Source organism: Nostoc sp., assembly GCF_036919575.1.
Classification (GTDB): Bacteria; Cyanobacteriota; Cyanobacteriia; order Cyanobacteriales; family Nostocaceae; genus Nostoc.
On the sequence record NZ_JBALBY010000050.1, the window covers coordinates 1 to 44,814 of the forward strand.

The following is a 44,814-nucleotide window of genomic DNA, read 5'->3' on the forward strand; positions in this document are numbered from 1 at the left end:
CTCCCGGAAAGATGACTGTGACTAAAGTCACACGAGTCGCTTATATCTCAGCGTCTTTAGACGCTGAGTTTTACGCTTACCGGCTGTTCCTATAATATCTATAATTTAAGTGATTTTAATCCCGGATCGGGATTCTTCGAGTTTAGCCGCTAACGTATATAGAATAACACATTCGCCTACTCCTGATGTGTTGGACTTGAATCAAAATTGGCTTAACTTATTTTTGGCTGTACACTATGGGACTTAGTACAGCTTTGCGTAAAATCGTGGGGAATTGAGGGTTGAAGTTTTAACGCAGAGGGACGCGGAGGGAAGCGCAGAGGGGCGCGGAGAATTTACGACAATTCTTTAATTTTTAATTCTTGATGGCAATCTCTCCAGTCATACCTGCTTCCGTATGTCCCGGTATTGAACAACGTAAGCCATAAGTGCCAGATTTTAGGGGCACAAATACCCATTCTGCCTCAGCACCCGGCTTGAGTTCCAGTTCGTGAATGGCTCCTTTTATTTCTACTTTGCCTGCTTCAACTTTTTGTGTCCAGATGCCATCGGCAAAATCTTTAGCAGTAAAATAGTGCTTCAGTTGGCTGGGATTGGTAAGCCGTAGTTGATAGCGTTTGCCACTCAGTAATTCTAAATGATTTGGCTCAAACTTGAGTTCGTTAGCCACATTACCCAAGCTAACTGTAATTTCTGTGGCTGGTTGCTTGAGCAAATCGCCAGACAAATTTGCCGCCATTGCTGGAGTAGCAAGGATGAAATTTAGTCCCAGGAGCAACGTTAAGATAACGTAGTTGCAAGGTAACATCTGCAACCAGGAAGTAGCGGGGAAATTAACAGATGTAATTACAATTTGATATAAATATTTGTGAACTAACGTAAATAAGTGGCTCATTTCTATGGGTAGTCCTAAAAGTGATGAGTACAAGCGACTCGTACAATTTTAAAGAAAGGATTGTTTGTGGCGATCGCGCTACGGGAAACCTTAAATAAAATCATAGTCCTAAACAGGTAATGATGAATATCGGAACCTACTTACTGCTTGCATGTGGCGTCTTCTGGTCACTCACCTATGTTCTACTGATTAAACGTGGCTTTCAAGATAAAACGTGCGGGATGCCATTGGTTGCTCTGTGTGCCAATATTTCATGGGAATTCATTTTCTCATTTGTTCATCCCCACTCCCCACCGCAGCTGTGGGTCAATATCATCTGGTTCACCCTTGATGTAATTATTTTGTTTCAATTTCTATATTTTGGGCAGTCTCTGTTTGCGAAGAAAGCGCAGAAATTGTTTTACCCTATGTTTGTGTTGACTTTGGTGACAAGCTTTTGTTGTGTATTTTTTATCAGCTATGAGTTTAACGATTGGAGCGGTGCTTATACAGCTTTTGGACAAAATCTTATGATGTCCATTCTCTTTATTGACATGTTGCTCAGACGCAACACTCTTTTAGGTCAATCAATCTTCATTGCCCTATCTAAAATGATCGGAACTGCATTTGCTGCCATTGGTTTTTATATTGCCAATCCTACACGACGGGGGTCGCTGCTGTTGCTGTTTCTATACACTGCAATATTTGTCTTCGACCTCATCTATATAATGATGGTGGCTATCAAGTTGAAGCAGACCAGTAATCCACAGGTAGGTGTCATACAGTGACTGTTGAGAGTGTACAGGAACCCCACCCCCAGCCCCTCCCCGCTCTTCGAGAGGGGGCTAAGATGTACCTGATGTGATTAGGAAACGCTATATCTATTTTATTGACTTAAGAGTTGCGGTTCTATCGCTCCCTTTATGGATAATTAATACCAAAATGCAGGGATCTCTATCTAAGACTTTTCTCTACTAACACAGATGGGCCAGCAGTGACGACCACGATTTGATCTGGGTGGAGTAACTCACGAGCCGCTTGGTTAACTTGGTCAAGGGTGACTTTCTGGATTTTATCAGTGAAGGAGTGCAATTCTACTTTATCTAGTTCATACACCTCATTCATCAGAATTCTATCTGTTAATTCCTCTGGGTTTGCCAGGGAAACGTTGTAGTTGCTGATGAGAGTGCGTTTAGCTGTTTCTACTTCCAGTGCGGTGACACCTTGTTGATGAATTTGCTGTAAGATTTGGCGGGTGCTAGCGATCGCTTTAGTGCTATCTTCTGGACTAGTCTGCATCTCAATCACAAATGTCCCGGCATTCTTAAGAGCTTGGAAGTAGCTATAAATTCCATAACTCAAACCTTGGCGATCGCGCACTTCTGCACCCAGTCTACTAGATAAGGTATCGCCTCCCAAAATCTGGTTCAATACTAAGGCTGCATGAAACCGAGGATCATAACGGTTAATACCTGTGCAACCCATATATGTAACAGCTTGGGTTTTACCTGGTAAAACTGGGTTGACACTCACTATTTTCTCCGGCATTGATACCGTGGGATATTTTAATGTGGGTGCTTGGCCGCTAACTTCCCAGTTACCAAACTCATTTTTAAGGAGCGATCGCACTTTGTCTAGATCAAAATCTCCCACCAGCGCTAGCACTGTCGTGTCTGGACGATAATGTTTAGCTTTAAAATCAATCACATCCTGGCGCTGAATCTGCTGTAAACTCTCCTCTGTGGGAAAAGTATGTAAGGGATGTTTTTTCGGGTAAATTGACTGAACAAATATTCTTCTGGCTACTTCTGATGGCTCATCTAATTCATGTTGGAGATCAGTTAAAGTTTGTTGGCGATGCAGTTCCAATTCTTTTATTGGAAAGGTACAATTTTTAACAACATCTGCCAATATCTCCAGGAGTATCGGCAAATCCTCTGCTAAACTATCACCCTCAATATGCACACCTTCGCGGTAGCTTTGAAAGTCTAAACTCGCTCCTCGTTCTGCCAAGACTTTGGCAATAGTTAAGACATCCTTACTATTCGTGCCATGTAGCAAATTATCTGCTACAAAAGCAGCCAATCCAGCTTGATTATCTGGATCAAATTCCGTCCCGGCTTGAATGTGTCCGCTCAGGGTAACGGTAGGAGTACTATGATCTCTTAACAGTAATATCCGCAGTCCGTTGGTAAATTTAAATTGCTGTGGTAGGATTTGGGCGATGTCTTCTCTACGAGAGGCTTTGCCAACCACCGCAAGCAACGCATCTGTAGCCAAATCCACAGGTGGTAAGTATTTCATCACCTCAGAAAAAAGCACAGGTGCTACAGGTGAGAAATTTTCTGTAGTATGGGCTGAGTCTGGTTTGTCACCAACTTCTGTTATCTGCCTTTGGGTTGGTTCAAAAAAACCTACTGTTCGCGCTTCTTTTGTCAAGTATTTGTTAATCACAGCGACAACATCCGTTGGGTTCACCAGACGGACAGCCGCCAAATAGCGGTCTGTATAGCGATAATCACCAGTAGTTGTCTGATCGTTGCCCAATCGCATTGCTTGAGAGGTGATATCACGGTTACTCAAAATTACATCTGCTGTTAATTGGGTTTTGGCTCGTTCAACTTCCTCAGATGTCACGCCTTTTTCTGCTACATTAGCGATCGCGCTAGTCAACACTGAGTCAATTTTTTTCAAATCTTGTTTAGAACCAGCCGTCACCAACACCTCATACCAGCCAGATTCTCGCAAACTGGTGACGGATGCTGTAACTTCATTAGCTAAACCTGACTCCACCAATGCCTGATGAAGTCTAGAATTCCGTCCCTCTGTAAAGATGTAATCCATCACATCCAACGCCGGCACATCCGGTTGATTTGCATCCGGTAGCGGATACACAACTTGTAACAGCCCCCCGGCTCCGGGTTCTCGCAATACTATCGGGGATGAGGGGGATGAGGGGGATGAGGGGGATGAGGGGGATGAGGGGGATGAGGGGGAAATAACTCCTGCCTCCTGTCTCTTCGCTAGCTTGCCAAATACTTCTTTAATTGTTTCGAGGGTGTTTGCAGTTTGAAAATCTCCAACAATCACTAAGACAGCATTATCGGGAGTGTAAAAATTGCGGTAATATTTCTGTATCTGCTCAACTTCAAATTTTTCGACATCAGCTTTGGTGCCACCTACAGGCAACCCATAGGCATGATTGGGAAACACCGCCTGCATGACAGCACGATTGAGGCGATATTCTGGGCTATTTTCGTAACCTTGCAACTCGGAAATTACTACCCGCTTCTCACTCGCTAATTGTTCTGGCTCAATCTGGGAATTTTGCATTCTGTCTGCTTCCAGCACTAAGAGCGCTTTCAGCTTATTTCGTTCCACAGTACCGTAATATGCAGTTTGGTCATAGCTGGTGAAAGCATTGGAATCACTACCTAAAGCACTAAACAAACGTCCAAATTGAATCGGACGATTTAGAGTGCCTTTAAACATCATGTGTTCCAACTGGTGGGCAATGCCATTCACGCCCGGTTCTTCGTTGCGTGAGCCAACCTCATACCACACCTGCACCGTCACTACTGGCGCAGTATGCACTTCTTTTGTCAGGACAGTTAGACCATTCTCCAGTACTGTCTTGCGGACATTTTCTGTCAGTGTTGAGGACATTATTCTTTTTATTAGCAAGGTTGGCTGGTATTTTTCTTTGTTAGATTTTGTTAGATGTAGTTGCATATTGGCTATGATCAGGTTGATCGCTCAACAAAAAACCGCTACTAGCCATAAGCTTAAAATTAATAATGGCAAGGCATATTTATACAATAATTTATTGAGTTGGGGAATAAAATAAATCTGTTTGTTGATAGACTCGAAGCCACGCGCAAAAGATTGAGGATAGCTGTTCATTAGAAAAGTAATCTTCTTTAGCTTTGCAGCAGGCAAGTTCACAACGAGCTTGGTGATGCTGATATTCCTCAAATACTTTTCAAAGTAACACTTTTTGTTCGTGTTGAGCAAGAGTACGCGCAAAAATAGCCTTGTCACACGATTTTGGATTTTGCGAAAAGTTGCGTGCGGGGGTTCCCCCTGTTGAGCAAACTTTTCAAGACAGATTTTAGATTTTAGATTGACCCCAGCAATCAAGTCAGGGGCTTATTATTTAATTTTAGATTTTGTTTTTAGATCCCCAGCAAATCGTAGATTTGGTGGTGCAACAATTCAGTGGCGGGTCTGAATCCCTCACTGATGGTTACGTAGCTCTGCCGAAGTATTGATTCTGAATTCTGAATTCTGAATTCTGAATTCTTCTTCAAGAATATCTGTCTGAAGTTGGTTGCGTTCTTCGCTAAAAAGTGAACTTATTATTTTCATTGCGTTGACTAAGACTTTCAGGTTACTAATAGGGGTGAAATGAACAGTTGTCTGCTGATTTCACGCTGTAATCAGATGATGACCGAATAATTATGAATTAGGTTGATTGCAAATTACTACCCTAAGGAAGGAGGAGCAGAATGTTTATCTGCGTCATTGCAGACTACGGTACAGGAGATCCGGCATTTATTGAAGTCACACAACGTCTGCTGATGGCTTTACCCGATGCCCAAATTCATTTGCTTTCGGTTCCAGCATTCAGTACCTTGGCAACGGGATTCTGGATTGCCCAACTAGGACTCAATCCAGGACCTGGCGATCGCCTAATTTATCACAATTGTGCGCCTCGTCAAGATGATCCCGAAGCCCGTCGGGATAATGAAGGTGAAGGACTAACTTATGCCCTTTTATCCAATGGTGTAAAAGTAGTGGGTGTGAATGCGGGCTACACTCTCTCCTTTATCAAAGACTATACAAAAGAGTTGCGAGTGGTCAACGTTTCTCGCGGTGGCTCACAGTTTCGCTCACGAGATGTGTTTCCTCCGGCGGCGGGGGCGATCGTGGGTGAGGATTTTAGCGTTCTGGGAGATAGCATTTCTCCTGAGCAAATCCCAGATGTTCCACCAGATAGAATTGCCTGGATTGATGGCTACGGCAACATTAAAACAACTATTGGGGCGCATACAGTTAACTTCGAGCCTCAAACCAAGATCGTAATCCGAATTGGAGATGTGGTCAGTGATGCAGTGTATTCTGATGGTAGCTTCAAGGTATCTGAAGGAACTTTAGCCTTTGCTCCTGGTAGTTCCGGTTGGTCAAGAGGCGATTCAGGAGAACCATTGCGCTTCCTAGAACTGTTTCTGCGAGGAGGGAGTGCTTGGGAGCGCTTTGGCCGTCCCCGTGTGAATCAGCAAGTAACTCAAATCGCCTAAATCAAATCTAGGACTTACGCATTGACAAGAAATACAAAATATGTACCAGGTAAAAAGCCACATCTTTTGTAGGGGTTTAGCATGGCTTTTCCCCTACAGCATCGTCTATTTACGATCAAAGAATAATTAAGAAAAGCCTGAAACAACCTATTTTTGTTAACGTCAGAATTCAGAATCAAGATGCTCTCTACGAGACGCGCAAGGGACGATTGGTGTCAACTTAACGTGAAAGCCTTTTAAAACCTCGTTTCTAGCCTCTGGCTGGAAATGCACGTCATGGCGGCTCTGCCGCAAGTCTTGAGGCGGAGCCTCTCGGAATGCATTCCCAGTCGGAGACTGGGAACGAGACAACGAGACAATATTGGCTTAGTACAGTTTTGCGTAAAAGCGTAGCGTTTCTAATTGCAGAGGAACGCATTGGCATTATCAGCCAACGCATTGGCATTGTCAGCTAACGCATTGGCATTGTCAGTCAACGCATTGGCATTGTCAGCCAACGCATTGGCATTGTCAGTCAACGCATTGGCATTGTCAATCAACGCATTGGCATTGCAGGGTATTGCTAAATAGAATTCGCTACGAATTAATCAAATGCTGTACTTAGTTAAGGGAATTTAGCGTGATTTCATTCTACGACTGTTACTGAAGCCGCTTCATTTGATGGAGCTATACCGGGTAACTCAAGACAGTATCCAGCACCATACACTGTTTTGATATAGCGGGGGTGGCGGGGATCTGGTTCTAGCTTGGTTCTCAAGTGGCGAATATGGACTCGAATCGTTTCTATGTCGTCATCAGGATCGTAACCCCAAACTTCTCTGAGGATTTCGCTGGGAGAAACCGTTTGACCGTGGCGTTGCAGCAAGCAGTGAAGTAGCTCAAATTCCAAATGAGTCAATTTCACCGTGTCATTGAACCATATTGCCTCAAATCTTTCGGGAACCAGAGTCAGTGAGCCATAGTTGAGAATCTCACTATGCTTTGCTGCTTGGGGAATGCGGTCAGTACGCCGCAAAAGCGCCCGCACTCGCGCCAGCATTTCTTCAACTTCAAAAGGCTTGGTGAGGTAATCATCTGCGCCAGCATTGAAGCCTTCCACCTTGTTCTGAGTTTGGCTCAAAGCCGTCAACATTAACACGGGAATCTCAGAGGTGCGATCGTCACGACGCAGGCGTTGACAAACGGTAAACCCATCTACTCTGGGCAACATGAGATCGAGCATGATCAAGTCTGGTTGTAACTGGAGAGCCAGTGCTTGACCTTTAATGCCGTCTTCAGCTTGACTAACATCGTAGCCAGCCATTTCCAAGTTGACGGCAACTAGTTCTGAAATCGCTGGGTCATCATCTATGACAAGAATCCTCGGCATTATTAAAAAATTTTTACTACTGATTAAGGATAAATAACAACCTTTGTATAGATACAAAGATTTTTGAGTCGATTATGAAAAGGTTTTTAAATCTTACATAAATATTAAGATTAAATGACTGTGAAATCAAGACTCAACTACACGAAATCTTATAGTCTATGATGTGTTATACTCCGCCCTACAATCCGTCTTGGTTTTTACAAAACGGTGTGATCATGACTGTATACACCGCTTTGTGGGGAAAACGTTTCTGGGAAAGTACTATTCAATTACCAGAACCGTCTTATCATGAGAAAATTTTTATTGGTGGCCAAGGTGTGCCAATTTTTGGCTTGGTTGCCATCCCTGAAAATGCTCATAGCACGATTATCGGTACTTATGGCATCACTGGGGAGTTAGAGACGGAATGGTTTTTGAGAGTGCTAGGACGTAAGGCTTACGCTCAAGGATACGCTGTGGTGTTATTTGATTGGCGTGCCCACGGCAAAACTGCCCAATTTTCGCCGACTCTGACTTCTGATGGTTTGTATGAGGGGGAAGATTTTGTTCGCATTGCGGCAGCTGCTAAGGCAATGGGATGTCCGGGAAAATTTTGGTTTACAGGGTATTCTTTAGGAGGGCAATTGGCGCTATGGGGGATCAAGGTCGCTCTTGAGGTGATTAGAGAGCATGGAGATTTAGGACTAGAAGATAGTGATATTGGTGGTGGTATGGTGATTTGTCCCAGTTTGGATTCGGAGCGATCGCTATCTTATCTAGTTACAAAGCCCTTCGGCAGATATTTGGAAGCAGGGATTGCACAGAATTTAAAAAAACTGGCATGGCGAATACATGATGCTCATCCGGGAAGCATTGACCCAGCAGCGATTGAACGGGCGAATAGTATCTGGGGTTTTGATAATGAACTGGTAATTAACCGACTAGGTTTTCCTTCTGTGGAAGCATATTACCAAGCTAGTAGTGCTTTACAAATATTGCCGCAAATCTCGAAACCGACTTTGATTTTATATGCTGCTGATGACCCACTTTTTGACCCAGCCATCATCCCAGAATTGCAAGAAGGCTGCGATCGCAATTCCGTAATAGATTTATTACTCACTCAGTACGGCGGTCATGTTGGCTATTTGAGTAGCAAAAATTGCCAGCGCCAAGCACAAGATTCTGACCCTTGGTGGGCATGGAATCGAATTTTACAATGGTTGGAGAAACAGCGTAATTCGTAATTAAGAAAGTCAGATTAAATCTGGGTTTCCAGGAAAAGCATTTGTAACCTTCTTTTAGAGGATGTCTGAGAAGTATCAGATATTTGCTGATCCCCCCTAACCCCCCTTAAAAAGGGGGGAATAAGAGTCTTAAAGTCCCCCTTTTTAAGGGGGATTTAGGGGGATCTCTAAGCATTCGCTGTATAGAAAAAACTTTTCAGACATCCTCTTAGAGAATTGGTATAAGGTTGTTGTACTCTAGTAGATTTTCTACGACAATTATTATGGGTGGAATAATTTTAATATGCCAACGCCAGAGCAAATGCGAACTTGTTTCATTCTTGGTTATTGGGCAACCAAGATGTATTTACCGATATATTTGATTCGGATAGACGAGCGCACAAAACATGTAGTTATTCTGGCTGGAGAAGAGACAGAAATCTTAATTTATCCAAATGGGAAATGGAGATATTTATGAACAAACCAGATTTTATGTCAATGAGCCGTGCCCAATTGCGTAAATATATCCTTGAACACAGGGAAGAGGAAGCAGCTTTTCAAGTTTACGTGGATAGGTTTAAATCTGACAGTAATGAAATATTTCCAGCACCACAAACTATAGATGATTTAAAAAACTTTCCCGAATTACAACGTCAGCACCAGCAAAAACCCAATCAAAGTTAATTACAAATTACGTTAACCTCACGCTTTCTCGTGTTTGCGTACTCTTACAGAGAAGCAAGCTACGCTTTTAGCTTCTCGTAGAAAGCGTCATTACGAATTACATTAGCGAAGCGTTAGCGAGTCTTCTCCCAAGGGGAGACGCTTTAGCGCAACGAGCGTCATTACGAATTACGAATTATAATGAATCACCTCTGGCTACCTGCACCAACAGATTTAACTTTGTTACCGGATGAGATTCATGTCTGGCGCATAGAACTTCACCAACCAGAATCACAGCTGCAAAATTTAGCAGCGACTCTTTCCAGTGACGAAACGGCTCGTGCTGAACGGTTTTATTTTCCAAAGCATCGGCAGCATTTCATCGCTGGTCGCGGTATTCTCCGAACTATATTAGGTCGCTATTTGGGTATCAAGCCCCTACAAGTTCAGTTTAATTATCAACACCGTGGCAAACCAGTATTAGCGGATAAATTTGCCGATAGTGGACTGGCGTTTAACTTGTCTCATTCCCAAGAGTTAGGTTTGTGTGCGGTGAATTGCACTCGGCCAATTGGTGTAGACCTAGAATATATTCGCCCGATGTCTGATTTAGAAGCTCTTGCCAAACGGTTCTTTTTACCGAGAGAATATGAGATGTTGCGATCGCAATCTCCCAACCAACAGCAAGAAATATTTTTCCGTTACTGGACTTGTAAGGAAGCTTATTTAAAAGCAACTGGAGATGGACTATCCCAGCTAGAGCAAATTGAAGTATCGCTGACTCCCACAGAAGCAGCCAAGTTAGAGATAACTGAAGACTGGAGTCTTTTTGAACTAATACCTGCTAACAATTATGTTGCTGCTATTGCGGTAGAAAATTTTGGCTGGCACTTAAAATGTTGGCAGTATTGATGTTGATTAAGCTCATCTCCTGGGTCAAACAAGAGAGATTTTGCGGACAAATGACAAATGACCAATGACAAATGACAAATGACAACCTGCTTATTTATCTTCCTGCATATTTCGCACAATTTTTGTCACCAGGTTTCTAGGTACAAATCTGACGCTTTTTGCAAGTATTGCATTGAGTAAACCAGGAATGACAATGGTTTGACCCTTCATTAAGGCGCGAAAACCAACTTCGGCTACTGTTTTTGCATCCATCATCTTCTTGCCTTTGAGCAACTTAGAGTCTGCCATTCCCGTTCTTTCATGAAAAGCAGATGCGGTTGAGCCTGGGCAAAGAACTGTCACAGTCACACCTGTATCTTCTAATTCATTTGCGATCGCTTCTGAAAAAGATAAGATATAAGCTTTACTAGCAAAATAAACCGCCATCAAAGGCCCAGGTTGAAAAGCAGCAGCCGAGGCGACGTTTAATATTTTTCCCTCACCTTGCTTTACCATGTGCTTCACGAATAGCTTAGTTAAATGGGTGAGACACACCAAATTTACCTGTAGCATTTCCAATTCAGTAGCTAGGTCTGTTTCGTGAAATAATCCATAGATACCAAATCCAGCATTATTTACCAGTATATCAACCTTAATATCGGCTTTTTGTAACTCTGTGAAAATTTCTTCAGGAGCTATTGGTATCGATAGATCCTTAACAATAGTTTTAACAAGAATTCCAAATTCTTTTTGGAATTTAACTGCAATTTCTACAAGCTTTGACCCGTTTCTGTCTACTAAGACAAGATTGTAATTATGAGCAGCAAAAATAGATGCTAATTCGTAGCCAATTCCACCGGCTGCCCCAGTAATGAGAGCAGTTTGTTTGCTCTGTCTTTGATGTGTTGTGTTCATGTAAGAATGTTAGTGGATTCAACTTGATGAAGCTGCATTGCATTTACAGTGGTTCTCGCTCTACAATTAAGTACGCGTAATATCTGAACCGACAATAAATATCTTGAGTTATTACCCTTTCAAATGCTTGTGTAGTGCGTTCAATAGATGTAGCAGTCCAAAGCTAAATTTAGGACTTATGCATCGAAAAAGTTTGGACTTAAAGGAGTTCGGTTATTTCAGACTGCTAGCATTTGGCTTTTGATCACTCACAAAAGCCATCGGGTAAAATCAAACTTTTATGCTCGACACTAACCATTCTATCCTCGATTGCTTATGTCAAGAGGTGAATACTAAAAATTTACATAATTGAGTATACACCAACAGGGCAATTATATTGCCGATGTTAGTGTATGAGTTGTTGCTGGCATCTGAAATATTGCCTTTTCAGTAGTACTGAGTTTTCAAAAACATGGATTAAATAAAATTGCTTTGTAGGATGTGTTACGGCTTTTGTAACGCACCGAAAGTATCCGGCATAGTGCGTTACGTTCCTCACACATCCTACGCAAATTGTGAATTATTAAGCGATATTTAAGAAACCACTTTGAATCAAGTAGGCGGTATAAGTCATAAACAATTGAGAGTCAATGGTCGGACAAACAATAGAACTGCCTGCTAGTGCATGAAGAGTATCTTGGCAGCTAATATGGGGTCTTCTAGCTTGTAGGTACAAATCAGGAATAGTCAGTTGTTCATCAGACCAACGTTCTAGTAAAAAGGGACGCAGAGTATATAAAGGATTGTCCACAGAAGACACATTATTGATTAACTCTGATTGCCATTTTTCGTAGGGAATCATCTCAACTGAATAACCAAATGAGCGTATCCACTCAACTAGCATTTTCAAAGCGGCAGGTTGGGGATGTTGTAAATTGAAAGCTTTACCTATGGATTCTTTTTGGCGTGATAGATAAACGATCGCTTTACTTACATAGTCCACAGGAGACATATCTAACATATAATCTACATCAGGGAAATATCCCATTTGTAGACAGCCCTTAGTCATCAAATTGATAAAGTCATGTGTGTTACAAATGCCTGTTTTGCTATCACCTGAAATCAGTGGCGGTCTGTGGATAGTTACAGGAAGTCCACGGTCACGAGCAATTTTGACTAACTTTTCAGCTACCCATTTTGTTTGTGAGTAACCCAGATAAATACCTTCCCAATGATTGAATTCATCCTGTTCTTTAACAACCTTGCCAGCATAAGCAGTGGATTCAAAAACAGCCACACTGGAAACGTAATGTACAGGCTTGACTTTAATTTGACAAGCTAATCTCAAAACTTCTTGAGTTCCTAAAACATTGGCTGCCTTCAATGCTGAGTATGGAAAAACATAATTCAACAAAGCACCACTATGATATATAGTATCAATATTGGCAGCTAAAATTTGAAACTGTTCAGAGCCAACACCTAACAATGGCTGAGATAAATCGCCGACAATCGGAATAATTCTGGAGTTAAATTCTTCCTGCCAAATTGCATACTGTTGCAGATTTTTTTGGAGTTTGCTTTTGCCTTCTTCGGCATTGGCAGCACGCACTAAACAATAGATATCCGCATTAGTTTCTTGTAGCAATTCCCGGATGATAAAAGCTCCTAAAAAGCCTGTTCCTCCAGTTAAAAAGATGTTTTTGGGTTCACCTACAAGTACATTAGATGCCGCACCAGGATGGATAGTAGGGTCAAGAACAGCCTCAGCACCTAAATCTAGAACAGATGGCGCAGCATTGGCATTAGAAGCTGTCACCCCTGTATCTTGAAGTGGTGAATCTTCTTGCACTTCTTCAGCTAAACGCTGTGAAAGAGCTTCAATATTTGGGTAATGCCACAGAAGCAATGGAGATGGTTGAAATCCTAGCAACTTTTCTAAGTTACTTACTAGAATCATTGCTTGGGCTGAATCTAACCCATAGTTTTCTAAATGTTCTTTGACATCTATTTCATCAGTTGCTACTCCTAGCAACTTAGCTAAGTTAGATACCAAAAATACTTGAATATCGTCTGCTGTAAAAGACTGTTTTATAGTCATTTTTAAATCTCCAACAATGATGTAGAACGAACAGGGTGATACTGACTGTAATAATCGTCAGCTTGCAGCCCTTGAATTTTCAAATTTTGGACACGATACAAAAACGCTGCACCAGTCATAATTTGATTAGCAACATCAACTACCTGACGATTATTTGGTTCAGATAGATACGAACCGCGTACCCAGTCATTGAAACCGCCCATTGCGGGGCCACACCAAATTTGATAATCTACTTCTCTACCTTTTTCACCAGAACTAGACCACCGAGAAGATAATCCTAGATACCAGCGGAAAATCAACGCCATTTTCAGTTTAGGATTATTGACTGCTTTACCCAGTTTTTCAGGATTCTTTTGGGACAAATAAGCCGCAGTTCCTTCCCATACCTCGGCGATAGTTTTGCGAAAAACTTGTTTTTCTAATTTCTCTCTTTCTGCCAAAGGAATCTCTTCAATCGAATTATAAGCGCGATAGAGTTCAAATAATTTCTGCGATCGCATGGGGAACATCGTACCCCGTTTGAGAACTTGCAGTTTCACTCCCATTTCAAACATATCTGCTGCTGGGGCCATCATCATATCAGCCATTTCTGCTTGAGCTAATAATTTTTTGGTGTGTTCACAAGCCCCAGATTCAACGCATGATTGATTAATTGAACCAGTCATTATATAAGCAGCACCCATCATAAAAGCTGCTAGTGCTGATTGTGGTGTACCAATTCCCCCTGCTACTCCGATTCTAATGGGTATTTGGTAATGATATTGTGCTTGAATTTCATCCCGCAAGGCAATAATAGAAGGTAACAAACAAACCAAGGGACGGTTATCTGTATGACCTCCAGAATCAGCCTCGACGGTAATATCATCAGCCATCGGAACTTTAGCCGCAAGGGTTGCTTGTAACTCGGTAATTAATCCTTGTTCAAGAAGTTCTTTGATAATTCTGGCTGGTGCTGGTTGCAGAAATTTAGTAGCAACTTCTCGGCGAGAAATTTTGGCAATGACTTTATTTTTGATTTCAATTTGATTGGCGTTATTCAACCCGAATCCAGCAACACGGTAATAAACAATGTTGGGGGTCAAGTCGAGAAATGCAGATGCTTCTACTGTTCTCACTTGATATTTCAGGTATAAATCCACAGCCCGGCGTTCATTCGCAGGTTCATTCGGACTGTGAATTAAATTAAATGCATAAGGCCCTTGAGGTAAAGCTTGTTGAATGCGATTTATGGCTGCTTCCAAACGTTCTGGAGTTAAACCACCTGCACCAAAGGAACTCAAAATTTGTGCTTTTCCGAGTGCAATTACCATTTCTTCGGAAGCAATTCCGCCAGCCATTGCGCCAGTAACGTAGGCATATTTCACTCCATGAAAGGAGAGAAAATTCGGATCTCCAAATTGTTGAATGCGGATTGGGGCTGCAAATGTTAGCAGTTCTACTTGTGCTGTTGTGCCATTATCACCTGGGGATAAATACCCCTCATTTGTGACACCGATTTTTCCGGCAACTTTCACGATGTAGCAGGGTTTATCTAATACCATCAATTTATCTTTGATGGTTTGTTGCTCAAAAGATACAGTTTCTAAAGAACCTTTCCAAACCTGGTTTTTGTTATAAGACCAGGCAGAGAAGTTAAGACCATTATCGTGTTTACTTAGTACCGTATCTACGGTTGTCACGGCAGTTATCCCTCGGATTACAAGCAATGGATGATAGATGTAGATTCTGTAAAGGAGTCTACGTTTTATTTTCTTTTAACGAACCGCAGAGGCGCAGAGAGCGCAGAGGAAGAGAGTAATACCAATTCTCTAGAAGATGCACTTAATCTTTTTTAAACGAACCGCAAAGGACGCAAAGGACGCAAAGTAAGAGAAAGTTTAGAGAGAATTGGTATGAGATATTAAGATTCTTCGTTGAGCAAGTTTTGGGCGCAAGTTAGTTGCAATTGAATGATTTCGCTCATTTGTTGACTATAATCTTGTCTAGCTTGTAAAAAAGCTGTGTGCGCTTTAGTTATCTTTGAATTATTAGCATTGAGCTTTTGATACTGAGTCTTATTTAAATCGAACATGCTGATGATGCTACTAATTTTTTGAGTGATGACAGGTGGCGAAGAAAGAGGATTTTGCTGCCCAATTGCGCTTGACTCAGAAGATTGTAATTGTTCTCTCGTTTCAAAAACGTTATCAATGATATTTTTCGGTTTTACTTCTTCTGGCTGAGGCAAGATGTTAAGGGAATAATTTTCTTGTTGGGTTATCTGGTTGGAAGTATTAAGAGAATCTGTGATTTCAGATTGTTGGAGATTAGGTATGTTTAGAGGCTGTTTTTTGAAGCGTTCGCCCTTGGCGTTGGCGGAGCCATCGCTCCTAATATCCCCAACCAAATCTTCAACAAGTTTACGATTTTCTTCGCTCAAAATTGTAGCAGCGATCGCTTTCCCTCCCAAGGTAACTGTTCTCAATGTTGCTTTATTTTGATTAGCAGTTTCTTGGGCTTTGCTATACAGTGGTGATAAATCCACGTTCACTTGATGACTGAGTAGTTTTGCTAATGCTTTGACCATTGAAGCATGGTCATCCATCCCTCTACGATTTAGAGAGACTGTGATATGTTCTTTGTTGCCGAGAATTTTATCAATCCATCGTGAACACACACTACCTGCACCCGCTTCTAAAAATATTTTGACACCATCACCGTAGACACGGTTAACTAATTGCGGAAAATCAAGTTCTTGGCACAATCCTTTGGCGATGTTATGCGCGATGGCTTCGCCAACGCCTCCGGCGAACGCATCACTTTCAAGTGCGATCGGTTGATAATCTGCGGCAGAATAAAAAACAATACCTGGGAGAGTTTGGGATGGTAAAGTGTTTACCTTCTTGATTTCCTCGTACTGCGATCGCATCGCTTCACAATGTATCACATGGTCGAAGGGAGCCGGGAAAGCGTTGCAACCTAAAGTTTCAATCACTCGCTTACAGGCTGCATCATCACCAGCAATTAATACTTCTTCTGGTGTGTTGATTTGAGTTAAGTAGACGTGATTTTCATGTTTCAGGCATTCTCTAACTTGAGATGGTGTAGCCATGAGAACATAGGTATTCCAAAAATTGTTGTTTGGTGAATCGGTTAATCCCCAATATTCACGCACAGCATTTTTCGGCCCAGATAATTTATCGCCAAATAAAGGTGATGAGTTTAAGGTATTACTTCCGCCCTCAAAATCACTCCAAACTCCTTGGGCAACCATCATACTAGTTTCACCCAAACTATACCCAAATACAGATTGCGGCTTTACTTGAAAATCATCTCGAAAAATTGCCGTCATGTATCTAGCAAAGGCGATTTCACTTTCAAACATTGCCAGTGAATCATCTAACAATTGCTTTTCGAGAGTTTCTAGTTGCCTAGTTGTCAATTTAGGTAAACTTCTGGGATAAACCAACTTTTCAACATCGGCAGCCCGATTGTAGAGATTGTTACTTTTTAAGTCCTCAAAAACTTTAGGAAATAAACGGAATACACTACGACCAATGCCAATATAAGAATTGACTGCGGCGGGATAAACGTAAGCAACTGCTCCAGTTTTACCCAATGGTTTCGCTGTGAAATAACTTCCTAAAGGTGTTTGCCAATCTGTGCCGTTTTCAAAGGCATTATTTACACCTTTGCGGGCAGATTCAATTTCTTTGAGTAAATCTTTTGTGTTACGTCCTGTGATTGATAAGACGTATTTAGGCTCAGGATGCTGTTGAAAAGTAGCGAATGTTTGGCTGGCGGTAGCTGATAAAGAAGAACTAGCTTCAATGGATTTTTGAAGATGGTTAAGTATATCGGGTATAGTGGTGCGATCGCTAACTGCTATAGGGAACAGATGAAAAGGCATTTGTTGCAAATATCTGTTGTCGCGCTCCTCTTGGCTGGGTTCTTCCGATAAGATTAAATGGGCATAACTCCCATCTATACCCATGCTATTAATTGCTGCTATTCTGCGTGTGCCGCCTTTATCGACAAACCAAGGTCTTGATTCCATTGCCACATAGAAGGGGCTACCTTCCCATACTTGCGGTGTTTTGACACCAGACCATTTGGGGGTGGCGGGAATATACCTGTAATAAAGACAGAGGGCGGTTTTGATTAAGCTAGCAATTCCCGATGCTGTATAGGTGTGGCCGATATTGGCTTTGACGCTGCCCAACGCACAATGCAAACCATTGCCCACTTTCGGATAAGCTTGCAGTAAACCTGTGATTTCGGCTTCATCCTGCTGGGAAACGCCACTACCGAAGACTTCTACATAGTTAACCTCTGTGGGTTGAATATCTGCCATCTGGAAAGCTTGTTTGCAGACATTGCTGATAGCTGAAGCATCAGTTTTTACCAGAGCGTTACTGCCAGTAGAATTACTTTGTGCGAAACTCATAGCATCAATGACTGCATAGATGCGTTCATTATCTTCCTTAGCAGCTTCGTAGCGCTTGAGGACGACAGCACCAGCACCTTCGCCAACCGTCCAACCATTGGCTTGTTGGTCATAACCCAACGTATTGACACCCGTATTAATTGGTGCAAATTGGTTGCGGAATAAGACATTTTCCATACCACCTGCCAAATCTACCGCACCAACAACCACAGCATCAACTTCTCCAGTTGCGAGTAGCATTTGTGCAACTTCCAACGCTTTGAGGGCAGAATTTTCGCCAGCGCTGATGGTGAATGCCGGGCCAGTGAAATTCCATAAAGCTGAAATTCGACTCGCCATAATGTTGGCGATGTGACTCACATATTCACCGATTTCTACTGGTTGGTGAATGCTATCTTTTACAATGGTTTCCAGTTGTGCAAGCTGTTCAGCAGGTAAAGAAATTCCTTGGTTGAGTAAGCCGTCCTTAACTTGCCAAGATAAATTCCATCTTTGCTGTAGCTGATGTACAGAGAATTCTGTCTCAGCAGCGACAATCACTGCAACATTGCTTCCCTCCTGTAGTTTCGCATCTTTCACGGCGCGATCGCTAACTTTCAGCAGCAACAATTGTTGTGGGTTTAACTTTTCGATTTCATTCGGTGGGATTTTGCACGATAAAGTATCGATTTCAAAATCTTTGATATATGCCCCTACTGGTGCTTTACCATCTGCTAAACCGTACTCTTTCAGGACATTTTCTTGGTTTTCTATACCGTGCCATCTTTGAGGCGGTAGGGAAGTAAAATGCTGTGTTCCATCATAAATACTGCGTTCAAAAGCATCTAAACCATTGCAGTTACCAAAAAAGGCATCCATGCCGACAATGGCGACTTTTACAGGTGGAACAGGTGGAGTTGATTCAACTGATTGTGTTGTATTTCCTTGTTCTAAAATTAGATGAGAATTAGTGCCACCAAAACCAAAAGCGCTAATAGCAGCCCGTTTGATTGGTGCGTTATTATTCGGCCATGCTGTAGCTGTTCTAACAATTTTATCGGCGGAAATTGTACTTTTTTCTGAAGTTAAAGGATCAGAAACATTCATGGTTGCTGGAATTACACCATGAGACATACTCAAAATCACTTTAGTCAAGCCAACCATGCCAGCAGCAGTTAGCAAGTGGCCAGTATTTGCCTTAGCAGAACCAACCAGAGGTGCAGCTTGGTTTTGACCAAAGAATGTTTCTATGGAGTTGAATTCGGTTGTATCTCCTAATAATGTGCCGGTGGCGTGACACTCTAGATAATCGATAGTTTTGGGACTAATTTTCGCCTCATTATAGGCTCGTTCGAAAGCTAGAATTTGTCCTTTAGGATTAGGACTCAGTAAATGTTTACCTTTGCCATCATTCGAGAGTCCATTACCGCAAATGGTGGCGAGAATATTATCACCATCTCTAACGGCATCAGAATATCTTTTCAGCATCACCATCCCAACACCATCGGCGGGAATTAGCCCTCTAGAGGACTTATCCAAGGGGCGGCTGATGCCGTTTTCTGCATACCCTTGAACACCGGAAAATAACATCCGCACGAATAGGGAATCTGCACAACTTATAGCTCCAGCTAACATGACATCAGCTTTGTGTGACCATAAGTAATGAGATGCTAGTTTAATAGCATAAAATGATGATGAACAAGCAGCATCCAGACATAAATTAATCTGGGATAGAGATAGAGCTTGAGCAATGATAGATGCTGGTAAGCCAGATATCATCGCATTGTATAAAGAGGCTTTGGTTGCACTTGGGAGAGCAGCTAAATCAAAATCTTCATACTGCAAAAGTTCTCTAACAGCAGGGGTAATAGATTGCTGATAAATTGGAGAAAATAGCTGGTTAGATAATTTTGTTGGGAATGACAAATTACCTAAAATTACGCCGCATTTTGCAAGGACAGTTTGATTACCCCAATAACCACTCTGTACAATTGCTTGTTTAGCGGCATACAATGACCATTTGAAGGTGTTATCTAAACCAGCAACAAATTCTGATGGTAGATTGTATTCGGAAGGATTAAATTGAAAGTTGCGGATGTATCCGCCTTTGAGGGAATAGGTTTTGTCTGGTGTACCTTTAGCTGGATTGTGAAAGATTGTCGGATCTACTCCGATTTCTTCGACGGTTGCAGAGGATGTGGAATCTTTTTGATTAACGATGTTATGCCAGTATTCTTCAGGGTTTTTAGCATCGGGGAATAGGCATGACAATGCGATGATGGCTATTTTTTCCACGATTTATATGCTCCGAGTTTGGGTATTAGGCAAGAGATAATTTAAAAGGCAGGATTTACGCTGTTCCCCAAACTTTGAAGTGGCAAGTTATAGCAATCCTATTCGAGTTGTGAAATTTACTGTTTTTAATCGAACCGCAGAGGCGCAGAGAGCGCAGAGAGAAGAATAAAAAGAGATTTTTACAACTGATTTAGGATTGCTATAGGTGTTGAGTGTTAAAGGAAGATTATTAGCTTCTGAGCATTTTCATTGACCAAATAATGGCGTGAGCGCCGAGCATTCGTGAATAGATTTTACCTTGGCGATCGTGTATGATAAAGTTTGCGATCGCACTACTTGCTGTCTTAGATATCACTTCACAAGAAACGTAAAATGTTTCGTTATGTGGTATCATTGCAAATTGTTCAAACTTTTCTACTTTTCCAGGTAAACAACCTTCTTCATGAAAGTGTTGTGTCCAAACCCATAAGGCGTGCATACTCAAGTCTGTTGTGTAAGGATTTACCCATTGGACAGGGAATTGTCCTTGTTCTTGGGCGCTGAGTTCTGGCCAAAGACATTCTGTAGTGATTTTTTCAGGGCTGATGTTTAAAACTCTTTTGATTTCTTGAAAACCGGGGCCGTGAAATAATGTAGCCCCACCATTTTGGTAAAAAGCTTTTCCGGTAGCGGTGATGATATTATCTGGTTCGAGATTGAGAGATTCATAAGTGGGTGGATCTGGGATTTCTCGCTGGAGATTGAGTTGAGCGCTAAAATGAAAATGGATTTTTCCTTCTGGGTTTTTACTCGAAATTTTGGCTTTAAGTTCGATTCTTTCAAGATTAACCTTGGAAATTTCTTCAATTTCTAAAATATGTTCCTTCGCTAATGTCTCATTGAAAGTAATCCCCTTCAAAACTTTGAAATCTTGGTAATTGAACAATCTATAACCGGGATATAATTGTTCAGAAGCATTGATAATCCAGGTCATTGCACAAGTTGCTGGTAAAACTGGAGAACCAGCAATAGTATGATCGTGTAAAAATGGATTAGCCTCTAATGTCATTTGGCGACGAATACGATAGGTTCGTAGTTCTGAATCTAACTCTGTAGCCATTGGAACTAGTGGGCTACCAATGACAACTTGTGCAGTTGCATGATTGGTATTATCCATTTCTTTCACGAGCATTTGTGCGCCGACTGCAATCGGAATTATTTCGATTTTTCGCTCTTGAAAAATCTTCTTTAATTCTGCTGTCACCATCCCACTATCCCAAGCGCCCCAGTTGATAGCGACAACATGACATGAGGGATAACTTTGCTTAAATATATGGGCTGATTTGTTCAGAATTTCATTTGCGATCGCATAATCAGATTGTCCAGGATTTCCATAAAAACCTGTTACTGAAGAAAACAAAACTAAATGTTGAAGTTGATTAGGATTAACGCAAGCTAACAGGTTTTCTAAACCTTGAACTTTCGCGGTATAAACTTTTTCAAAATCTTCTTCTGTTTTCTTTTCAATTAACTTATCAGCCAAGTTTCCAGCGCCGTGAATGATTCCTGTAATTGGGCCCTGATGTTGCACAGCATTAGCAAGTTTTTCTTGTAAAGCTTGCGTATCTGTGACATCGACGCTAATATATTCTGCTTTAGCTCCTGTTTTTTCAATTGCTGCTAGAGTCTTTTTAATTTCGCGGCTGGAGGTAATTTTGTTATATATCTTTTGTACATTCATGGGTGTGGGCTTCTCTCCTTGAGAAAGAAGATTTTCCATGATGCATTTTTTCAATGCGGATTCATCAGAATTTTGAGCAAAAGCTGGCTCGGTTTCTAATAGTTCCGAGCGACCGAGGAGGATAAATTTGCAGGGTTGCTGTTGAGCTAATCTGATAGTACACTCAGCCGTAATCCCTTTTGCACCGCCGCTCACGACAAAGACAGATGATGGACTAAGCTGGGCTGTTTGTGTCATAAATCCTCGTGAATACCTGCATAAATTTGCTTTTGATGTGCAACTGATTAACCAGGGTTTTACCCCACCCTAACCCTCCCCTTGTAAAGGGGAGGGAACTGGATTTCTTAGCCACAGGGAGAGAGGCTTTGATTCTTACTCCCCTTCCCTTGTAGGGAAGGGGTTGGGGGTTAGGTTTGAGAGAAAGTTTCACACGGAGTTAATCAACTTTTTAATCGGCGATAATGGTAACTCGTCCTTGTGAGCCGTAGCCAACCTCACTAATATAAAGGTTGGGGTCGTGAAGCTCGGCAATGATGTTTTGTACTGACTGTTTAGCATCAAGTCTGGGACTTAGATCGATCGCACGACTAAACACCTTTGGCCATTCCCATCTGAGAGTTTTGGTTAACCCGAACAAACCAGCACCGATCGCACCAAAGTTGACTTTGTACTCTAACCCAAAAGCGCCATCGAGATGAGCAACTGTGCAGAAACAACTACGTCCATGACGTGCGGCTTCGTTCAGAGAAGGTTTGAGGTGTTTCGCCATCAAAAATACGTGCTTGACGATCGCCTTTTCTTGTTCGTTATAAGAAATACTCCCGGTGTGATTTGCTACAAACATCGGATGTAGATGGATGAAAGCCCCGATCGCTCCGCAGTGAGATGCGATCGCTTGCAATTGTTGTTGAAGATGTTCTTCACTCAAGTTTGCTAAGGTGACGCGGGTTACTCCTGTGGGTAAGGGCGCTTGTTGGGCGATCAGCGATTGGGGGAAGCTGACAACTACTACCTTCCAGCCTTTTTCGATTAGGGATTCAGTTAATTTATAAGTGGTGAGGGAACCATCATCGGTAATTAAACCGATGTGTCCCTCTGGTAACGTGAAATCCAAGTAATCAGGCTGTGGTAAGCTTCTGAGTTTGACCGGATGGCGCTGAATATTATGCTCTAATTCCGGTGGTTGTTGGACAAACTCAGGCTCAGACTTTTTTTTTTCACCTCCAGCTAACTGCTGTAGGTAATCAACTATTTGACCGATGGTGCGGAGTTCTCCGAGTTCTTCGATATTAGGCTTAGGTAAGTTTGGGTACATTTCTTGCATCGCCCCTAGTATTTCTACCCGTTTGATGGAGTCAATCCCCAAGTCGGCTTCCATGTCCATTTCTAGTTCCAGCATCTCCACTGGGTAGCCCGTCTTATCACTGGTGATTGCTAACAGGGTTTCACCTAAGTCTGCAAATTCATCAGTTGTAGTGGGTTCTGAGTTAAATGCGACAACTACGTTGAGTTCAGGTGAAGCGACTACCTCAACTACGGGTGCAGTCTCTATTGAAATCTCAGTTGGTTGTTGCACTTCGTGAATTGCAATTTCTACCGAAACACTTTTAGAAACCTGGGATTGCAGATACTCGACAACTTGACCGATGGTGCGTTTTTCTGCGAGTTCTTCTAAATTGGGCTTGGGTAGGCTGGGGTACATTTCCTGTAGCGCCCCCAGAATTTCTACCCGTTTGATTGAGTCAATTCCTAAATCAGCCTCCATGTCCATGTCCATTTCCAGCATTTCGACTGGGTAGCCCGTCTTATCGCTGGTGATGGCTAAGAGGTTTTTATCCAAGTCAACAATATCGATGGTTGCGCCAGATACAGGTGCAGCAGTTGTGGGTGCTGGTTCTGCGATCGCTTCATTGGCTGGAGGTGAGCTAATTTTGACTACAAGCTCAGATTGGGGTTCTACTACTGGTACAGGTGGCGCGACTACAGGCTCTACTGTCTCAAAAGTAGGGATTGGGGAGAAGAGATTAGGGAGCAAAGAAGAAGAATTTTCATCCTTCTTAGAAGTGGGAGATACAGAAGTTTCAACTACAGGCTCTAACACCTGGAGAGGTGCTTGAGTAACATTTAAGCCATTTTTAGCAACTGGCTCAGTTACAGGCAAAGGCTGGCTTTCTACTATCTTGGTAGTAACGGGTACGGCTGCATCAGTAACAGTTGTTTCTGTGGTGAAATGATGGCGTACCTCATTTAGTTTCTCTGTTAGTTGAGTTACTCCCTCACCTGAGATGATTTGAGAATATTCTTGCTGTATGAGTTGGAAAAAGTTTTTGGTATATTCCAACTGCTCTTGAAGATATTGCTCATGGATGCGTAGGGTTTCACCTTGTTGGGAATGAAACTGCATCATGCTGCGCTCTAAGCTTTCCATCACAACTAGCTTCATTTTGGCAGTTTCGGCTGTTGATTTACTTTCACTCAACAAAGAATTCTGCTGCTGCATCAGTTGGAAAAACGCTTTGGCGTATTCCATTTGATGGTTGAGATAAGTACCGTGAACTTGTAAATTCTCGGCTTGATTTTCCTGAAACTGTGTCAGCAAATATTCTAAACTTTCTAAAAGTTGTTGGTAATTTGTCAGCTTTTCTGGTGTTGGTTGCATCTTAGATTCCTGGGCTGGTTGTGACAGGGTAACAGGATTCATTTGTTGCTCTGTTTGGGTGATGATATTAGCAGTCACACTGTTAGCGATCGCAGCTGTTTTTTTATGTCCGTTAGTCTCCATCACTGCGAGAGTTGGAGTTACACCTGGGCTGCTAAATAAAGGAGCCGCATCAGAATATTCAGGGGTAGGTAATGTAACTTTATGCCCATCCTGCAAAGCTAGAGCGAAAGCATTTTTCGTTTTTTCGGATCTATAATTGATGCCGTTTAAACGGACATTTAATGTCTTCTTCGTCTCAATTGGCGGTATAGTTTGGGGAAGTTGGTAAGGATCGAGGTTATTCAAAGCCAAACCAATTACCCGCAACTGCACAACTGCTTCTCGTAAAGAGCGATCGCTATTCTTTTGAGTGCTGGGGTTCAAAGATACGGTAGTGTGTGGGCGATCGCCAAGGATATCTTTTACCAAGTTGGTGAGAATTCTCCTCGGGCCAAATTCCACAAAGCAAGTACCACCCGCCGCATAGATATTTTCAATTTCCTGTTTAAACAGCACTGAGTTAGAAAGGTGCGTTTCCAGGATTTTTTGAATACCTTGGGGTTCATTGGGATACTGCTTACTGGTGACGTTACTGTAAACAGGGATTTTGGGACTTTGGAACTTGACGGACTTAGTAGCGATCGCAAAGGATTTTTGAGCAAAGGCGATTAGCGGTGTATGGAAAGCTGCTGAAACAGGTAACAATACAGCTGTATATCCTTTCTCGTGTAAAGCCTCTCTAACTCTCGCTATTTCTGCGGTGGGGCCAGCCAAGACAAATTGAGTGGGAGAATTTTGATTAGCGATCGCAACTTGGGGAAAATGTCTCAGCACGGCTTCCACTTTGCTGATATCTTCTTTGACAGCCAGCATACTACCCGCATCATGATCCGGGTCTTCGGGAGCCGCCATTGCTTGACCCCTAGCTTTCACCAGGAACAGGTAATCTTCCGTACTCAAAACCCCCGCAGCCCATAAAGCTGTGAGTTCCCCAAAGCTGTGACCCGCCACAAAATCTGACTTAAACCCAGCTTGTTGCAGTATGCTGTACATCCCTGCACTCAACACCCCGATGGCTGGTTGAGCGTATTCTGTGCGTTGTAAGGCAGCAATTTGGGCGTTTTTCTCTGCTTCCTCAAACACAGGATGAGGAAAAACGATCTCTGAAAGCGGCTTTAAATTATCTTTGATTAACAGACTATCCATATAGCCATGAAGACGCCGCATCAAAGGAAAATTCATCACCAGTTCGCGCCCCATTTCCAAGTATTGCGAACCTTGACCAGAAAATAGAGAGACAACTTTTCCGCCCAACTCCATACCAGAGGCGCGGTAATAAATCCCTTGGGGATGCTCCCAAGATGCTGCTGTTCCTTTGTTTTTCAGCCAGTCAATGCTAGTTTGCAGCAACTTGCAAGCGTCTTCAAGATTCTCAGCTACAAACCCAAATCTGGCAGCAGAGAGGGGAATCTGTGGCGATTTGCATTCCTTGACTAATTGGGCATAATGTGTTAATGCTTCAGGCGATCGCAACTTACCTAAAGTCTCTTCAGATTTGGCCAACAATTGGTCTACTGTGGGAGCAAATAACAGCACTTCACTAGCATCATTATGTAAGCGGTAAGCGTGGTTTTGGTCAGCTTCATATTCTTCCAAAACGACGTGATAATTGGTGCCGCCAAAGCCAAAGGAACTCACACCCGCGCGTCTGGGTGCTTCCCCTTCTGGACGAATCCAAGGTCTAGTTTCGGTATTCAAATAAAAGGATGAATTTTTAATGTTGAGTTTGGGGTTTGGTTCAGTGATGTTAATTGTCGGCGGTAATACTTTGTGATGTAAAGCCAAAGCAGTTTTAATCAAACTCGCCGCACCCGCAGCCGCTTTTGTGTGTCCAATTTGTGATTTTACACTACCCAAAGCGATGTGCTGTTTTTTCTCATCATGCACATCAAAGTAGTCTTTTAAAGAGCCAAATTCCGTCGGATCTCCAGCCATTGTACCAGTGCCATGTGCTTCCATCAAACCAACAGTAGCGGGAGAGAAACCGGCATCTTCATAAGCACGTTCTAAGGCTTTAACTTGGCCTTCTTTGCGCGGAGCATAAATGCTCTTATAACGCCCATCGCTGGAGGTACCAATGCCTTTGATTACGGCATAGATTTTATCGTTGTCGCGTTCAGCATCTTCCAGGCGTTTGAGTACAATCATCCCGATACCTTCACCCAACATCATCCCATCGGATTTAGCATCAAAAGGTTTGACATTTTCACTGGGAGAAACCGCCGGTGTTTTGCTAAATGATATGTAAGCCATGATGGTGTTATCGGTATCAACACCACCAGTCAGCATCATGTCAGAACGATGCTCAACTAGCTCACTAATTGCCATTTTTAAAGCACCGAAAGAACTAGCGCAAGCGGCATCAACTACGCAATTCATCCCGCCAAAATTTAGGCGATTGGCAATTCTACCCGCGACTACATTAGCTAACATTCCAGGGAAAGCATTCTCATCCCATTTCACATAAGCGCTTTTGATTTTGTCAACGATTTTTTGGGTATCTTCGTCAGATAAACCACTGCTTTTGAGTGCTTTTTCCCAAATCGGATATTCCAACCTCGCAGAAAGTGGCATTCCTAATTGCTTGGCCATCGCCACGCCTAAGATTACGCCAACAGTCTCGCGGCTAAACTCACGTTTTTCGCCATAACCTGCATCTTCCATCGCTTCTTTCGCAACCACTAAACTTAATAGTTGCGATACATCTGTGACTTCCAAAATGCTGGGTGGTATGCCGAATTCCATCGGGTTAAAATCAACCTCTGGAAGAAACCCACCTCTTTTGCAGTAGGTTTTATCTTCAGTAGTTCTTGGATTTGGATCGTAATAATCTTCGACGCTCCAGTGAGTCGAAGGAACATCAGTAATACAGTCAATTTTGTTTACTATATTTTGCCAATATTCCCGTAAATTTCTGGCTTTAGGCAATAGAGAAGCCATCCCAACGATAGCTATAGGATTGTGTTGTAATTGTCTGTTAATTTTGTTGATAGACACTGATTTTTCTGACTTCATTTTTTTTCCCTCAATAGACCTCATCACAGCCTGTTCACAATTATTGATAAGGCTCTCTAACTCCGCTAAGGCAGTATCAATTGAATAAGCAGACATAGGGCATAGTTAGTACTGTGGATTCTGTAGCTACAGTAATTTCTGTTGCCTACTAAATAATGGAAAACTCTCGTTTTGTAAGCAGTTAGCTATCCTATCTGTGCTAAATGCTTTTTTCTAAATCGACACCACACGACACATACTGCCCTGAGAAAGCCTTAGATTTATAGGCGACTTTGGCACACTGCGTAGGCGTAGCCCGTCGTAGACATCGCACAAAAATGTTAGACAACGCTAGACTATTGATATTGTGGCAATAAGTCAATGACGTTGTGAAAACTGCTAAAATAGTCTGGGAGTCTAATAACTGCTTGACCAGTGAATTCAATCCATTTGTAATCGTAGAGATTTTGAGCAATGGTATCCCACTGGAGTGATAGAAACTGAGGAGTAGAAACGCTTTTTTCACCTGAAATCGTTTGATTATCTAGCCTAACTACAGCAACATAGCTGATGTTAATGACAACATTCTGTATCTTGATAAATGTCATAGCCAGTTTCAAGGTCCAGGATAATATATTTTATGCTACTTAACCCAGTAAAGTTGACAAGTTCGTTACAGAAAAGACACCACCTTCAATCCGAGTTTATGCAATTGGAAAAGTAATTAAACGATCACAAAGCAGTTATCTTTAGTTATTTTTAATTTCAAAATATCAATGAAATAACTAGTTTGTCTAACCACTTTAAAGCATTGAATTAATAAAAACACTAACATACTTTACAGAAACTAAATCATTCCTTTAAAGTTATTTTATAAATAGCTCTAAACTATTACTGATGTGAATTTTGAATAAAATCCAGCATAAAAGTATAATTTTTAGCTATATAAACGCATGAGAGATTTACCTCGTTCCCAGTCGGAGACTGGGAATGCCCCTCATTGAGGCTCCGCCTCCCTTACTTGCGGCAGCAGCCCAATGAGTAGCATTTCCGAGGTTGGAAACGAGGTTTGAATAGACCACGCGGTAGGGGCATAGCAATGCTGTGCCCCTACAACATATATGGTTCAATTAAATGAAAATTGCTGTAAATTAACCAGGACTTACCCAAAATACCTCTCAAACTCTTATTTCTCCGTGTTCTCTGTGCCTCTGTGGTTCGATTTTCTGAAGCCTTATTAACAATGCAAATCTGTTGTCTAGTAAGTAACAATTCAATGAATACATAGATAAATTGAATAACCATAAGTATTTTTTCTCAGAGAAACATCATAATGGAGTCAAAGTTTTTGGTTATTTTCAATATAAATCAAGTTAAGAAGCAAAGCAGTTATTTATAAAGCAAATGTTAATTTTTAGTATGTTGCTTAATAAACATAATATGGGTGAAATCAGTCTTCAGTTGAGTAGGGGCAATTCATGAATTGCCCCTACTAGGAATCGCTATAATAATGTCTTATAGTACACAACCTTGCCAATAATAATCTGTTAGTAATATCAAATCTGCTTAATAACTAACTATTTGTTGGTATTCAATTGCTATAGGACTAGTATTTGATTTTTTAAATGCACGTAGTAAACCCTCTAGACTAAAATAGTGCATTAGACGTAGGTTGGGTGGAGCGGAGCGCAACCCAACTGATTATCCGGATGTTGGGTTACGCAAAGCCTCCACCCAACCTACAATTTTTTTGCTAACTATTTGTTGGTATTCAATTGCTAGACAAGGAATTAGTGATGAGTAAATTCTTCAGTCTCTCATCTGACTGTGATGAAATATTTCAGTGAGAGAATCAGGACTTATGCGAATTCAATTGGTTGACAAAATGCAATTTATCCGTCATACTGAATGACAAGTTTATCCAAATTTTGAGTTCATTTTTATTAGCGCTTCGTTGTTTTTGAGAGTTAAGATTTCTGGTTAGCGCTATTGTATTTTACGCTACGGGATTAGATATCAAATTAGGATATAACTTAGGAAGCTTTGAAGTAACACCACCATTAATTTTCACGCCACAAGAGCGAGTTTGGGCGGCAAAAGCGTACAACAATTCATATAAAACCAATTTAGACGCATCCACTTGATTAAGGTAGAAACCCTAGAGGAAAAGCCCTCTTGGTAATTTGCGGATGAGTCTATTCTAATCGACTAAATATAACCAGGCTATCCTCTAAAAAAGCAGAATTGGAATGAAAATATGGCAGCAAATAAAGAAAGCCGATTATTTACAAAACCCGTAGGCCGATCGCAACTAATTTTAGCAGCTTCTCTGACTTTAGCGGCTGGATTAATCGCTTTCTATAGTTTGGCACCGTTTTCGTCTAAACCGAAAGTTCAGCCAGCGAATCCTCCAAAAGCTGCCACGCCTGCGAAAGTTGCTGTGACTGCCTTGGGACGTTTGGAGCCAGAAGGCGAAGTTACTACTTTGACTGCTCCCACTTCCAATAATGGGGTGCGAGTAGACAGACTGTTGGTGAAAGAAGGAGATGCGGTTAAAGCAGGGCAATTATTGGCCTATCTAGAAAATTATGGTCGTTCTAAAACCGCATTGCAACAGGCTTTAGACCAGCTGCAAGTTGCCAAAGCTAAACTAGCGCAGGTGAAATCTGGAGCTAAAACCGGAGATGTCGATGCTCAAAAGGCTGCGATCGCACGTTTAGAGCCACAATATAAAGGAGACGTTGCTACCCAACAGGCGACAATCGCCCGCATCCAGGCAGAAGTAGACAATGCTCAAGCTGAAAACGATCGCTATCAGCAATTATACAAACAAGGTGCGATCGCGGCTTCCATAGCAGATACCAAAGCTTTGCAACTAAAAACTACCCAACAGCAACTAACAGAAGCCCAAGCCACTCTCAAGCGGACTCAAGACACATTCCAAGAACAACGCAAGCAAGCACAAGCGCAACTTAAGAGTATTAGCGAAGTGCGTAGTGTAGATGTTCAAGTAGCACAAACCGAAGTCAACAGTGCAACAACTTCTGTTCAACAAGCAAAAGCCGACTTAGATTTAAGTTACATCAAATCTCCCATAGATGGCAAAATTTTGAAAATTCACGCCAAAACCGGAGAAGTCATCAGCACCAACAAAGGATTTGCTGAAATAGGTAAAACATCTCAAATGTATGTGATTGCAGAGGTGTATCAAACCGATGTTCAAAAAGTGCGTGTAGGACAAAAAGCCACTATTAGCAGCACTGCATTTACTGGAAGATTGCAGGGAACTGTGAAAGAGATTGGTTGGCAAGTTGACAAGCAAAACATCTTCAGCCTCAACCCCGGTTCAGATACAGACCGCAGAATAGTTGAGGTAAAAATCTATATCGATAATCCCGCAGATAGTAAGCGGGTGGCTCGTTTAACTAACTTACAGGTTGATGTTGCCATTCATATTTAATCATTGGTCATTTACAAATGACAAATGACAAATGACAAATGACAAATGACAAATAAATCCATGATTTTCAAAATTCCTTTAGCATGGCTACAGCTAGCCCAGCAAAAAGTCCGTTTACTAGTAGCTGTAGCCGGGATTGGTTTTATTGTGCTGCTAATGTTTGTGCAACTTGGTTTTCAAGATGCCCTCTATTCAAGTGCGACCGCAGTACATCAGAATCTCAAGGGAGATTTATTTTTAGTTAGTTCGCAATATAAATCTTTGACCTCCAATCAAAGCTTTTCGCGCACTCGTTTATATCAAGCATTGGGGTTTGATGGCGTAGAGTCAGTTAGCCCCATGTATTTGCAATTTGCCAAACTGAAAAATCCGGCAACTAGTGAGAAATATTCAATATATGTGATTGGTTTCGATCCAGGTAGACCTGTGATGAACATCCCAGAAGTTGAGAAAAATTTAGATAAACTGAAAATTCCCGATGTCGTGCTTTTTGATCGGGGTTCTCGCCCAGAGTTTGGCCCAATAGCTGAAAAATTTAATGCGGGAGAGACTGCACAAACAATTGAAATATTTCCCTTCAATTCATTAATTGGTTATAGAGTCAGAATTGGTGGCTTATTCACCTTAGGGCCTTCCTTTGGGGTAGACGGAAATTTACTTGTTAGTGACTCAACTTTCTTGAGGATAAATCCCAATACTCGTCCGGCAGATATGATCGATATCGGTTTGATTTCCCTCAAACCTGGTGCTAATGCAGAAACAGTACTGAAAAATTTACAAGCAAGTTTGCCTAATGATGTCCAAGTTTTTACACGTCAAGGCTTCATTGATTTTGAGAAACAATATTGGGCAGTCAGAACACCCATTGGTTTTATACTTAACTTGATGTTGACAATGGCTGCGGTTGTTGGTGTAGTTATTGTTTATCAAATTCTTTACAGCAATATTGCTACACAGTTCGTTGCTTACGCCACTTTAAAAGCCATCGGTTATGCCAATAGATATTTATTGAATGTGGTATTTCAGCAAGCTTTAATTTTGGCAATTTTAGCTTATATCCCAGGATTTATTACTTCTGTGTTGTTATATAGTTTTGCAGCAGAATCAACTAAATTACCAATAGTTATGACCACTAATAATGCCCTGATTGTCTTAACCTCAACAGTATTAATGTGTATAACATCAGGAGCGCTTGCTATTAATAAACTCCGCTCCGCAGATCCGGGAGATATTTTCTAAGACAAGTTAAGCCCCTTGTTAAACATAGGCAAACTTCCGCCACAGTCTACTAGGCTTTTGTTTTAATCCAAAATCCAAAATCCAAAATCTAAAATCCAAAATTGGTATAATTCCGACTTTATGAACCTCAAAAACAAAACCATCCTAATTACCGGGATTAATGAACTTGTCGGTTTGCGTACAGCCGAGTTAGCCATAGCGCAAGGAATGAAGGTTCGTGGACTACAAAGTTCTACAGAACAGAACAAACAATTACAGAATTTAGGTGTTGAGGTAATTATTGGTGGTATCACCGATGCTACTATTGCTCAAAAGGCTTGTCAGGGTGTAGACATAGTTTTACATACAGATCAAATTGCCGAAGAAGCTGGCGCAATTAACCATTTTCGTGATGTCAATGTTGGTGGTACTGTCAACATGGCTAAAGCCGCTAAACAGGCTGGTGTAAAAACATTTGTGCATCTTTCTAGTGTAATGGTTTACGGTTTCAACTATCCTAATAATGTTACAGAATCCGGCCCACTCTCTGGCGAAAATAATCCCTACTGTCAAACGAAAATAGAAGCTGAAACAGCACTCTTAGAACTAAATAATCCGCCAGATTTTGGCATCATCGTTATTCGAGCCGGAGATGTTTACGGGCCAGGAAGTATTCCCTGGATAGTCAGACCAATTCTGATGATGCGTCAAAAATTATTTGCCTGTGCCAACGATGGTAAAGGAGTAATCAATCATGTATATATAGATAACCTGATTGATGGCATCTTTCTAGCGATTGAAAAAGAAACCTACGGTGAAATATTTAATATCACCGACGGACAAGAAACTTCATGGAAAGAGTATTTTATGCGTTTAGCAGCAATGGAAGGTTTATCAGCACCCCTTTCATTATCTAAAGATGAAATCAAGTTGTTTCTAAAGCTACGTGTTCAAGGACAAAAACTTTTTCGACAAAAAGTTGATATTTTACCAGAGTCCATAGATTTTATGACTCGTCCCTATGCTTGTTCTATTGTCAAAGCAGAAAGTCTGTTAAATTATAAACCAACAATTGACCTAGAATCAGGAATGCAGCGAACACATGAATGGCTGCAAAAAACAGATATCCAAAAATTGATTAAATAGTCCTTTGGGAGTGGGGAGTGGGGAGTTTTACCAATTAGAATATAGGACTAGTATTTGATTTTTGAAATGCACGTAGTAGTGGAGTGTCTAGGCTAAAATAGCGCATTAGACGTAGATGTAGGTTGGGTGGAGCGGAGCGCAACCCAACATATATATATCAGGATGTTGGGTTACGCAAAGCCTCCACCCAACCTACAATTTTTTTGCTTCTGAATTATTCCGTTCATCTGCCTAACAATTATCTGCAATTAAGCATAAAATAATCCCCAGATTTTCTGAATACTTGTTTTGTATGAGTAGCAATCAGCCACGATTGAGCATCGGATTACCTGTATATAATGGTGAAAAATTTATCAAAGAAGCCATAGATTCACTTTTGGCTCAGACCTTTGAAGATTTTGAGCTAATTATTTCAGATAATGCATCTACAGATAAAACTGAAGAAATTTGTAGAGCTTATGCCGAGCAAGACCAACGTATCTGTTACTACCGCAATGAGAATAATATCGGTTGCGCTCGTAACTTCAATCGCGTCTTTGAATTGTCTTCAGGTGAGTACTTTAAGTGGGCAGCCTATGATGATCTACATGCTCCAGATTTTATCAGCAAGTGTGTTGAGGTGCTTGACCAAGATCCTACCATAATCTTGTGTCACTCCCAGACATATTTCATTGATGAACAGGGGAATTTTCTCCAAAATTACGATATCAAACTCAAGGCAGATGCACTAAAACCACACGAGCGTTTTCACGAATTGCTGACCAAACATTTATGTTATCAATGTTATGGAGTAATTCGCGCCAGTGTCCTGAGAATGATACCGCCTATGGGTGGTTACGGTAATGCAGATGGAATTCTCTTGTTAAGACTTGGTATTCTTGGTAGGTTTTATGAAATTCCTGAATACCTGTTTTTCGCCAGAAGTCATCCGCAACAATCAATGAGTATGTATTTCCCTAATTATCTGTTGTTTGCTAACAATAGTAAACAACACTCATTGAGTATGCTGCCTGATTTCTACGCATATTCAGTGTGGTTTGATTCAGCAAAGAAAGGACAAATTTTATTGCCACATTGGAGAATAATCTGGGAATATGTACTCTCTATATGGCGTAGTCCCCTGAGTTTGTCTGAGCGCCTGTGTTGTCATAGAAGTTTACATCAGCAGTTAAAAGGGACAGAATATCTTTTGCTGAAAGATTTGCTAAGAGTGCTGCAAGTACTTTGGAAAAGTTGGCAGCCTGCATCAATTCAAGAACAGCAAGTTACACTTTGAACGAATTACTTCAGAAAGAAATAAAAGCTAGCGATCGCACCGCCAACATCTGCAACGATCGCCGCTTTTATCAGGGAGCATCTCACTTGCGTAAAAAGCCTTGTAAAACCTCACCCCAACCCTCTCCTTAGTAAGGAGAGGGAGCAAGAATCTTGTTTCTCATCTGGTATATTTGCAAAACTAAGATGCTCCCTTTTTTTCAGCCCTAAAATCACCTATTCTGAGTACAAAACTATGTTGAAACTATCTCAAGTATGTCGTATTTTGCTTGCTACTTTAGTGAGCGTCAGCTTTGCTAAAACAGTGAATGCCGAGCCGACTGCAAAACTGACTGTTGTGGTAAATGGAATACACCACAAAAAAGGTGAGATTTGCTTCCGAGTTTACCCAAGTGAACGAGGATTTCCGATGAGTGGTAATAGCGAAGATCAAAGTGGCTGCGCTAAGATTACTGGAAGTTCTGTAACAAAAGAATTTTTCGGTTTGAAGCCTGGAACCTATGCTGTTGCCGTAGTTGATGATCAGAATGGCGATCGCAAACTCAATAAAGACTTTTTCGGTATTCCCAAAGAAGGTTTTGGGATTTCCAAAAATCCAACTGTGTCCATACAAACAGGTACACCAAAATTTCGTGATGCCAGTTTTGTTGTAAACAAAAATACAACGGTCAATATTATCATCAAATATTCGCTGGATTCGTAAAGGGAGTGAGAATTTTAGATTTTAGATTTTGGATTAAAGAATTGAAATTTAATCCAAAATCGTCAATCTAAAATTGAATTGCCCCATGCCCAATTCTTCAGAATTACGGTTTAGATCAGACCTACATATAAACAAGCCGAGATTCTACCGGAGATTAAAAATTTAATGGAAGATTTGGCGATATTTCTCTCTAAGTCTTTGATGGGTTGGTTGGTTATTCAGGTGTGTTTTACGCTTGTCTTTATATGGTATCTGCGCTCATCTAAAAAAAACTTATTACCAGATGATCAGTTGCCCAAAACCGCAGTGATTCTTTGTCTACGCGGAGCCGATCCTTTTTTGCCTAGATGTTTGCGATCGCTCCTAAATCAGAACTATCCACAGTATGATTTAAAGTTGATCGTTGATAGTCACGAAGATCCCGCTTGGAAAATTGCTAGTGAAACCATCACAGAGCAAGAAGCTACAAACGTTCAAATCAGCCCTTTGAGAATAGTACGCAACAATTGTAGTCTCAAATGCAGTTCTTTAGTGCAAGCTGTCCGCGAGTTGGACGATTCTTACAAGGTGGTTGCTTTAGTAGATGCTGATACTATAGTTCATGTGAATTGGCTGCGAGAATTAGTCAGTCCTTTAAACGATGCTAAAGTGGGGGCAACAACAGGTAATCGTTGGTACGTACCTACAGGTAAGTATTGGGGATCTTTAGTGCGCTACATCGGCAATGTATCCACAGTAGTGCAAATGTTTATCTTCCAGATTCCTTGGGGTGGATCTTTGGCTGTGAAAACAGAAGTGCTTCGCCAAACAGAACTACTAGATAAGTGGGGACAAGCTTTAGGCGAAGATTTTATGATGCACAACATTCTCAAAAAACATGGGTTGCAGGTAAAGTTTGTGCCTTCGCTGTTGATAGTAAATCGTGAAGAGACTGATTTATTCAACTTAATAGACTATCTCAAGCGTCTAATGCTGTATTCTCGACTATATCACCCACGTTGGTTAGCTTTAGTTAGTGAAGCTGTTTCTAGCATTTTGTTTCCGACTTTAGTCGTCATGTTAATTCTAGAGTGGTTGTTAGAGGCAAAATGGCAAGCTGCGACTCTTTTGTTAGGTTGCTATGGAGTCTATACTGTAGCATTACTCTTGATAATGCTGGTGTTGGAATTAGAGATACAGCGAGTGGTTCGCTCTAATGACCAGGCGATCGCCAAATTATCAGCTGCTACAATTATCAAAATGTTAATTGGGATTCCTCTGACACAGTGGGTTTATGGGTTAGCAATACTATCGTCACTGTGGATTTCAACAGTTACTTGGCGCGGTGTCAGCTATCGGGTTCAAAGTCCCTGGAATATCCGGCTAGTTGAATATCGCCCTTATCAATGGTTGGATCAGCCTATTGATGGCAAGGTTTCTCTTTGAACTGAATCGTTAAATATCAACTAGGGCATGAAAGTTATTACACTAAACATTCCCTAGTCTTCAAATTATATTATCTTATATTTAGTAGAACTATATTAGCTATAACTCTTGTCAGAATACACGCTTTGGCTTGTTGATTACCAGAATGTATTTGGATGAATGGCAAGGGTTTAGAGAAATATATTAAGGGGAATTTTGACTTAGTATTTTGGATGTTTTGATAGTTTCTAAGCAAGGTTTATAAACATCCACTTCATAATCGACAATTTCGGCTATTTGACAATGCGTAAATCCTGACTCTAACTGTATTATATCATGTCCGCTAAATTACCCATAATAACCCCACCCCCAACCCCTCCCCGCAGGCGGGGAGGGGAGCTAAAGCGCAGCTTTGGCGGGGTGGGGTTCCGGGTATTATGCTTAATTACCCAGACATGATATTAGTGGGAATTTCTGAGCCAAAGAATCAGGATGTTCATGAAACATTTGCTGCGTAAATCCTAAATTCAAAACCAGCATTTTCGTGAAATATTCCCCTTTTCTATGACTAAGCAAAAACTTCGCATTGCACTGTTTACAGGATTGTACGCTCCTTTCTTAACTGGAGTTTCCGTTGCAGTACACCAACGGGTTCGTTGGTTGCTAGAGCAGGGACATGAGGTTTTTCTAATCCATCCGCAAATCAACGATCGCTACCCCAAAAATGTTGGCGATCGCCCCATGCCAGGTTTAGATGAAATTCAGTCTTTCCCCAATTTCTCTGCTTACGCATTCCCCACACAACCACTGCTATTCTACAAGTCTCTTCCTCAACCATTGCACTATCGACATTGGAGTGATACCAAATTATTGGAGAAATTCAAACCCGATATTATAATTGTTGAAGAAGCGGCGCAAATGAGAGGTTTATACTCATTTTTCTTGCAAGGTTATGGTCGCCCCATCGGTACTGAATACGCCAAACGAACAGGCACGCCAATAATATCACTCTTTCATACAGATATCGTTGCGTATATCAAATATTATTTTGGCGATCAGTTCTTCAGCTTGGTTCGTCCGATCATTCCCGTTTTGGTTAAGCAATTTAGTGAGTTTTATGACTTTAATTACTTCTCTTCTAAAGAACAACTCACTAAATACGAAGAACTGAAATGCCAACGCGCCGAATACGTCGCTTATCAAGGCATCGATTGCGAAAAATTTCATCCGCGAAACATTTGTTACGACCCGATTCCTAATGACAACCGACCGACTCTTTTATTTGTCGGACGCATTACTCCCGAAAAGAATGTCAATCAACTGCTTGATATTTTTCCAGTCATAGCTGCCAAAATCCCTGATGTTCATCTGGTGATTGTTGGTAGTGGCCCTCTAGATGAAGAAATCCGTCAGCGTGCTAAAAAGTTTGGATCGGGTATTACCGTTTGGGGTGAGTCTCACGGTACACAACTTTTAGGTTGGTTTGCCAGAGCGGATGTTTTTGTCAACCCCTCCGTTACCGAGAACTTCTGCACTACAAATAACGAGGCATTAGCGTCTGGAACCCCTGTAGTTGCTGTTGTTGCACCCTCAACCTCAGAACAGGTATTTCCTGGTCGTAACGGCTTTCTTGCCCAACCCAACAATCCCACAGATTTCGCCCAAAGGGTAATTGCGATTCTGGAAAATCCCGATTTGAAAGCAGATATGACTCGGCACGCTCGCCCTTCCATACTCGAATTTGATTGGTCAGCATGTATGCAAAAATTAGAAGACAAACTTTACCAGATTGTTGAAGGATCACGGAAGGTGGAGGTAGGTACAGGCAGTATAAGACCACAGCGATAGCAAACATGACGATCGCTAGTACTGTAGATACTAGCGATCGCTAATTAGTGACTTTGAGTTTGACCAACGCTACTAGTCCAATGGTGCCGCAGCTACGCCCGTCGTAGACATCGCATGAAAGTTTTTCAACTTTGGATACAAATGCGATCGTATATCCTGAATTAGTACGATATTTGTTAAAAATTATGTAAAGTTATCATAAATTTGCAGTGAAATTACTCTGATAACTTTTAATTAATATGTTAATAGCTGTATTATCTTGATGTCATACTACGGTTAGTAAAGTAATTTTTATGACATACGCACAAAATTTTACAGTGTCTATTTTTGGAGCAGCTTTAATTGCCTTGGGCACAGGGCAAATAGCGCAAGCAGTACTATTAGTTGAATCAGAGTCAGCCGTGGTAAATCCTGATGCCAAAGAAGTGTTATTCACTATAAATTTTAATAAGATGCCGGACTTTTTCACAGTTGATAAATTGAATCGGCGCTCCGGCTCTTTCCAATATTTTATTGATCCGAATGGGGAATTGCCTATTTTGAATGCATCCCCTATCTATAGTAACTTTTCCTCAATTATTCGCGGAGAAGAAATTTACGTTCAAGGTGACGTTCGGATACGTGATGTTTTTTCAGTTGGTGCATCGGAACCAAATTCAGGAGGCTGGGGTAAAATTCGTGGTTCAGTACCATATACCCTCGATGGCAATGTCCTGAAATTTTCAGCACCTCTGCAACTTATTGGAGATTCAGATGGCGTATTTAGCTACCAATTGCTTTTGACTGAGTTTGGTGCTTGGAATGGTATTACAAACGAAAATAAGTCTATTGTAGAGGCTCCCGACCTGGAGAGCTACGTTTTCAAAGCTACTAACCTTGGTAAAAAAGATTTGGGTGTACCTCAGTTGCTTAGTAAACCCTATATTACCAGTGTTCCCGAACCTAATTTTGCATTGGGTGCATTAACTGTTGGAGCTTTAAGTGTAGGCTTACGGCGAAAACGTAAACTTGAAGAAGAATGCAGAATCCAGAATTCAGAATTCAGCAATCTTTCAGTCGGGGATTCAGACGCGCCACTGAATTGTTGCACCACCAAATCGTAGATTTTGTGGGGGTCTAAAAAGAGGTTATTCATCCGCCAGTCATACAGAATACCTTTCTTGTATTCTGACTCCTGACTCCTTAATTCTGTTCGATAAATCAGCCGTTAGTTAACCCTCAGTCCTGTAAATTAATACTGTTCAGTTAAGGATTCTTTGTGGAGATTTGCTAAGTGTAGAGATGTTGCATTACAACGTCTCTACTAACTGCCGGAAAACCATTTCTACAATTCATGCAAGCTAGTTTTAGCACCATGCCACCCATGCAAAATAGGCATAGTAAATAATCCCCACGCCAAACCCGTAATCAATCCAAAAGGCGTAACCAGATAATTATTAAAACTCCACAAACCAAAAACCTGTGCTGCCAATTCCAAAGGATAAGCCATCATCAGCACACTAGCGTAGCTTGCCCCCGTAGGGATCGCTGCACCATTCCAGCCATACTGACTTAACCAGTAAAACCCCTTACCACCAGTTACCCCATATAACAGACGAGTAATCAGCAAACCCGTGACAGTGCCGTAGCACCGCATACAAACAGCCATAATAAACGGTGGTGCCAAATCTAACCCCATAGTTGGTTGCGGACATACATGATTACCCATAAAATAAATGATGTCCGCAATTCCCCCAAGCAAAGACACCCCAGACGCAGCCAAAAAGGGAGCAATAGACGGGCCAAAAACCATCCCCGCCAACATAAAATCAGCAATCAAACTCACCCAATTAACCTGCAACTCTTCACTGAAAGCTACTCTTGTCATCTCCCTTTCTCTGCGCCCTCTGCGCCTCTGCGGTTCGTCTCCCTAACCTACCTTATTAACATAGGGACTTGTCAACTTATCCAACTGCTGAATCAACAAACTAAGGAACAAACCGACATCCGTCACCACACCCACCGATTCTACAGAACCGCGATCGCTTAACTTAGTCACCACAGCTGGATTAATATCCACACATACCATTTTTACACCCGCCGGAGTCATATTCCCCACCCCAATGGAGTGCAGCATTGATGACAGCATCAAAATCATCTCCGTACCTTCTAAGTGTTTGGCGTATTCCTCCTGTGCTTTAATCAAATCCATTTCAGTATCAGGCAAAGGCCCGTCATCCCGAATCGATCCCGCAAGTACAAAAGGTATATTGTTGTGAACACACTCATACATCACGCCACTTTTAATCGCTCCCGCCTCCACAGCTTTGGGAATGCTGCCATAACCACGGATAGTATTAATTACCTTGAGGTGATGGCGGTGTCCACCACGGACAGCGATACCTCGCTTCATGTCTACACCCAAAGAAGTGCCCATGATATTTTGCTCGATGTCGTGAACTGCGATCGCATTCCCACCCAGCAACGCCTGTACATATCCTTCCCGAATTAGTTGCCCTAAGTGTTCGCCGCCACCAGTGTGAATCACTACCGGCCCTGCTGTCACCACAACCTTACCACCAGCATCGCGGATTTTCCGCAATTCCCAAGCCACTTGCTCAACCACCAATTCCACGCGCCGTTCGCTGGAAACCCCCGCCGACATAAAGCTAAATTCTTGGGTGCTGCGTAGTTCCCGCGATTCCGTTTTGCGGATGGTGCGGATACCTAACACATCTACAATTACCTGTTCGCCAACTTTTAAATCGCGTAATATTTTACACCGAGCGACTAAGCTAGTGGGAGTTTGAGTAATAGCGATCGCGCCATCCATCCGTTGATTTTCCACCTTCACCCACTGACCATTAATTCGGACTTCGGTGGGATAAATCGTACTGACGTAGAAATCATCAGGCGCAACACCATCTTGAATTACTGGCTCTAGTTTGGCATCTCGCTCATCTTGGGGTAAATCTACAGCACCCAAATCAATCAACATCGAGATGATTTCTTCCATCACCTCATGGGATGGTGCTGATACCTTCACTTCGGCGGCTGAAGTACTTTGTCGTTGTTCTCCCAAGTTGAAATTCAGGACTTGGAAACTTCCCCCGGCATCTATAATCAAATCCAAAGCGCGGTTAATTAAGCCTGCGTCTAGCAAGTGTCCTTCCATGCGAATGATCCGGCTTTCTACCGAGACATTGGCATGAATTTCATCTCTAACTGGTTCTGTCACCCGCAGAGTTAAACATTTAGCCGCGCCACCAGCTTTGAGAAATTCCGTAAGTGGCGTTTCCAGCACTTGGAAACCTGCATCTGCAAGGCGGGTTTTCAAAGCATCACTCGCCTTGTTCATGATCACGATGCTGTCTACATTCACCGTATTACAAGCGAAGTTAACTGCATCGGCTTCTTCAATTGGAATGAGCTTTTCTGCTGCGACTCGCATCTCAATTAAGCGGTTGGAGTAAGAATCAAAAGCACCAGGATAGTACAGTAAATAGCCATTTGTTAGGGGACAAAAGCAGGTATCCAGGTGATAGAAACGTTCATCTATGAGTCGCAGGGAAAGCACCTCAATATCCAGCCATTTAGCTAGATAAGGGTGAGAATCTAATTCTGAGCGGAAACCGTATCCCGCCCATAACCAGCGTCCTTCCCGATCCAGCAGTGCGTCCCCTGCTCCCTCAAAGGGTAAATCTTTGGGAAGTTCATTGACTGTATAACCATTTGCCTCAAACCATTGTTTGAAGAAAGGCTCCTCTCCCTGACGTTCTTTGTGTAAAAAGCGACTGAGGACGACGTTATCCCCCAGTACTAAGCCAGCGTTGGCGGTAAAAACCAAATCAGGCCAGCCTTTTTCAGGTGGTACTAAGTCTACAATGGCGTGTTGTTTAAGGATCTGGTGTAATCCCTGCCACTGTTCGACGGCGCGATCGCGCGATGATTTGTGAATATTCCCTTCCATCCAGGGATTAATCACATAGTCCACGTCGTAGTGGTCAGGGGGACACATTAAAAAGCGAATACGGGAAGTCATAAAAATCTTACAAGCGTTTTATATACTACAAGCCTACTTTGAATATAGATTTTCGTTTTTCTACATTTTGTCAAATCTGCTGCTAAAGCTTCTATCTTTTGATAGTTGAAGGCTTTACAAAGGCTTCGTTCTTAATTCTATTACTGGAAGAGACAAAGTGAGGAGAATAAGTAGAGAAGGTGACAAAACAGCATGGATCTCTTGGCCATGACTATTTTATAGCGTTTCACTTTAATAATGATATAAATACGTTGGGAGGCGCACAGTGCGTTAGACGTAGGTTGGGTGGAGCGGAGCGCAACCCAACTGATTATCAGGATGTTGGGTTACGCAAAGCCTCCACCCAACCTACAATTTTTTAATCTTGAGGCGGTAGCCCCCTAATAGGGATTCCCAGTCGGACACTGGGAACGAGACAAATTTTTGGACTGTGGCAAGAGTTTTTAATAAATAGTTGTAGTGTCTGGCAATACGTCTTAAAGTAGCATGGAAACTAAAATGTCTGCTAAAAAACGATTCTAGCGATAATTAATCATAAAATTTTACCACCGTTTATTAACGCTTTGAGGAGATTAAAAGCTGCATGAAAAAGCAATTGTCACAGAGATGGCTTATTTCTAAATCTTGGTTACGTTTTTTAATCATCATTTTATTAGTAATAGGTGTATTTTTTCGCTTCGTCAATCTTGACAGAAAAATTTATTGGGGTGATGAAGTTTTCTCATCATTACGCATATCTGGCTATATGCTGTCAGAAATGAATGAGCAGTTAAGTAATGGTCGTTTGTTCAGCATAGAAGATTTGCAAAAATATCAGTATCCCAATCCTGAAAAAAACACAATTGATACAATTAAAGGGATTATCTTAGAAGACTCGCAGATTTTGCCGCTATACATCTTGATGACGCGGTTTTGGGTAGAATGGTTTGGCAATTCTGTCGCAGTGACAAGAAGTTTTTCAGCATTTATTAGTCTGCTTACCTTTCCTTGTCTTTATTGGCTATGTCAAGAATTATTTGAGTCTTCACTAATAGGATGGATAGCGATCGCGTTGGTAGCGGTTTCACCTGTTCATGTCGTGTATGCACAAGAAGCACGAGCATACAGTTTATGGATAGTAGCCATCTTAATATCAAGCATAGCACTGCTGCGAGCCATGCGCCTTAAAACAAAGGTTAGTTGGTGCATTTATGCGGCAACATTATCACTAGGGTTTTATACTCATATATTTTTTACCTTCGTTGCTTTTGCACAGGGAATTTATGTAATTGTAATCGAACGGTTCCGATTGAGTAAAACATCGATTTATTACTTGTTATCATGGCTTGCGGGGTTTATAACTTTTGTACCTTGGATTTGGATTATTATTACCCATCCTCAGCCACAAGCAGTAGATTGGGCAAATGTTAAACAAACATTATTTGCCTCAGCTGCAAGATGGACTGGTATCTTTAGCCGGACGTTTCTTGATTTAAGTATTAACTCTAGCGATCCAGGAAAACTTAAGATTGCCTTAATTCCTTTTATTTTAATTATTTTAGCTCTAATGATCTATTCAATTTATGTTCTTTGTCGAAGAACCTCTAAAGAAGTTTGGTTATTTGTCTTAACCTTGATTGGGTCTGTAGGGCTTCCCCTACTGTTAGTGGATTTCGTTTTTCAAAAGCGATACGCTACTAGTCGATATACACTTCCTTCAGTTTTAGGTATACAGTTAGCTGTTGCTTACCTATTGACCACTAAGATGACGTCTATTTCTACTAAAGTTTGGCAAAAAAGGCTCTGGTCACTTGTAACATTCATGCTAATTATGGGCGGAGTTATATCTTGTATGCTCTACTCTCAAGCCCAGATTTGGTGGAACAAATACCCGGAAAAATACCAAGAATATCCTAAAATTGCTCAGATTATTAGTCAAGGAAATAAACCACTTGTAATTAGTGATACACCTAACATACTTCCACCAATACAAGTACTTGGTTACTTAGTTGATCCAAAAGTGCGATTTCAAATCGTTGAGAAAAATCAGTTACCAGAGATTACGAATGGCTTTACTGACATATTTTTGTTCTTGTTCGAGCCGTCTGACTTCTTAAAAGCTGGAATTGAAAAAGTTTATAACTCAAAGTTACAGCAGATAAACCACTTTGTCTGGAAAATAATAAAATCTACCTAAACCAGAATTCAGGAGTCAGAATTCAGGAGTCAGAATTCAGGAGTCAGAATTCAGGAGTCAGAATTCAGGAGTCAGAATTCAGGAGTCAGAATTCAGG

The 44,814-nt window shown here is 41.6% G+C and carries 29 protein-coding genes and 1 pseudogene; 17 read left to right on the forward strand and 13 right to left on the reverse strand.

The annotated features are described in order from the left end of the window. Positions 1-355: 355 nt before the first annotated feature. Positions 356-808 (reverse strand): cupredoxin domain-containing protein, encoded by a 453-nt coding sequence (locus V7K27_RS14265; protein WP_334948235.1) that lies wholly within the window; start codon positions 806-808, stop codon positions 356-358. A 206-nt stretch (positions 809-1,014) separates the two neighbouring features. Between V7K27_RS14265 and V7K27_RS14270 the strand changes: the two genes are divergently transcribed. Next, a complete protein-coding gene (locus V7K27_RS14270; protein ID WP_334948182.1) occupies positions 1,015-1,662 on the forward strand; it encodes a transmembrane-type terpene cyclase in 648 nt (215 codons plus the stop codon). Between the two features lie 166 nt (positions 1,663-1,828). Here V7K27_RS14270 and V7K27_RS14275 read toward each other — a convergent pair whose 3' ends face one another. Both V7K27_RS14275 and V7K27_RS14280 read right to left on the reverse strand, forming a co-directional pair. Continuing rightward, positions 1,829-4,540 carry a M16 family metallopeptidase gene (locus tag V7K27_RS14275; RefSeq protein WP_442947619.1) on the reverse strand — a complete coding sequence of 904 codons (2,712 nt, stop codon included), beginning with the start codon at positions 4,538-4,540 and terminating at the stop codon, positions 1,829-1,831. A gap of 135 nt (positions 4,541-4,675) precedes the next feature. Continuing rightward, positions 4,676-4,913 (reverse strand): annotated as a pseudogene (locus V7K27_RS14280) (Hsp70 family protein); the annotation flags it as partial. 469 nt (positions 4,914-5,382) lie between these two features. Between V7K27_RS14280 and V7K27_RS14285 the strand changes: the two are divergent. Together V7K27_RS14285 and V7K27_RS14290 are read left to right on the forward strand one after the other, a co-directional pair. Further along, entirely contained in the window at positions 5,383-6,174 is a 792-nt protein-coding gene (locus V7K27_RS14285; RefSeq protein ID WP_334948186.1) for an SAM hydrolase/SAM-dependent halogenase family protein, read from the forward strand. A 417-nt stretch (positions 6,175-6,591) separates the two neighbouring features. Beyond that, a complete protein-coding gene (locus tag V7K27_RS14290; RefSeq protein ID WP_334948187.1) occupies positions 6,592-6,744 on the forward strand; it encodes a hypothetical protein in 153 nt (50 codons plus the stop codon). A gap of 55 nt (positions 6,745-6,799) precedes the next feature. Here V7K27_RS14290 and V7K27_RS14295 read toward each other — a convergent pair whose 3' ends face one another. Further along, on the reverse strand, positions 6,800-7,543 hold the full coding sequence (locus tag V7K27_RS14295) for a response regulator transcription factor (protein ID WP_334948190.1): 744 nt from the start codon (positions 7,541-7,543) through the stop codon (positions 6,800-6,802). A gap of 158 nt (positions 7,544-7,701) precedes the next feature. Here V7K27_RS14295 and V7K27_RS14300 point away from each other — a divergent pair, with 158 nt between their 5' ends. From V7K27_RS14300 to hetI, 4 genes are all read left to right on the forward strand, one after another. After that, positions 7,702-8,766: a YheT family hydrolase gene (locus V7K27_RS14300; protein ID WP_334948192.1), complete on the forward strand. Its 1,065-nt coding sequence runs from the start codon at positions 7,702-7,704 to the stop codon at positions 8,764-8,766. Between the two features lie 283 nt (positions 8,767-9,049). Then, on the forward strand, positions 9,050-9,223 hold the full coding sequence (locus tag V7K27_RS14305) for a DUF6888 family protein (protein WP_334948194.1): 174 nt from the start codon (positions 9,050-9,052) through the stop codon (positions 9,221-9,223). Next, entirely contained in the window at positions 9,220-9,429 is a 210-nt protein-coding gene (locus tag V7K27_RS14310; RefSeq protein WP_334948196.1) for a DUF6887 family protein, read from the forward strand. The genes V7K27_RS14305 and V7K27_RS14310 overlap by 4 nt, the downstream gene beginning before the upstream one ends. A 180-nt stretch (positions 9,430-9,609) precedes the next feature. Beyond that, entirely contained in the window at positions 9,610-10,320 is a 711-nt protein-coding gene (gene hetI / locus V7K27_RS14315) for a 4'-phosphopantetheinyl transferase HetI (RefSeq protein ID WP_334948198.1), read from the forward strand. A gap of 90 nt (positions 10,321-10,410) precedes the next feature. Here the strand turns inward: hetI and V7K27_RS14320 are convergent, their stop codons facing one another. From V7K27_RS14320 to V7K27_RS14350, 7 genes are all read right to left on the reverse strand, one after another. Continuing rightward, positions 10,411-11,214, reverse strand: a complete 804-nt coding sequence (locus V7K27_RS14320; protein WP_334948200.1) for an SDR family NAD(P)-dependent oxidoreductase — start codon at positions 11,212-11,214, stop codon at positions 10,411-10,413. 562 nt (positions 11,215-11,776) lie between these two features. Further along, positions 11,777-13,291, reverse strand: a complete 1,515-nt coding sequence (locus V7K27_RS14325; RefSeq protein WP_334948202.1) for a thioester reductase domain-containing protein — start codon at positions 13,289-13,291, stop codon at positions 11,777-11,779. 2 nt (positions 13,292-13,293) lie between these two features. Beyond that, a complete protein-coding gene (locus V7K27_RS14330) occupies positions 13,294-14,970 on the reverse strand; it encodes a PfaD family polyunsaturated fatty acid/polyketide biosynthesis protein (protein ID WP_334948204.1) in 1,677 nt (558 codons plus the stop codon). Between the two features lie 221 nt (positions 14,971-15,191). Next, positions 15,192-19,991 (reverse strand): PfaB family protein, encoded by a 4,800-nt coding sequence (locus V7K27_RS14335; protein ID WP_334948206.1) that lies wholly within the window; start codon positions 19,989-19,991, stop codon positions 15,192-15,194. 229 nt (positions 19,992-20,220) lie between these two features. Beyond that, positions 20,221-21,948, reverse strand: a complete 1,728-nt coding sequence (locus V7K27_RS14340) for an SDR family NAD(P)-dependent oxidoreductase (protein WP_334948208.1) — start codon at positions 21,946-21,948, stop codon at positions 20,221-20,223. Between the two features lie 211 nt (positions 21,949-22,159). Further along, positions 22,160-27,583: a beta-ketoacyl synthase N-terminal-like domain-containing protein gene (locus V7K27_RS14345; RefSeq protein WP_334948210.1), complete on the reverse strand. Its 5,424-nt coding sequence runs from the start codon at positions 27,581-27,583 to the stop codon at positions 22,160-22,162. 239 nt (positions 27,584-27,822) lie between these two features. Further along, positions 27,823-28,074 (reverse strand): hypothetical protein, encoded by a 252-nt coding sequence (locus V7K27_RS14350; protein ID WP_334948212.1) that lies wholly within the window; start codon positions 28,072-28,074, stop codon positions 27,823-27,825. 1,649 nt (positions 28,075-29,723) lie between these two features. On the opposite strand from V7K27_RS14350, the gene V7K27_RS14355 reads away from it, so the two are divergent. The 9 genes from V7K27_RS14355 (at position 29,724) to V7K27_RS14395 (ending at position 39,623) form a co-directional block, all read left to right on the forward strand. After that, positions 29,724-30,926, forward strand: coding sequence for an ABC exporter membrane fusion protein (locus V7K27_RS14355; RefSeq protein WP_334948214.1), 1,203 nt, complete (start codon positions 29,724-29,726; stop codon positions 30,924-30,926). A gap of 60 nt (positions 30,927-30,986) precedes the next feature. After that, positions 30,987-32,165, forward strand: coding sequence for an ABC transporter permease DevC (gene devC, locus V7K27_RS14360; RefSeq protein ID WP_334948237.1), 1,179 nt, complete (start codon positions 30,987-30,989; stop codon positions 32,163-32,165). Positions 32,166-32,285: 120 nt separating this feature from the next. Then, positions 32,286-33,290, forward strand: a complete 1,005-nt coding sequence (locus tag V7K27_RS14365; RefSeq protein WP_334948216.1) for an NAD-dependent epimerase/dehydratase family protein — start codon at positions 32,286-32,288, stop codon at positions 33,288-33,290. A 292-nt stretch (positions 33,291-33,582) separates the two neighbouring features. Further along, positions 33,583-34,566 carry a glycosyltransferase family 2 protein gene (locus tag V7K27_RS14370; RefSeq protein ID WP_334948218.1) on the forward strand — a complete coding sequence of 328 codons (984 nt, stop codon included), beginning with the start codon at positions 33,583-33,585 and terminating at the stop codon, positions 34,564-34,566. Then, positions 34,563-34,697 carry a hypothetical protein gene (locus tag V7K27_RS14375; protein ID WP_334948220.1) on the forward strand — a complete coding sequence of 45 codons (135 nt, stop codon included), beginning with the start codon at positions 34,563-34,565 and terminating at the stop codon, positions 34,695-34,697. The genes V7K27_RS14370 and V7K27_RS14375 overlap by 4 nt, the downstream gene beginning before the upstream one ends. 103 nt (positions 34,698-34,800) lie before the next feature. After that, the gene (locus V7K27_RS14380) at positions 34,801-35,268 is read left to right on the forward strand and encodes a DUF2141 domain-containing protein (protein WP_334948222.1); all 468 of its coding nucleotides are present in this window, start codon (positions 34,801-34,803) and stop codon (positions 35,266-35,268) included. 165 nt (positions 35,269-35,433) lie between these two features. Next, the gene (locus tag V7K27_RS14385; protein ID WP_334948224.1) at positions 35,434-36,693 is read left to right on the forward strand and encodes a glycosyltransferase; all 1,260 of its coding nucleotides are present in this window, start codon (positions 35,434-35,436) and stop codon (positions 36,691-36,693) included. Positions 36,694-37,236: 543 nt separating this feature from the next. Then, on the forward strand, positions 37,237-38,520 hold the full coding sequence (locus V7K27_RS14390; protein WP_334948226.1) for a glycosyltransferase: 1,284 nt from the start codon (positions 37,237-37,239) through the stop codon (positions 38,518-38,520). 293 nt (positions 38,521-38,813) lie between these two features. Continuing rightward, on the forward strand, positions 38,814-39,623 hold the full coding sequence (locus V7K27_RS14395; protein ID WP_334948228.1) for a hypothetical protein: 810 nt from the start codon (positions 38,814-38,816) through the stop codon (positions 39,621-39,623). 221 nt (positions 39,624-39,844) lie between these two features. Here V7K27_RS14395 and V7K27_RS14400 read toward each other — a convergent pair whose 3' ends face one another. Further along, positions 39,845-40,387: a DUF2085 domain-containing protein gene (locus V7K27_RS14400; RefSeq protein ID WP_334948230.1), complete on the reverse strand. Its 543-nt coding sequence runs from the start codon at positions 40,385-40,387 to the stop codon at positions 39,845-39,847. Positions 40,388-40,429: 42 nt separating this feature from the next. After that, complete coding sequence (argZ, locus tag V7K27_RS14405) at positions 40,430-42,541, reverse strand: bifunctional arginine dihydrolase/ornithine cyclodeaminase (RefSeq protein ID WP_334948232.1); 2,112 nt, start codon at positions 42,539-42,541, stop codon at positions 40,430-40,432. A 583-nt stretch (positions 42,542-43,124) separates the two neighbouring features. Here argZ and V7K27_RS14410 point away from each other — a divergent pair. Further along, positions 43,125-44,717: a glycosyltransferase family 39 protein gene (locus V7K27_RS14410; protein WP_334948234.1), complete on the forward strand. Its 1,593-nt coding sequence runs from the start codon at positions 43,125-43,127 to the stop codon at positions 44,715-44,717. Positions 44,718-44,814 lie beyond the last annotated feature (97 nt).

Coding starts and splice junctions, on each gene's coding strand:
- V7K27_RS14400 (WP_334948230.1), bottom strand. CDS start 40,387: ATGACAAGAGTAGCTTTCAGTGAAGAGTTGCAGGTTAATTGGGTGAGT.
- V7K27_RS14370 (WP_334948218.1), top strand. CDS start 33,583: ATGAGTAGCAATCAGCCACGATTGAGCATCGGATTACCTGTATATAAT.
- V7K27_RS14345 (WP_334948210.1), bottom strand. CDS start 27,583: ATGTCTGCTTATTCAATTGATACTGCCTTAGCGGAGTTAGAGAGCCTT.
- V7K27_RS14285 (WP_334948186.1), top strand. CDS start 5,383: ATGTTTATCTGCGTCATTGCAGACTACGGTACAGGAGATCCGGCATTT.
- V7K27_RS14305 (WP_334948194.1), top strand. CDS start 9,050: ATGCCAACGCCAGAGCAAATGCGAACTTGTTTCATTCTTGGTTATTGG.
- V7K27_RS14395 (WP_334948228.1), top strand. CDS start 38,814: ATGACATACGCACAAAATTTTACAGTGTCTATTTTTGGAGCAGCTTTA.
- V7K27_RS14310 (WP_334948196.1), top strand. CDS start 9,220: ATGAACAAACCAGATTTTATGTCAATGAGCCGTGCCCAATTGCGTAAA.
- V7K27_RS14320 (WP_334948200.1), bottom strand. CDS start 11,214: ATGAACACAACACATCAAAGACAGAGCAAACAAACTGCTCTCATTACT.
- V7K27_RS14385 (WP_334948224.1), top strand. CDS start 35,434: ATGGAAGATTTGGCGATATTTCTCTCTAAGTCTTTGATGGGTTGGTTG.
- V7K27_RS14410 (WP_334948234.1), top strand. CDS start 43,125: ATGAAAAAGCAATTGTCACAGAGATGGCTTATTTCTAAATCTTGGTTA.
- V7K27_RS14355 (WP_334948214.1), top strand. CDS start 29,724: ATGGCAGCAAATAAAGAAAGCCGATTATTTACAAAACCCGTAGGCCGA.
- V7K27_RS14340 (WP_334948208.1), bottom strand. CDS start 21,948: ATGACACAAACAGCCCAGCTTAGTCCATCATCTGTCTTTGTCGTGAGC.
- V7K27_RS14300 (WP_334948192.1), top strand. CDS start 7,702: ATGATGTGTTATACTCCGCCCTACAATCCGTCTTGGTTTTTACAAAAC.
- V7K27_RS14270 (WP_334948182.1), top strand. CDS start 1,015: ATGATGAATATCGGAACCTACTTACTGCTTGCATGTGGCGTCTTCTGG.
- devC (WP_334948237.1), top strand. CDS start 30,987: ATGATTTTCAAAATTCCTTTAGCATGGCTACAGCTAGCCCAGCAAAAA.
- V7K27_RS14390 (WP_334948226.1), top strand. CDS start 37,237: ATGACTAAGCAAAAACTTCGCATTGCACTGTTTACAGGATTGTACGCT.
- V7K27_RS14325 (WP_334948202.1), bottom strand. CDS start 13,291: ATGACTATAAAACAGTCTTTTACAGCAGACGATATTCAAGTATTTTTG.
- hetI (WP_334948198.1), top strand. CDS start 9,610: ATGAATCACCTCTGGCTACCTGCACCAACAGATTTAACTTTGTTACCG.
- V7K27_RS14265 (WP_334948235.1), bottom strand. CDS start 808: ATGTTACCTTGCAACTACGTTATCTTAACGTTGCTCCTGGGACTAAAT.
- V7K27_RS14275 (WP_442947619.1), bottom strand. CDS start 4,540: ATGTCCTCAACACTGACAGAAAATGTCCGCAAGACAGTACTGGAGAAT.
- V7K27_RS14365 (WP_334948216.1), top strand. CDS start 32,286: ATGAACCTCAAAAACAAAACCATCCTAATTACCGGGATTAATGAACTT.
- V7K27_RS14295 (WP_334948190.1), bottom strand. CDS start 7,543: ATGCCGAGGATTCTTGTCATAGATGATGACCCAGCGATTTCAGAACTA.
- V7K27_RS14350 (WP_334948212.1), bottom strand. CDS start 28,074: ATGACATTTATCAAGATACAGAATGTTGTCATTAACATCAGCTATGTT.
- V7K27_RS14380 (WP_334948222.1), top strand. CDS start 34,801: ATGTTGAAACTATCTCAAGTATGTCGTATTTTGCTTGCTACTTTAGTG.
- argZ (WP_334948232.1), bottom strand. CDS start 42,541: ATGACTTCCCGTATTCGCTTTTTAATGTGTCCCCCTGACCACTACGAC.